Raw genomic sequence first — 57,671 nt, forward strand, 5'->3', positions numbered from 1 at the left:
AGGGGGTCGTCCCCGTGCCTGCTCCGGAACCCCGCGGGAAGGACACCTCGACCCGGCGGTTCTTCTTGCGGCCCTCCTCGGAGCCGTTGTCCGCGATCGGGTAGTCCTCGCTGTAGCCGCGTACGGCGTAGGTGACCTCCGGGCCCAAGTAGCTCGCCAGTTTGTCGTGCACCGCCTCCGCGCGGTCGCGCGACAGCTTCTTGCCGTGGCTGTACGAGCCGAGGTCGTCCGTGAAGCCGAACACCCGGACGGTGGTTGCCTTTTGGGCCTTCGCCTCCTCGGCGATCGCCTTGATGCGCGCGTTCGCCTCCGGGTTCAGCTTGGGGCTGTCCTTGGGGAACAGCACCTCCGCCTGGAGGGCGAATTTGACGTCGGTGTTGGTGTCCTCGCGGCGTTCCTCGCCGCCGAGGTCTTCGACGACGGACTTGATGTCCAGGACCTTCGCCGGGGCCAGGGTCGCTCCGTCGGCCAGCTTCAGACCGGGGCTGTTGGAGTCGACTTCCTGGGGTGGGGTGGAGGTTGTGCTGTCCGGGGGTGCGCTGGGGTCGTCGTCGTCCGCGTGGGCGGCGGTGCCGGTGAGGAGGATGAAGGCTGTGAGGGTGGCCGTTGCTGTGGCCAGGGTGCGTGATCGTGGGTGGGCCATGGGTCGTCACTCACCCTCGGAGAGTTCTATTGAAGCGGGGGGCATGGTCGGCACCTGGAACTCCACCTTGGTGGTACCTTCCGGCGGGGCCGGGAATTGGGCGTACCAATCGACGGACTGGCTCTGGTTGATCCCGCCCTCGAACTTCGTGCACAGGCACCGCCCTGAGGTGTCCCTCAGCACGAGGTACTTCTTCTTCCCCTGCGCGTCGACGACGCTGGCTCCTGCCAAGGAACCGCCGTTCTTCTTCAGCTCGTTCTCATCACTGCGCCACTCGCTGCCGACCCAGATGCCAGACGTACCGTTCGTCACCCTTCCGTTGATGGTGAGGAAGCCGCCTTCGTCACGGGACGCCGAAGTGACAGTGAGCGTTATGCCATTGCTCTTCACCTCGGCCAAGGCGGCATCAGCAGCCGGAGCCTGTGATTCCCCCTTGTCGTCACCGCCCTTGTCCTCCTTGGTAGATGAGGTCGGGGACGATTCCTTGTCGGACTTGTCGTCGTCTCCACCACCGCCGCAGCCTGCGACCGTGAGGACCAGCCCAGTCGTGATCGCCACAGCGGTCATTGCCCTGCGAGTCATCGTGGTACGCCGGATGTTCATCGCTACGGCTTCCTTCTTTCGTCGATCGCTTGTCAGTCGGCCAAGTGCACAGAGAAGAGAACGGATGCGTCCGGGAGATCATCCAAGTCGAAGTCATCCGGATCGATCTCGAATGAGTCGCCACCGTCACAGTCGAATTCCACAGCCTTCTCGGGGTCGGCCGACGGAGCAAGATCGCAGCGCGGCTTGATGATTGCGGTGGCCTCGGCCTTGGCGTGCTGGGTCTCCGTGCCTGGAATGATCGAGTCACCGACGGTGTAGTTGGTCTCGATCTCCACCCAGAACCCCGGATAGCCGTTCACTTCATCCGGTCCGAAGCCGATGACCTTCGAGTCGTTGTCGGCAGCCAGCGCATCCGCCGCGCCTTGAGCGCCATCACCAGTGAACTTGTCGCCGTCGAGCCAGTCGAGCCACTCGTCTCCTTCGCCGATGGACTCCCCCAGCCCCTCGACGAGTTCCTCCCTCGCGTCCTGCGCTGCCGCCAGAGCCGCCGCATCAGCGGCTGATTGCGCGCCATTGCGTGCGGATGCGGCCTGGGCAAACGCAAAGAACGCGAACGCAACAAAGAGCAGAATCCCCGTCATCCAGATGTAGATGGGGAGAGTCTGCCCTCGGTCACTTCGCCAACGGCTGGGTGTCAGGTGCCGATTACGTCGTTGACCGCATTGCCGATCGCCTGCGAGATCTTGCCGTCCAGCCCCAGTTGATCGATCAACGTATAGATCCCGGCGATCAAAATCATCAACCCCGCATACTCCACAAACCCAGCCCCCGCATCCCGCTCCCTCCCCCGAACCCGGGAAGTCACGGTCACGGTCCAGTCGACCCAGACTCTGAGTACGCGATCCTTCAGCACGACGGCCCCTTCTCTCCCACCCGATACACGCACCGCTGGCGCAACCAATTCCGACGCCGCTCTCGTCATAGGCAACGTACGCGAGATCATGTGACCCAACAGCCACTCTCCGCAACCAATGCCGTTTCAGCCGCGCAAGTTGGCGGGTTCCCTTCCCCGGTGGCGAGGTCATCACGCGCCCCGGAGGGATACGGCGGAGATCCGCGACCGGTCAGTCGGCGGGGCGATATGGTTCACGACTTCCCCTCCCGTGCGCCTTGTGAACTCGCTGTTTGCAAAGGGTTGTTGGAGAGAGTGGGGTCGAAGGGGCGCTTCTTCGAAGCCACTGCACCCCTCCCCCCATCCGACAGACTGTCCCACATCTCGTTGCAGCCGCGAAGAGGTTTCGCCCAGTGGCTTGATAGTTGCGCCCGCCGGCAGGCACCTCGCACCGCTCACAGCAATCCCTCACTTTCCCAGGATCGAGCCGAAGTCCGAACCCGAGCCGAGGAACATTCCCGCCGCGATGAGGATCATCGTCGCCGGGAGCATGAAGACGAGGGTCACCATCGTTGCCTTGGGGATCGTCTTCGCCGCCCTGCGGCGGGAGTTCTGGGCGTCGGTACGGCGCATGTCCGTTGCCAGTTGGATCAGTGTGTCCGCGATGGGGGAGCCCAGCTCCTCGCCCTGCTGGAGCGCCGAGACGAATTGTGAGACCTGTTCCGATGCGTTGCGTCGGCGCAGCTCGTCGAAGGCCTGGCGGCGGCTGACTCCCATGTCCATCTGGCGGAGCGTGATGCGGAGTTCGTCCGCCCACGGGCCCTCGTACTTCTCCGCCACACGGTCCAGCGCCTGGCGGAAGCCCAGGCCCGCCGAGACCACCACCGCCAGGACGTCCAGGAAGTCCGGCAACGTGCGGTCGATCACCTCGCGGCGTTCGCGGATCGCCTGCCAGATCAATGCGTCCGCCGCCCCGATCCCGAAGGCGAAGGTCAAGACGCCGAACAGCGACGAGCCGTTCGAGAAGAAGACCAAGCCCATCACCAGGCCGAAGATGCCGTACACCGCACGTCGCGCCGCATAGCGGTCGATCGTCAGGCCGCCCGGGTTTCCCGCCATGTCGATCTTGCGGCGCTTGGCGTCCACCCGCTTCGGGCCCATCAGGCGCAGGACCAGCGGCGCGAAGCGGATGCCCAGGCGGTCCACCGCCGAGCCCGCCGCCGATACGCGGGTGGCGCCGACCTCCAGGGCGATCGCCAGGTCCGAGGGGAGTTTCATCTCCGCGCGGTACATGCGGATGCCCTGGCAGATGCCCGCCACCGCCAGGCCCATCACCGCCGCCATCGCCAGACCGAAGACACCAGAAGTCAACGTAACCCTCCCCCTACACTTCGATCTTGCCCAGGCGGCGGATCACGAAGAAGCCCACCGCGTACAGGCCCAGCGCGATCAGGATCAGCATCTGGCCCACCGGGGAGCCCGTCACTCGCTCCAGGGCGCCCTCGTTCGACGAGTTGATCAGGAGCAGGGAGCCCACGCCCAGGAGCGGGACCGTGAACGCCGTCGCGTTGACCTCCGAGAGCATCGTGCGGACCTCGCGTCTCGTCTCCTTCCTGTCCTCCAGGGTTTGCGTGAGGTTGCGGAGGGAGTTCACGACCGAGCCGCCCGCCTTGTTGGACAGGACCAACGTCGTTACGAGCACTATCAGTTCGCGGGACGGGAGGCGTTCCGCCAGTTCGCCCAGGGTGTCGTCGATCGAGCGGCCCAGCGTCAGCTGGTCCGCCACCATGGAGAGTTCTTCGCCCGCCGGCGCTTCCAGTTCTTCCGCCGCCATCGCCAAAGACGTACGCAGTGCCAGACCCGCCGCCGTTGCGTTGGCCAGGATGCGGGCCACGTCAGGGAGTTGGTTGATGAACGCCTCTATGCGCTTCTGGCGTTGCCAGTTCAGGAAGACGACCGCGCTCCAGACCGCCACCACTCCCGCGATCGGGCCGAAGAACGGGGCCAGTGACGCCGCCGCTATCAGCCACAGCGCGGCGACGACTGCGACTACGTAGACGAAGAACTCGCCTGCCGTGAGGTCGAGTCCCGTTGCCGAGAGGCGCAGGTGGATGGTGCGGCCCAGGCGCGTGCGGCGCAGGCGGCGGTCCACCGCCGAGAAGCGGCGGCCGCGGCCCGTTGGACCGCCGTCGCCCTCGCCGGGGCCGATCGACAGGCGGTCCACCAGTGCCCGGCGCTGGGCGCGGCCCGTCGCGTACGCGTGGACGCCCGCGACCGCGAGCGTGCCGGTCAGGATGGTGGCGCCGAGGGCCAGCAGGGCGGCTTTGTTCTCCATCAGGCCGTGGCCTCTCGCCCAGGGAGCTGGCCGGGGGGCGCCTGCTCGTGCGCTCGCGCACTCGCCCTCGTACTCATCCGATCGCCTCTCTTGTGTTCAGTACGTCGATGGCCTGCGCGACCCCGAAGCCCTGCGGGACCGGCTCCCCCGCCAGATACAGCCGGTCGGCGACCGGGCGGGGCAGCGGCAGGTGCTCGAAGTAGCCGTGGACCCGGCGGTCCGCGGCGGACGCCTGGCGGGGGACGAAGCGGGTGACCGGGGCGATGCGGAACTGTTCGCGGCCGTGCGAGACGAGGAGGACGATCTCGGCGATCTTGCGGGAGCCGTCCGCGTGCCGGGCGAGCTGGACGACCACGTCCACCGCCGAGTTGATCTGGTCCTTCAGCGCCTCGAAGGGGATCTGGACCTCGGACATGGAGCCGAGCGTCTGGAGGCGCATGAGGGCGTCCTCCGCCGTGTTCGCGTGGACCGTCGCCAGTGAGCCGTCGTGGCCCGTCGACATCGCCTGGAGCATGTCGAGCGTCTCGCCGCCTCGCACCTCGCCGACGATGATGCGGTCGGGGCGCATGCGGAGGCTGTTGCGGACCAGGTCGCGGATGGTGATCTGGCCCTTGCCCTCGACGTTCGGGGGGCGGGATTCGAGGCGGATCACGTGGTCCTGCTGGAGTTGCAGTTCCGCCGAGTCCTCGATGGTGATGATGCGTTCGTGGGCCGGGAGGAGGCCGGAGAGGGCGTTGAGGAGGGTCGTTTTCCCCGAGCCTGTGCCGCCGCTCACGATGATGTTGAAGCGGGCGCGTACGAAGGCGGAGAGCAGGAGCAGCATGTGCTCGTCCAGCGAGCCCAGGTCGATGAGCTCGTGCAGGGTGTACGCGCGGGGGAAGCGGCGGATGGTGAGGGTCGCGCCGGTCAGGGCGAGGGGCGGGATGATCACGTTCACTCGCTCGCCCGTGGGCAGGCGGGCGTCGACCATCGGGTTCGACTCGTCCACGCGGCGGTTGACCGTGGAGACGATGCGTTCGATGGTCTGCATGAGTTGGTCGTTCGAGGCGAATCGGAGGGGGAGTTGTTCGACGCGTCCTGCTCGTTCTACGAAGATCGAGTCCGGGCCGTTGACCATGATCTCTGTGATCGAGGCGTCCGCGAGGAGTGGTTCCAGTACGCCGAGGCCCAGCGCCTCGTCGACCACGCGGCGGATCAGCTGGGCGCGCTCGGAGGTCGACTGGACCGGGCCCTCGCGGCTGATGATGTGGCCCAGTACGCGTTCCAGGCGGACGCGGCGGTCCGCGGCCGTGAGGGACGACATCTCGGCGAGGTCGATCTCTTCGAGGAGCTTGGAGCGGTAGACGGCCACGAGGCTGTCGTCGCGGGTGGGTCCTGCGTCGGTCTTCGGGGTCGCCACGCGGTCGCGGAGGCTCATGGTGTTTGCTCAGCTCCCGTCTGCTGCGTCGTCGTTGGGCATGGTGGCTTCCTTTGTCACGCTCCAGTTCGAGTCCACGAAGGGCAGGAGCGTGGGGACTTGGACGGTGACGGTGGCCGTGGTCGTGTCCGCGCCGCCGCCGATGGCGACGGTGGCGTCGAGGCTGCCGTCCATCGCGGCCTGGCCCGCGGCTTCCCCTCCCTCGCCCTGGGAGGCGACGCGGGCCGCCGCGCGAGCTCCTGAGCCTGCCTGGTTGGCGGCGTAGCCGACCAGGCCGAGTTGGATGGCAGCGAGGCCGATGAGGAGGAGGATGGGGAGGAATCCGGCGAACTCGAGCATGGATACGCCGCGGTCGTCGAAGCGGCTTCTCCTTCCCCGATCCCGCCCCTTCCCGAAACCCTTCCGGCTTCGCCGGCCGCGAGGTGGCCGTAGATCACCGGCTTCGCCGAGTTCGTCCTCAAACGCCGGACGGGCTGAAAGGTCTGCGGCGAGGCTGGAAGACCTACCGATGGGGTGGGTGGGCAGCTGCAGGGCAATCGGGTGGGCGGGCGGGAAAGATCCGCCGCGCAGCGGCGGGCTTGAGTTCATTGCTCATCCCCCTCCTTCGCCGCCCCCGCCTCCCCATTGACCTCCCAGCCCGTGTCCATTCCCGGGAAGAACAGGGGGACCTTCGCGTCGACGTGGGCCTTCCAGACCGTGCCCTCGTCCGTGCAGGACACCGCCGCGCCCTGCCACGCCTCGGGGAGGTGCTCGCGGGCCGCGGCCGTGCATGCCGCCTCGGCGCCCTCGCCCGCTGCGTACGCGGCCGTCGCGGCGCGGGCCGCCTCGTCGGCGGCGTTGCCCGCGAGGGAGAACGTGTAGCCGTACAGGGCGCACTGCCAGAGGATGGCCATGACGGCCAGGATCAGGGGGAACATGCCGGCGAATTCGAGGGTCACAGCGCCCCGGTCGCCGCCCCTTTTCCGCAGGGCCAGCGCGCCGCGTTTCCCGGCGCCCGCCGCCGACTCCACGTCGACCAGGCCCAGTTCGCCCGCCAGGGCCCAGAGGGACTGCTTGACGGTGGACTTGCTGTCCAGGTCCTGCATGCGGCCCGCGTCCACCGCGCCCTGCAGTTCCTTGAACGCCGCGGGGACGGTGGTGCGGGCGACGCGTGTGCCGGTCACCCGCTCGACCAGGGACGGCTGGATCTCCGTGCCCTTGCCGTGACGGTTGACGACGGTGAGCGTCTCCTCGGCCTTGCGGATCTGGAGACGGTCCCACAGGCGGACCATGCGCTTGGCGGCGCGGACCGCGACGACGTCGGGGGTCACCAAGAGGAGGGCCTGGTCGGCCAGTTCGATGGCTGCCGCCGTCGCCGAGGTGACGTACGTGCCGCAGTCGACCAGGACGACGTCGTAGCGGGTGCGGAGGGCGGCGATCGTCTGGCGGGCGACCCGGTCGGTGATCTCCTCGCCGCGTTCGCCGTCGGCGGGGGCCAGGAGGAGGCCGATGCCGGTCTCGTGGGTGTAGACGGCGTCCTGGAGGACGCGGGGGTTGATGTCGGTGATCGCCGCGAGGTCGGCGATGGAGCGGCGGAACTGTACGTCCAGGTAGGAGGCGACGTCGCCGGACTGGAGGTCCAGGTCGAGGAGGGCGACGGTGCGGCCGGATGCCCTTGCGGCGAGGGCGAGTTGGACGGTGGCGAGAGTAGTGCCGACGCCGCCCTTCGCGCCGCTGACGGCGACGACCTGTCCGCCGCCGGGGGTCTCCCCCGGTCCCCCGGTGTAGAGCTCCATGCCGGTGCTGCCGAGGTGGCGGCGCATGCCGGCCGACCAGGCGGCCGCGGCGTGCACGCGTTCGGCCAGGGCGTCGTACGCGAGGGGGAAGCCGACAATGCCCCGGGCGCCGGAGTCCATGGCGGCGGTGAGGAGGCCGGGGCTGGTGTCGGCGGTGATGAGGACGACACCGACCGCCGGGAAGCGGAGCACCAGGTCCCGGATGAGGTCGAGGGCGGGGACGGGGCCGATGCGCTCGTGGATGAGGACGACCTCGGGGAGCTCGTCGAGCGACTCCGCGGCGAGGCGGGCGAGGTGGTCGAGCAGGGCGGTGGAATCGGCTACGGGGAGGGCGGGTTCGGCGTCCGGGAGCTGCCCGATGAGGGTGCTGAGGGCTCGGGCGGCGTCGATGTCGCCCACCGCGGGGAGAATTCTGGTCGTCACGGGCGTTCGCCTCCCGGCAGGGGAGTGGGGGCGCCTGCGGCGAGGGCGGGGGCGGATTCGTTCTCGAGCGGCAGCAGTCGCTGACGAACAGGCCTTTCCCACCCACCCGCCCGATTGCCCCGCAGCCCGCCCTGAACGAACAAGCGCTTCCCACCCACCCACCCGACTATCCCTGACTGCCGGGTAACCGGGTGGGCAGGCGGGAGAGATCCGGCGCGGAGCGGCGGGACAGGCAGCCGCCGGGGAAACGGGTGGGCGGGTGGGAGACATCCGCCGCGGAGCGGCGGTTCTGGCGACGTGGACCTCATCCGCGGGGCCTCCTACTTGTCCTCGTCGAGGGTGTACGTCCGGTCACCCCGCGGGATCGCCGCGTCGCCGCCCTGACCCACCAGGGCGAGCCGGACGTGCGTGGCGAACGACTCCGCGTACGCAACGCGCTGCGCGTCCGCCGTGTCCAGGGCGAACGTGATCGGCACCGCCTCCGTCTCCGTGCGGCGGCTGCTGCGGTCGTCGTCCCGGTCCGGGTCAAGTGCGGTCAGCTTGCCCACGTCGATGACCTTCGCCGACTCGACGATGACCTTCGACTGGTCCTTGGCGGTGTCGGTCTCGCCCTTGAAGGTGGCGTAGATGTTGACCGTCGAACCCGGAGTGATCTTGCCGGCGACGCCCGTCGCCGAGTCGATCAGGATGGCGATCTCCTGCTGGCCGGGGGAGAGTTCGGGCCGCTTGACGATCATGTCCGACTGGAGGAGCGAGCCCTTGCGCAGTTCCGTCACCGCGATCTTGCCGCGGATCTGGCGGAGGTCGGTGACCGCATTGTCGGACAGCCACCGCTCCGGCATCTCGACCTTCTCGAACTGGTCGGCGCTCAGTTCCTTGTAGGGGGCGATGTCCCCCTTGAGCTTGTACGCCGGGACCTCAGGGCCCACCTTCGAGTTCACGTCACGGATCACCGAGAGGACGCCCGCGAACGCGCCGAACGCGGCCAGGACCGAGAGGACCAGCAGGATGACGCCGCGGCGCTGGCGTGAGTTCATGGACCGGTCTACCTCGATCGGGTGCGGATGGCTACGGACAGTGAGCGGTGTGGAGCGCGGTCGTTCGGTGGCGTACGTGAGAGGGAGCGCACCCTAGGTCGCGCCCCTCGGGAGTGCGCGTACGGCGGGTGACGGCGATGAGCGTTCGGGGGGCGGCGGCAGCGGTGCGGCGCAGAAACCGCAGCGGTCGCCGATGAGTTCGAGGCCGCACCAGTGGCAGTCGTCCCGGCGGACGGACGTGACCAGTTGGTAGAGCACGGAGATGTCGGGGATGGCCGCCGCGAACTCGACGAGCTTGGGCGTCGCCCACCAGCGTGCGGACTCCGCGGGCAGCCGGGCCTCGGTGACGCCCTGGGTGCGCCAGGCCGGCGCGAGGGTTCCGGTGACCCAGTCGGGGGCCAGTTGGCCGGTGGCGTACAGCATCTTCGTACCGAATCCGGGGCCGGAGAGGCTCGCTTCGGCGGTGAGTTTCACCAGCTCGGGGCGCGGGGTCGCGAGGACGGCGAACTGGGCGCCGGGGACCCAGGACTTGGCGTGGGACTGGAGCGTGACGGGGACGCGGTCCAGCTTGGCGACGGAGCCGAGCAGCGCGCCCGCGTAGATGTAGTGGGCGAGCAGGCGGGCCGCGGAGGCGAGGACGCCGGGGCTGAAGTCGCAGATGGAGAGCTGGCGCAGCTGGAGCGCCAGGACGGCCATGCCCAGGGGCGGTAGGTCGGGGCGGAGGATGGCGATGCGGTCGCTCTCCAGTACGGAGCGGATCGCGTGCAGCCGGTGCACCACGGCGGGCGGTGCGGAGGCGGGACAGAGGACGATCACATAGCCGTGGTGCTCGATCAGCGTGTGCATCTCGGTGAGCGACTGGTCCAGGGAGTACGTCCGTGGTGACTGGACGGCGCTCTGCAGGACGGCCGCCGACGGGGTGTGCCGGTCGGGCGACGGCAACACCAGGTCGGGGCCGGTGACGGCTATGGCGGTCGGCATGCCTACACCCCCCGGTCTGCGCCCACTTCGTACCGTTCTCTGTGCACTTCCGGGCACTTCGTGCCGGTGTCCATGCACTTCCGCCTCAGCACCATATCCAGGTCAGGGCCGCCTCAACACCCAACTTCGCACTGTTCACAGAGAGGTTGGCCGGTCTCGCGGGGTCGCGGTGGCGCCAGAGGTCTTGACAACCCGATTGGTCTGGACCAGCTTGTACGACCAAGCGAGCGCTCCGAACCCCCCAGCTTCCCCCCACGCACCACTCACGCACCCCCCAACTCCCCCCACCGGAGGCAGAAGTGGACCACGCACGCGGCAGGACACGCAGGAAGGCAGGTACCGTCATCGGATTGGCAACGGCCCTGGCCCTCGCGCTCACCGGCCTGCTGACCGGCGGCGCCGACGACGCCGACGCCGGCACCCGCGCGGTACCGAAGCACGCGGTGACCGGTTACTGGCAGAACTTCAACAACGGCGCCACGGTCCAGAAGCTGAGCGACGTACCGGACGACTACGACATCATCGCGGTCTCCTTCGCCGACGCGACCGGCACACCCGGCGAGATCACCTTCAACCTCGACTCGGCCGGGCTCGGCGGCTACACCGTCGAGCAGTTCAAGGCGGACATCAAGGCCAAGCAGGCGGCTGGGAAGTCCGTGATCATCTCGGTCGGCGGCGAGAAGGGCGCGGTGTCCGTCAACGACGGCGCGTCCGCGACCGCCTTCGCGGAATCGACGTACAAGCTGATGCAGGAGTACGGCTTCGACGGCGTCGACATCGACCTGGAGAACGGGCTCAACTCGACGTACATGACGCAGGCCCTCAAGTCGCTTGCGGGCAAGGCGGGTTCGGGTCTTGTCCTGACGATGGCGCCGCAGACGATCGACATGCAGTCGACGTCCAACGAGTACTTCAAGACGGCGCTCGCCGTGAAGGACATCCTCACGGTCGTCAACATGCAGTACTACAACAGCGGTTCGATGCTGGGCTGCGACGGCAAGGTCTACAGCCAGGGCTCGGTGGACTTCCTCACCGCGCTCGCCTGCATCCAGCTGGAGGGCGGCCTCGCGCCGTCACAGGTCGGCATAGGCGTCCCCGCCTCGTCGAAGGCGGCGGGCAGCGGCTATGTCGCGCCGTCGGTGGTGAACCAGGCCCTGGACTGCCTGGCGAAGGGCACCAGCTGCGGCTCCTTCAAGCCGTCCAAGACGTATCCGGACATCCGGGGCGCGATGACCTGGTCCACGAACTGGGACGCGGCCGACGGCGGCGCCTGGTCGAAGGCGGTCGGACCGCACGTCCACGGGCTGCCGTAGCCCGCACGAACACCACTGAGACCCGCAGCGCCGCCGCTCCCCCGGCGGCGCTGTTTCGCTCGCGCTGTTCGGGGGCAAAGGATCTCTCCCGCCCACCCACCCGATTACCCCTAGAAAAAACTTCCCCAGTCCTGGTCCGTGATCTGCTTGATGCACAGGACCAGGAAGAGCAGGCCCGCGATCGCCAGCATGCCGTTGCTGAGCCAGCCGTTGCGCCATTCCCTGGGCGTGCGCGAGGAGTTGAGCAGCCAGACCAGGGTGAGCGCGAGGAACGGCATGAAGGCCGCGCCCAGGACGCCGTAGATGATGATGAGGCGGAACGGCTGGCCCTGGAAGAGCAGGATCATCGGCGGGAAGGTCAGCCACAGCAGGTACGCGCGGAACGGCACCGACTTCTCGCGGGCCCCGGATGCCACCTCCTGCCCGGTCAGCGCCTTGTCGTCGGCGCCGGCCCGCTGCTTGCGGTAGCGCTCGACGAAGTCGGCGAACATCAGGCTCACGCCGTGCCACACGCCGATCAGCGAGGTGAAGGACGTGGCGAAGAAGCCGATCAGGAAGAGCTTGGCGGTGGCGGACCCGTACTCCTTCTCCAGGATGTCGGAGAGCTGGACCAGGCCCTGGTCCCCGCCGGCGATCGCGATGTTCGCGGAGTGCAGGATCTCGGCGCCGACGAAGAGCATGGCGACGACGAAGATGCCGGTGGTGATGTACGCGACGCGGTTGTCGAGCCGCATCACCTTCATCCAGCCGGAGTCGGTCCAGCCCTTGGCGTTGACCCAATAGCCGTACGCGGCAAGGGTGATGGTGCCGCCGACGCCGCCGATCAGGCCGAGCGTGTTGAGGACCGAGTCCTTCTCGTCGGGAAGGACGGGCAGCAGTCCCGCGAAGGCATCGCCCAGGTGCGGGGTGACGCGGATGGCGAGATAGACGGTGACGAGGAACATCACGCCGACGAGGACCGTCATGACCTTCTCGAAGACGGCGTACTTGTTGAACCAGACGAAGACCAGGCCGACGAGGCCGGTCAGGATCGCCCACCACTTGAGGTCCATGACGTCGGGGAACAGCGCCTGGAGCGGCAGTCCGGACGACGACATGGCGGCCGCCCCGTAGACGTACCCCCAGATCACGACGTAGACGACGAAGAACCACGTCGTCCAGCGGCCGAGGCTGGCCCAGCCGTCGAAGAGGGTGCGGCCGGTGGAGAGGTGCCAGCGTCCTGCGGCCTCGGCGAGCGAGATCTTCACGACGCAGCCGATGACGGCGGCCCACAGCAGGGTGTAGCCGAAGTTGCTGCCCGCGATGAGGGTCGCGACGAGGTCACCCGCGCCGACGCCTGTCGCGGCGACGACGATGCCGGGTCCGATGTACTTCCAACTGGACTTGCGGGGCTGGTTGGTTGCTACGCCACCTGTGGTATCCGCCATGAGATCAAGTTCGCGTAAAGACGCCTGGTGCACAAGGGGTCGGAGGGATTGGCCGGGGACTGCATTGACCGGAACATGCCACTGCTTCACCATGGGGCCGCACCTCGCACCTCGCACCGTCGCAGTGAACCACCCCCCACCTCTCAGGAGACTTCATGCGACTTCGCATACGCAGGCACCTACGCGGAAGAAGGTCAGCCGCCCTGGCGGCCGTCCTCGCCCTGGCCGTGGCGGCACCCCTGACCGCCAACGCCGCACCGGCCGATCCGGCCCCCCGGCGGACGGCGGCGGCCGAGGACGAGCAGAAGACCGAGCAGTACGAGATCAGCACGCACTCGACGCCCGCCACGCGCACCAAGATTGCCCGAACGGGCGTCAGCATCGACGACTTCGACAGCCATGTCGTGACGGTGTCCGCCACCGCCGCGCAGGTGCGTGAACTGCGCGCGCAGGGCTATGAGTTGAAGGAGCTCGCCGCGCCCCCGAAGCGTACGAACGGCAAGGAGGCCAAGCCGAAGGACTTCCCGCCGGCCGACTCCAAGTACCACAACTACGCCGAGATGAACGCGGAGATCGACCAGCGCGTCGCCGCCCACCCGGACATCATGACCAAGAAGGTCATCGGCAAGTCCCACGAGGGCCGCGACATCATCGCGGTCAAGATCAGTGACAACGCCGCCACGGACGAGTCCGAGCCCGAGGTCCTCTTCACCCACCACCAGCACGCGCGCGAGCACCTCACGGTGGAGATGGCGCTGTATCTGGTGCGCGAACTCGGCGACGACTACGGCACGGACGCGCGGATCAAGAAGATGGTCGACGACCGCGAGATCTGGATCGTCCCCGACGTGAACCCGGACGGCGGCGAGTACGACATCGCGTCCGGCTCCTACCGCAGCTGGCGCAAGAACCGGCAGCCCAACTCCGGTTCGTCGAACGTCGGCACCGACCTGAACCGCAACTGGGACTACAAGTGGGGCTGCTGCGGCGGCTCTTCGGGCTCGACGGGCTCGGAGACCTACCGCGGCAAGGCCGGCGAGTCCGCCCCCGAGGTGAAGGTCCTCGCCGACTTCGTACGCGGCCGGATCGTCGGCGGCAAGCAGCAGATCACCGCGGCGATCGACTTCCACACGTACAGCGAACTCGTCCTGTGGCCCTACGGCTACACCTACGACGACACCGCGGAGGGCCTCACCCAGGACGACCGCGACGCGCACGCGGCAGTCGGCGAGAAGATGGCCGCGAGCAACGGCTACACGCCCGAGCAGTCCAGTGATCTCTACATCACGGACGGCACCATCGACGACTGGCTCTGGGGCGACCAGAAGATCTTCTCGTACACCTTCGAGATGTACCCGTCGTCGTCCGGCGGCGGTGGCTTCTACCCGCCCGACGAGGTGATCGACCGGGAGACGGACCGCAACCGGGACGCGGTGCTGCAGCTCCTGGAGAACGCGGACTGCATGTACCGGTCGATCGGCAAGGAGCAGGAGTACTGCGCGAGTTGAGCGAGACGGGGGGCGGGGGTCAACTCCCCCCCGCCCCTCTCCTTGCATGCTTGGCCTCAGTCGTCCATGAACACGATCCGGCGGGCCGGCTTCGCGCCGCCCTGGGCCGCGCCGACCGTCGTCCGGCCCGCCGGGACGGCGCGCTCCCGGCCCCAGGCCCTGATCTCCTCGATCTGCTCCGGGTTGACCCTGCTCATCGGCACCGTGTTGGCGAAGGTGTCCAGGAGCAGCGAGGGCTTGAGGTTGGCCGCGCCCCCGCTCAGCAGCGCTTCCGCGCCGACGTCGTGCAGGGCGGACTCCAGGTCGGAGCCGGCGAAACCCTCGGAGAGGTCGACGAGACGGTCCACCTGCTGCGGCTCCGGGTCGGACTTCAGATAGCGCCGGTGGTAGAGCGTGATGATCTCCTTGCGCTCCTCCGCGTCGGGCAGGTCCACGAAGAACAGCTCGTCGAAACGGCCCTTGCGCAGGAGTTCGGGCGGCAGGCTGCGGACGTCGTTGGCGGTGGCGACGACGAAGGCACGCGACTGGGACTCCTGGAGCCAGAAGAGGAACTGGCCGATGATCCGCTGCGGCACGCCCGTGCCGTCGTCACGGCCCGCGAGGCCCTTCTCGATCTCGTCGATCCACAGGATGCAGGGCGCGACCCGGTCGGCCATCGCGAGGGCCTCACGGAAGCGACCCTCGGACTCGCCCAGGTACTTGCCGTGGATGCTGCCCATGTCCAGGCGGTAGAGCGGCAGCTTCCACTCGTGGGCGATGGCCTTGGCCGACAGTGACTTGCCGCAGCCGGGCACGCCGACCAGGAGCACTCCGCGCGGCGGCCGCAGTTCGGTGCCGCGCAGGTCGGCATGCATCAGCTCGTGCTTGCGGCGCAGCCATTCGCGCAGGCTGCTCAGGCCGCCTATGGAGTAGTCGCTCTCCCGCAGCGCCACCCGCTCGAGGCCGGTGAGGTCGCTGAAGATGCGGTCCTTGGCCTGGGCGAGCCCGAGGACGTCCTCCTCCTTGATGGAGCCCTTGGCCGCGATGGTCGCCATCAGGTTGACGCACTCGGCCTCGGTGACGCCGCGCAGGAACTCCGCGGCCCTGCGCGCGTCCTCCTCGCCCCACTCGATGGGGATGTGCCCGTGGTGGTCGCCGAGGAAGCCGCTGAGGATGCCGTACATCTCGTCGGCGTCCGGCAGGTCGAGCTGGAGGCTCATGCCGAGCCGCTGCAGACCGCTCCAGATGGGGGTGTCCGTGATGAGGATGATGCTGCCCATGTTGCTGTCGGCGAGCCGGGCCAGCTCGGCCACGTGCCGGGTGACCGGTGTGTCCGCCTCGAGGCCGTCGGGGTCGACGAGGATCACCGTGGCGTTGGCCCTGCTGGTGAACTGGGCGGCCGCGAAGTCCATGGCGCCGGTGAGCGAACGGTCGTCCTGCACCGAGACGTTGGTCCGCAGATCACGCAGCCCGGTGGCCCTGGTGTAGATCCAGAACGGCATGCTGCTGCGGCGCGGCTGGGTGGCCGCCTCGCGCAGCAGCCGCAGGGCGCGCTGCTGCTCGATGGTGCGCATGCCGATCACCGGCACACGGGCGGAGATGTAGCTGTCGAGGTGGTGCAGGCTCTCGGCGTAGTTCGACATGCGGACCTTTGGTTTGCGGTGGTGGGGGTGTGGCGACGGCTGGGCGGGACGACCCGTCGGTCAGTCCGTGATGACGCGGCGGCGAGACGGCGCCGTGGGGTCGTGCGACCACGGGTCGGGATCGTTCCTCGCCTCGTGCGCGGCTCTGGCGGCGGCGTCCCGTTTGCCCCGCTTCTTGGTTTCCGGGGGCTGTGCCGTGACCTCCGTCAGCGCGTTCTCCCGCAGCGTGCGGCGGCGCCGCTCGACCTGGCGGGGGTCCCATCCGGCCCGCGCCTTCTCCTCGAGGCCCTGCTCCAACTGGGCCTGGAGCTGGGCGATCTGCTCGTCGACGACCCCGCCGAGCCGGTCGCGCACACCGGCGGGCAGACCCTGGTGGCGCGCCATGGCGCGGATCGCCCGGAGCCCGGTCCTGGACTGGGTCAGCTCGCGGCCCGCCGAGAACTCGTCCTGAGCCGCGTTGAGTGCCGCCACCAAGCGGTCGGACCAGGCCTGCAGCCGGGTGCCGAGCGCATCGCCGAGATGGGTGGTGAGCCTGACCCAGGTCTCCGCCGCGAACTGCTCGTCGCTCAGCGTCGGAAGCGCCTGCGGGTGCAGGTGCTCCTCCTCGGCCGTCCAGCGGCGCAGGAAGTCCACCCAGGCGTGATAGTCGCCGCCGTCGCCCCAGTAGGAGTCGGGCTCGGGATTGGCGGGGGCCGCCGCGGGCCGCTTCCTGCCGAGAAGACCGGTGAACCGCCCGCCGCGGCTTTCCCCGGACCTCATGAGAGGCTGCCGGGCCGCCGCACCACGGTCTCGCCGGGCGGCAGCGGCTCCCAGTCGGGCAGCCCCTCGACGACCCGGCGCAGCCTCGTCGTGACCCGCTCGCCGCTCGGGCGGTGGCTCGCGGCCCACGGGGAATCGCCGCCGGTCCGGTTCGACGGCGCGCCCCAGCCGCCTCCCGCGCCCTCCGAGGGCGGCGGGTTCCGGGGCGGGGGCGGGGCTGCGGACAGATCCTGGCTGCTCATGAGGCGGCCTCCTCCTTGGCTACGGTGCGGCCCTCGAAGGGCGAGCCGCCGCCCCGGACAGCGGTCTCCAGGGACTTGATCAGTTCGCGGCAGCGCGCCTCCACCGCGTCCTCGTCACGGAACTTCGTCTGCCAGTCGGTGAGTTCGGCCGAGGCCGCGCGCAGCTGCCGCAGCGAGTCCTGCTTGGCGCGCTGGAGCAAAGCGCGGGCCGCTTCCTGGTTGCGTGCGGCGGCCCGCGCGCGGTTGTGGATCACCAGGCCCCAGATCCCGCCGGTGACCAGGGCGGCGATCAGCGCGAAGCCCATGTGGATGGAGCCGACGAGCACCAGGATGCCGAGCAGTACGAGGACGAGCGGCGCGACCTTCCGCACCGTCGGGTACGCGAGTGAGGCGACGAAGGGCTCGATGTGCTGGTCCCAGTGGCTCCCGAGAGACCCTTCGAGCTCGCCGAGCGGCCGGCTGAGCGAGCCGGTCCACACCGGCAGTTGCATCACACCGCCGGCCACCTTCTGCGCGACCTGGAAGCGGGCCTGCACGTCCTGCGGCACCGCCGCCCGGTAGTCGCGGGTGAACCCGGCATGCCCCTGCAGGAACCATTCGTGGCAGGCGGCCACGGCGAGGCGCTGGGTGGCGGGCGAGGTGCCGATGGCCGGCGGGTTGAGCGCCGCGGTGGTCTGCACCGTCAGATAGTCGAGCGTCTCGTCGTACGAGGCGGAGTCCGCGTCGGCCGCCTTGCGGGCGGCGGCGACGTCACCCGCGTGGTCGATGACGGCGTGGTTGAAGGCGAGTTCGCGGCGCAGCGGCAGCTCTTCGTTGTCGTACTCGGAGACGAGCCGGTCGAGGATGTCGTCCACGGCGTCCTCAAGGCGCGCCGACGGCTCGAACTCCCGGTCCATGATGGCCCGGTACTTGACGAGCAGCGGCTGGTGCGCGCGGGCCGCGCCGAGCACCCCGTCCAGCTCCTGCCACTGCGGGGAGACCGCGGCGAGCTGCGGGAACTCCTTCGCGGCTGTGGGTCCGCGCAGCGAGTCGACCTCGTCGTACCAGCGCTTGATCTGCTTCTGCTGGGCGTCGGTGTTGTCCATCAGCTGCTCGCGCCAGCTCGTCAGGCCGTCGTTCAGGAGCTCGCGTCCCGCGAGGCCGAAGGCGCCCTGCGCGATGGACTCCAGGATGACGGCGAACTCGCGGCCCAGGGCGTTCGGGTCCTGCGCGAGGAGGTAGTGGCGCAGCCAGCGCACCGAACTGTCCTTGCGGCCCTGGCGGCGCAGGACGAGGGCGAAGAACAGCGAGGTGCGGTCCGGGGAGCGGCGGAACGCCTCCTCCACCGCGCGCTCGCACAGTGTGCGGTCGTCCGCGGACCAGGAGGCGAGGGCCACGAGCGCGGGGGCGAGCCAGTAGCGGGGCGTCTGGATCATCAGCTGGTCGCCGACCATGCGGACGTTGTCCTCGGACACGATCCCGAGGTCGAAGGCCTGGAGCATGCCGACGGCGGTGCGCCGCACGGTCTTGTGGTGGCCAAACTCGTGGTCCACCTGGTCCTGGACGACACCGACGCGGGTCTCCGCGCGCTGCACATTGGCGATGAGCATCGTCGTCTGGGCGAACTGCTGGAACTCGTCGCGCAGTTCCTGGAGTTCGGAGCGGGTCGTCTGCTGGTTGGCGTCGACGGCCGAGACCTGGCCCGACACGGAGCGCACCTGCTCACTGAGGCCGTTCACGAGGTTGGCGACCTGCTGCACCTGCCGGTGCAGCGCCCAGTCCACATCGGGCATGCGTATCTCCGATCGAGCGTGAGGCGGGGGAAGTTGGGGGCGAGCGGGGAGGGGACGTGTCGCGGGGAACAGGAGGGGGGCTCTCAGAGGAGTACGTCTCCACCGCGTACGGCGGTTCCGTCGTCGAGGACGGGGACCAGCAGTCCGTCGGAGTACACCTCGACGTACGCGTAGCCACCGGTGCGCACCATCGTCCGGGCCCCCGCGAACGGCGCGGGCACCTTGTCCGAGGGGGCGAAGTGCTCGACGATCACGGCGAAGAGGCTGAGCTGGTGGTCGACGTAGGGCGGGCCGAGGAAGCAGCGCGCGAAGAAGCCGAGCGGCACCGTGCCGTGCGCGTTCGTGTACTCCTCGCTGATCCAGTCCGACAGCTCCTGTACGGCCTTGTCGTCGAGATGCGCGTCGAGCCGGGCCACGGCGTCACGCAGCTCCCGCGAGCGCGGCGCCCAGCCCTGGCGGGTGCGGGGTCCCGCGGCGGCGGCACGCCGGGGAGCGGCCCCCGCGGTCAGGCGCCGGACCGGCCCCTGCGGCGATTGGGCGGCGCCTGCCGCGCCCTGCGGGCCGGGCTGCACGACGCGCCGAGGCCGCTCGAAGTGACCCATGTGTCCCCCGACGGTGAAAGGCAGCCATGACGGGCATGGCTGCTGCTTGTCTGCCTCAACTGATGTGTCATCAATACTGGTACGTGGCTGGTCACTTGGCACGCGATTCGCCCAACCCGACCTGACTGGGGCCGGAAGACGCCCCGTTCCCGCCCAGTTCATCCCCGTCAACCTCGCCCCGCCCCTGACAGACTCTCCGCCATGGGCCAGATCTACGCGCTTCTCGTGGGCATCGACGCATATCCCGCACAGACCGCCACACAGCTCACCGGCTGCGTCAACGACATCGACGCGGTCCACGAGCTGCTCACTTCGCGCGCCGGCGGCAGGGCCGAGGTCCGCGTCGTGCCCGACGCGGCGGCGACCCGCGCGGCGGTCGAGGACGGGATCCGGGAGTTCCTCGGCGCTGCGGGCCCCGGCGACACGGCCCTGTTCTGGTTCTCCGGTCACGGCACGCAGTCGCGGGCGGCGGGCGCCGATCTGCTCATCGAGGCGACGGGCCGCAACCAGGCCCTCGTCTGCGTGGACGGCCCGCTGCCGGACAAGACCCTGGGCGCCCTGCTCGACGCGGTGGCGGCGCGGGGCGCACACACCGCGGCGGTCCTGGACTGCTGCTACTCCGGGGGCGCGACACGGGACTCGGATCTGACCGCCCGGTACGCGCCGCCGGGCGCGGGGTGGGACTTCACGGGGGCGCGGGACGCGGTGGCCCCCGCCGGGCCCGCCCGGCATGTGCTTCTCGCCGCCAGCAGGCTCAACCAGCTGTCGTACGAAGGGGACTTCGGGGGCCGCAGGCACGGGGCCTTCACCCACGCGCTGCTCGGCGTCGTACGGGAGGCGGGCCCGGACGCGACCTACCGCGAGCTGCTCGCCACGGCCGACGCCCGGCTGCAGCGCTCCGGGGGCGGGCAGCAGCCGGTCCTGTACCCGGCGGAGCCCGGCGGCGTGGCGGACCTGCCGTTCCTGGGTGGGGCGGTGTCGCGCACGCCGAGCCCGTATCTGCTGCGGTGCGGCGCGGACGGCTGGGAGGTGGACTGCGGGAGCGGGCACGGGCTGCGGGACGGGGCGGGAGCTTCGGGGACGGAGTTCACGGTTCTTCCGGAGGCTCTGGCGGAGGGGGGTGCCGGTTCCGCCGTACGAGCGCGGGCCGTGCACAGCCATCGCACGCTGGTCGACCCGGTGGACTGGGTGCCGTCCGCCGCGCGGGCGTACCCGGTGACGCTTTCCGCCCTCGCGCTGCCACCGGCGACGGTGGCGGTGTCGGGGCCCGAAGACCCTGCGGGAGCACGGGAGTTGGATGACCTGCTCGCCTCCGCCTCGCCGCTGCTCCGGGTGGTCGGCACACCGCGCGAGGCGGGGGATCTGCATTTCCGGGTCGAGGTCCGTGGGGCGGCGGCGCATGTCCTGCGGCGCGACGGATCGCCGTTCGTCGCGCCGCTGCCGCTGGCGGACCCTGCGCGCATCGCGGACTGCCTCGTCCATCTGACCCGCTGGCACCAGCTCCGTGACCTCACGTCGCGGCCCTCTCCCCTGGACGGCCTCGTGCGGGTGTCGATCAGGCCGTGGGACACGCGGGACGACGCCGGCACGGAGCTGCTCCCGGACGGCAGCGGGGAGATCGTCTGCCCCTATACGCCGGGGCCCGGCGGCCCCGAGCGCCCCTGGGTCTCCATACGGCTGCACAACCGCTCTCCCGACCGGCCGCTGTGGTGCGCCCTGCTCGACCTGACCGACAGCTACGGGAGCGGGGCGGGGCTCTACCCGGGGCACTTCATCGCCCCGGGCCACACGGGGTACGCCCTCGACGACCAGCCGGTGCAGCTTTCGCTGCCGGCGGGGCGGGCGGTCGCGGACGGGGCCTACGTGCAGGACTGGCTGAAGCTGGTGGTGGCGGAGGGGGAGCTGAATACGGTGCCGTTCCATCTGCCCGCGTGGCGCGCGGACGGTGCGGCTGCCCGTCTGGACGTGGTGGCCGTGGGGGACGGTGTGCTGCGGTTCGATCCGGCCGCCGGGGCCGGGAGCCGAGACTTGGGGCGGGTCGATGGGGCGGGGGTGGGGCTTTGGGCGACGCGGACGGTTCCGTTGCGGACGGTGGTGCGTGAGTTCTCCTGAGAGGCGGCTCGGCAGCGCCCCGAAGGGGCGCGGGGCTGTGACATGTGCGGCTCCGCCGCGTGGGCGCGACCAGCCACAACGGACCCGCGGACGAATACCGCACTTCCCGCGGAGCACTACTCACTGCCCCAGATGCGTGAACCCCGCCCACCCGCTCAAGTCATCGGGATCCAGCGCCGCCGCCCGCGCCCGCAGCAACGGAGGCAATTCCGGGGGGAATTCACGCTCCGGGTCCAGGATCCACAGCTGGGCCCGGCGCAACGCCTTGGCCGGCGGCTCCCCCTGCGCACGCAGAAAGTGGTGCGTCAGGAACATCAGAACCGACGTCGCGTCATCCGGCACCGGCCACAGCGAACCGATCACCGACCTCGCCCCCGCCACCAGGAACGCCGTGGACAGCGTGTACGCCTCGTTGTGACCGCGCCCCGAGACATGGCTGCGGCAGGCCGCCAGCAGGACAAGGCCGAGCCGCCCGCGGCCGCCGCCGCTCAGCGCCTCCGTCAGCTCCTCCGCCGCCAACTCGCCGCCGTGCAGGGAGAGATAGGCGGTTCCGCGCTCGTTCCGCGCCACCGCCGCGTGACAGGCCAGGTGCAGCACGGCGCCGCTGTCGTCGCCGCCCGAGCGCAGCCAGGTCAGCACCTCGTGCGGGGTGCCGGCGCCGTCGGCCCTGCCACTGCCCCGGGTGCCGAGGAACTGCCCTTCCGGGTAGAAGGCCCGCTGTACGGCGTCCGCCTCCTCGCCCGCGTACCGCAGGTCCCCGGTGGGGTTCCCCACCACCAGCGCCTGTCCGGTGTGCGTGACCGCGGTCCGCGCCGCCACGTCGCAGAGCAGCCGGGCGGACGCCGCGTACGAGATCTCCGCGTCCTGCAGCGCGTATCTGCGGCCCCCGCCGTCCCGCTGGTCCCACGCGGCGTGCCAGGGCACGAGCCCCAGCGCGCCCATCGGGACGAGCACGAGACGCGGCACGCGGCCTGACGGCAGGGCGAACGCGTCGAACAGCGGCCGCATCGCCGCGTACCAGGCCCAGCCGCACAGCCGGTCGAGCCGGTCGCGCAGGGCCGGCTGCCCGGGAGCTTGGTACCCCTCCACCGGGCCCATGTCCCGTGCCCCGCCGCTCGCGGGCGCGTACGTCCTGAGCGGCGCGGCGTCCTCCCGCAGCTGCGGCAGCGGCACAGAGTGGGCGTCACCGCCGTTGGTGACGACGACGGCCGCGCCGCCTCCGTCGTCCGACGCGGGCACCAGGTAGACCAGCGCGTCCTTGCCCAGGGTGCGCAGCGCGGTGGCGATCTCGGCGGGCGTCGGCGGATCGAGCAGCCGGTCCTGCGGGGTGCCTTCGCCCGGCGGCGCCTCCTCGCCGGTGAGGGCGGCGAGGACGCGGCGGCGGAGGGCGCTGGGGATCAGCGGCGGGGCCTGGGCAGTGGCGAGGGGGCCCGCTTCCGGCGTGGCGGAGGTGCCGCCCGCCTCGTGCCACCGCGCCGCCAGATCCTCCCGGCCCACCGCGACGAGGCGGTCGGGCACGGTGCTCGACGTGGTGGCGGCGTGCAGCACCAGGCCGCGGCAGGCGTCGAGCGCCCGCACCGCGTCTTCGGGTACGTCGTCGCGCAGGCACCACCCGGCGACTTCGAGCGCCGCGCCCGTGGCCTGGGCGGCGGCCTGCGTGGCGTGGTCGGTGCCGGACTGCAGCAGCGCCGCCCAGGCGTGGCCGCGCAGGGCGTCGAGTCCGATGCGGCGGGCGTTCGCGCGGTCGTCGTGGCGCAGTGCGGCGCGGTTGCGGTAGGCGCGCGCGAGGCCGAGTCCGGTGGACGCGTAAAGGCGGTGCTCGGGTCCTGCCGCCGCCTCGAAGGCGGACTCCAGGAGCGTGATGCCCTGGGCGAGATGGCGGTCGCGCTCGCGCGGGTCGCGCTGGACCCCGGCGAGCGCGCAGTGGCCCCCGCCGAGGACGTTGGCGTACCGCAGCCTGCTGTCGCTCCCCTCGTCGACCATGTCGTGGGCTTCCTGGATCAGCTCCATCGCGTCCATGAGGGCGATGGGGTCGCGGGCGCGCATCGCGCGGGTGAAGCGGGACGTGCCGTTGTCCCCGAGTACCCATGCCCGGTGGTCGCGCGGCAGCCGGACCGCCATCCTGCGCAGTGCGGCCACAGTGGGCCGCTCCGGCGGCGGTGGCGCGGCAGGCGCGCCGATCCGCCTGGCCAGGTCGTCGCGCATCATCAGGTCGATCTCGACGAGCGTCCACAGTTCGGCGCGGGAGGGATCCTCGGGGTCGAGTGCCGCGTGTGTCTCACGGACGTGGGCGATGTGCCGGTCAGCGGTGGCGAGGTCGCCGCTCCGGAGGGCGGCCCCGGCGTCGAAGGACGCCTGCTGGGCGTCCATGAGACGGCGCACGTGGGGGGTGAGCGTGGGGCTGCCCCGCAGCTTCTGCCAGGCGTCGCGGGCCAGGTCGGTGTCGTCGGCGCCACCGCCGAACTGGCCCCGCTGGACGGTGGCCATCATCGCGGCGAAGTCGGCGCCGTGCCCGGCGGTGCCGCCGGTCAGCGCGTCCGCGGCGCGGGCCTGGGCGAAGTGGTCGAGCACCGTGTCCATGTCGCTGCCCGCGCCGGCCATCTCGTCCGCGAGGCGGCTTGTGCCCGCCGCCATGTGCGCGAGGTGCTGCCACCGCGGGTCGTCCTTGCCGTGCTGGAGCACGTCCTCGATGAGCGCGTCCTTCTGCCCGGTGCTGACGTGTTCGCCGTGCGGGTCGAGGAACCGCAGATGGGTGAGGAGCCCGGCGGCGACGCCCGCGCGTTCCGCTCCCGGTTCCATCGTGCTCCACTGCGCGTACACGGTGTCGAATCCGGCCGCGAGGCGATCGGTCCCGAAGCCGCTGTAGAAGCCGGGGTGGTCGTCGTCGGTGCCGCTGAAGTCCACGAAGGCGCGGCCCTCGCCCAGGTCGTCCATCACCGCGTGGTAGGCGTCGACGACGTCGTCGCCCGAGCCGTCGGGGCCGGACCCGCCGGGCTGCTCGCCGCGCACGAACCGGACCCAGCCCCTGAGGATCAGCGCCATCTTGTGGAGCTCCGGCTCCAATTGAGGGTCGGCGAGGGCGAGTTCGACAGCCTCGGCCGCGTCGGCGACCCGGCCCGGACCGGGGTCCTCCTGATGGCGGGCGTACTGGAACACGCCGAGCAGCAGCGCCGTCCCCGCCACCCTGCCGTCCCGCTCGGCCTGCCACGCGGTGACCGCGCGCCGCAGCAGGTCGATGCCCCGGTCGCGGCCCGCGCTGTCGCCGCGCGCGCTCGCCCGTTCGTAGAGCAGCCGCCCGAAGCCGTCGAGGAACTGCGGCAGCAGCCCTTCGGTCACTCCGGGTTCGGCGAGCAGGGAGGTCAGCTTCACCTCGGCCGCCGCCCCGTGCGCCTGGTCCTTCCAGGTCGACCAGATGAGTACGCGGATGAAGACGGCGCGCACTTCGGCGTCCACATGCCACGGCGGCCGCTGCCCGGTGCGGCGCAGGGCGTCGCGCTGCGCCGTGCCGAACGCCTCCCTCGCCTCCTCCAGTTCGTCCCGGTCGCCGGCCACCCTGCCGTGGGAGAGGAGCGCGACCGCCATGCTGTGCCGGACGAACGGCAGGTTGGTGGTGGGCAGTTGCGCTTCGAGCACCGCCCGGTAGTGTCCGGCGGCCACCGCCGCGTCCTCGGCGTCGCCGCGCAGCAGGCAGCGCTCGAAGTACAGGTAGCCGAGCGACTCCCGCAGGTCCACCGCCGCCTCGCAGCCCTCCTCGAGGACCCCGTCGGTGTCCTCGATCCGGCGCACCGCCTCGTCCAGGAGCGTGCCGCGTTCCTCGCGGGTCACGTTCGCGGCGTAGCGCATGTACCGCGCCCCGGAGCAGAGGGCCAGCAGATGACACCCCAGGGCGCGGACGTCGTCGTACGCCGCTTCGTCGGCGGGCAGCGATGCGGTGCCCGCGAGCAGCAACTCCCAGGAATCGTCGATCAGTTGGTCGGCGGGTTCGAGGTCGTACTGGAAGAGCCGGACATGCGCGTACACGATCCGCCAGGCGTGCCAGTCGTCGTCCATGCCCGGGGCCGCGAAGGCCAAGCCGAAGGCCTCCGCGGCCAGGTCCAGGTCCTCCGTTCCGGAGGCACCGTCGGACAGCACGTGGATGCGGTAGCTCAGTTCACCCGCGTACGCGCACAGTCCGGGCGCGTCGGGGTCGTCGGACGCCAGCCCCCCGAGATGGTCGAGGAGCTCGGTGCGCTCTGCATCGAGCTGCGCCAGGGTGTTCTCTTCGGGCACGGGGAACCTCACGTATCGAGCGGGCTCAGGGCGCGAGTCGCGCATGGTACGGCTGCAGAACGGAGTTGAGCCACTGCTCGCCCTCCGCCGTGCCGAAGTCCACGCCGCCCTCGTCGACCGGCTCGGCAACTCCCCGCGGGCACCGGTCCCCGAACAGCAGCACCGTCCGGTCACCCGGCTCCCGCTTCGACGACCAGACGAAACCCTGCGCCCACGGGTCGGTGTGCCGGCGGATCCAGTGTGCCCAGTCGCGCGTGTACGCGTAGTCGACCGCCTCGGTCTGCACGAGCCAGCTGTCCTGGTGGACGGCGGCCAGGTCCTGCGCGGTCATCAGCGACACCACGGTCAGCTCGGTGGTGAGCCGGAGTGTCGACAGGCGCCGCCCCTCGACGCCCACGCGCGGCAGCAGCCGGGGCCCGCCGGACGGGTCGAAGGGCAGGGAGCGCAGCAGGGTCTCGCAGACCGCGGCGGCCGGGCTGAGGCCCGCATAGAGGTAGCCGTAGGGGTCGCAGGCCGTGCCGTCGAAGCGGCCGCCGCCGTAGAGGCAATGCGCGGGGTGCGGATTGAAGGCGGCGGCCTCCCGGTGGGACTTGTGCACGCGGTGCAGGACCGTGCCCCGTTCGAGGGTGACCTTGGCGGGGGCGCCGTTCATGGCTTCCGGCGGACGGTAGTTGGGCACGGTCACTCACCCTCCATCAAGAACCGTGCCGTGTCCGCGAGTTGGCGGTCACGGCCGGAGCCCAGGAGCAGTGCGGGCGGCGTGCCGAGCCAGGCGTTGGCGGAGAGCCACCAGTCGGCGGCACCCCACGGGTCACGGTCGGCGGCGAGCAGCGTGTTCACTTCGAGGACGACGAGCCAGGGCATGGCGTCCTCGGAGAACTGGAAGCTTGGCAGGCGCGGCAGGCCGCCGGCGCCCGGAAGTCGGATCAGCTCGGGGGCGAACGGGTTGCCGCCGTGCCGAAGGACCGTGTCGGCGTCCAACGCCGGTGCGGCGAGCAGCCGTTCACGGACCGGGCCGAGCACGGGGCCGACCATGCGGTGGCCGTCGATCAGGAGCACGGCGAGATCCTCGACGCGGAACCCCTGGTAGCTGAGGTCCTCACCGGTCACCCCTTCGGGCCCGGCGTCCAGGGCGAGCCGTGCCTCTCCCCCGGTGCCGAACTCCTCCGGCAGCCGCTCCCGCAGCAGCGCCGCCGCCCGGTCGGCGGCGTCCCGCCGGGCGTCCTGGTCCGCGCCCCGGCCGCGTACGACGTCGAGGTACGCGGCGAGCCGATCGCGCAGCGGCTGGTCGAGCCGGTCGGCGATGCGGTCCCAGAGCGCGGCGGCGGCCGCGAGCACGGCGTACGGATTCACGGGTTCCCCCTGTCGTCATGGACACCCGGCCCGGCGGGCACGGCATACCCGGCGAGCAGCCGCTCGATGAGGTCGGCGCGCGCATGGCGGCGTACGACGAAGTGAACGTCCCACTCGGCGCCGCGGGCGAGCTCCGCCTCCACGGCCGCCCACAGCGCGCCGAAGCTCTCCAGCGGCGGGAGGCCGCCGCGGCCCGCGCCGAGCAGCGGCAGGCAGATGGAGGTGAGCGGCGGGTCGCTCGCGCGGGACTCCTCGGCGAGCAGCGCGAAGGCGCGGGCCACGCCGCGGGTCACATCGGCGGGCTGTACGTCGTAGTCATTGGTCTCGGGCCGGGGCACGGCCACCGCCGCGTGGTAGATCCGCCGGACGCCCTGACCTGCGAGGGCTCCGGACGAGGTGGCGACGACGGTGCCCGGAAGGGCCGCCCGGCCCGGTGCTCCGTGCCGGGCGGCCCAACCCCGTAACTCATCGTGGACATGGTCCTCGACGAGTCCCCCCGCCGGGTCCTTGAGGGCGCCGGCCCGCCGCAGCGTCGCCGAGACCGACGACTTGTAGGCGGCGGGCAGCGCGAAATACGTGTTGGACGGCGAAACGACGACGTCGACGTCCCGCAGCAGGTCCACGGAGTGGACGTGCACGGTGACGGTGACGGTGCGGCCGTGCAGCGCGAGCCGCAGCTCGCGGTGGGCCGCGGGCAGCCGGGAAGGTTCGCCGGTGGCGGTGTCCTCGCGCACCCGGCCCGCGATGCCGACGAGCTGCTCGGCTATCTGCCCGAGCACCATCAACTCATGGTGTTTGCGGAAGCGTTCGACGCTGACCCCGTACACCTGGGCGGCTCGCCTGCGGCGGTCGGCGGCCGGCCAGTCGCGGGTCCCCTGGGCGAGTCCGAGGCTGTACTCGGCGGCGGTCTGGAGGCTGCCGCCGCCGATGCCCGCGACGGCGGTCCGTAGCAGCCTCTCGACGCCGCCGGCGGACAACTCACCATTGGCCGCGGGCAGTTGCCCGGCGATCCGGATCAGTTCCGGCGTATCCGTCTCGCGCAGTCTGACGACGCCCGCCCGCCGCACCTTCCTCACCTCCTCCAGTACCAATCCGTGATCGGGCATGTGAGGAGGGGGTGACATGGCGGCAAGGATCGCACCGGCGTCACACCCGTCACAAGCCCGTTCGGTTCTCCCCTCGCCTTCCATTGCACAGCGGCCGCCGGTCGGACTTCGGGCACGCGCGGGGCGGAATCCGGTCGCGGAGGGGCGCTCTTCGCGGTGGGGCGCTCTTCGGAGGCTTCAGGTGCGGCGTTCAGGAGCCGTCAGGGGCTGAGGTCCAGGACACGGACCGGCCGTCCCTCCCACTGCCGGGGGACGGTGGTGGCGACGGTCGCACCGGCAGGCCGGTCAAGGGCGGGCTGGGCGGCATGCTCCGTGTGAGCGTCGGCCCAGGTCTGCTGCTCCGCCATGGCCAACGCGGCAGGCAGATCCAGGTCCAGGACCGTGATGCCGGGCAGTGCGGCCAGGTGCTCTGCGGCCCCTGGACGAGCGCGGTCCGCCTCGATCAGCGCGCAGGTGGGGGCGTACAGGAACCAGCCTGCCTCTGCGTGCGCGCGGTGGATGAGCCGGGACGCTAGTGCGTTGCCACGGCCTGCCGCGGCCATGGCGGACTTGTCCAGGACAATGTGCGTCTCGCTCACCGGCCGGTCACCTGTGCCAAGCGGCGGTCCAGTTCGGCATCGAGATCCCGCTGTTCCTCGGCGCTCGGCGCGTAACCGTTCCACTCCCGCAGCGCGATGCGGGCCTGCTCGGCCCGAGCGGCGCGTTCCTCGGGAGTCAGGAGAGTCTCCGCGAGACGCGCCAGGTAGGCCCGCAGGGACAGCCCTTCGCCGGTCGCTATGGCGGCCAGCCGGTCCTTGGCTTCTTCAGGAATGCGGATGTTGGCATCGGTCATGGTGCGCTCCCTTCCACGTCCCACAATACGGGTACGTACCCGTACCCACAACGTGTCGCAGGGGCGCCCGAGCCCGGCCGCCGGCCGTCAGGCCGCGTGACACCGAAGGCGCCCAGGACTGTTGCGGCCCGGGGCGCCCCCGACGGCGTACGCGCGAGGCGTACACGAGAGACGCGAGCTACACGAACAGACTCACCACTGCCGCCACCGCGAACCCGGCCAGGGACAGGACCGACTCCAGGACCGTCCACGTCTTCAGCGTGTCCCGCTCGCTGATGCCGAAGTACTTCGCCACCATCCAGAAGCCGCCGTCGTTCACGTGCGAGGCGAAGATCGAGCCCGCCGAGATCGCCATGATGACCAGGGCGACGAAGGCCTGGGAGTGGTCGCCCTCGGCGAGGAGGGGGGCCACGATGCCCGCCGTCGTGACGATCGCGACCGTCGCCGAGCCCTGGGCGACGCGCAGGACCAGGGAGAGCAGGTAGGCGAGGACGATGATCGGCAGGCCGACGTCCTGGAAGGTGTCCGAGAGGGCCGCGGCCACGCCGCTCGCCTTGAGGACCGCGCCGAAGATGCCGCCCGCGCCGACCACCAGGAGGATGTTGCCGACCGGCTTGAGCGATGAAGTCGACACCGTCTCAAGGGACTTGCGGGACCAGCCTCGGCGGATGCCCAGCAGGTAGTACGCCATCAGGAGCGCGATCGTCAGGGCGACGAAGGGGCTGCCGAAGAACTCAATGACGCTGCGGAACGTCGAGGGGGCGAAGGCGATCGACGAGAAGGTCGCGAGGAGGATCAGGAGCAGCGGCGTACCGATGATCGCGAAGACCGTGGCAAGGGGTACCGGCTTCTCGCGGGGCTCCACGCCGGCCGCGCGCTGCTCGGCGACGACCGCGGCCTTCGCCTCGTCCGCGGCCTCGACCATGTCCTGCGGGACGGGCACGAAGATGCGCTTGCCGACCCAGGCGGAGAAGACCCAGGCGGCGAGGACGGCCGGGATGCCGCAGACGATGCCCATCAGGATGACCCAGCCGAGGTCCACGTGGAGAAGACCGGCTGCCGCCACCGGGCCCGGGTGCGGGGGCAGGAAGGCGTGGGTCATCGACAGACCCGCGAGGAGGGGGAGGCAGTAGAGCAGGATCGACTTGCCGCTGCGCTTGGCCGCCGCGTAGACGATGGGGGCCAGGACGAAGATGCCCACGTCGAAGAAGACCGGGACGCCGAAGATCAGGCCCGTCAGGCCCATGGCGAGGGGCGCGCGCTTCTCGCCGAACATGCCGAGCAGCCGCGAGGCCAACACCTCGGCGCCGCCCGACACTTCGAGGATCGCGCCGAGCATCGTGCCGAGGCCGATGATGATCGCCACATGGCCGAGGATGCCGCCCATGCCCGACTCGATGACCGAGACGGCGTCGGACTTCTGGACGGTGCCGAAGAGTTCGGTGACGGAGAGGCCGGCCGAGAGGCCGACGGCTATGGAGACCGCGAGCAGCGCCACGAAGGGCTGCAGCCTGACCTTGATGATCAGGAAGAGGAGAAGGACGATGCCGAGCGCGGCGACCGTGAGCAGGCCTGCCGTGCCGTCGATCAGGGTGAGGATGCCGCCGGTGTGAGGTGGCACCTCGGGGGCGGGGGCGGCCGCGAGCGCGGTGGAGGGGGACGGGGACATCGTTGACCTCGTAAGTGCATGGGATGGGGGTCTGGGGGCCGCCCCCAGAAAACACAGTCGGGGCAGGGGGGATCGCGGCACGGCGCCCGTGGACGTGTCGGGCGCCGCGCCGTGATGACGAACGGCTTACGGGTGGGGGGTTGGTGACGTGGCGTCAGCTGAGGACGGCGAGCGCGTCGATCTCGATGAGCAGGCCCGCCGGGAGGCCGACGTAGACCGTCGTACGGGCGGAGGCGGGGGCCTTGAGGCCCTGCTCCTCGAAGTAGGAGTTGTAGATCTCGTTCATCTCGGCGAAGTGGTCCACGTCCGTGAGGTAGACGCGCATCATCATCACGTCGTCCCAGGTCGCCCCGCCCTCTTCGAGGATGGCCTTGACGTTGGCGAACGTCTGGAGGGTCTGCTCGCGCAGGGTCGGGCCCGCGGGGGTGGGGGCCTTGCCCTCCTCGGCGGGGAGGAAGCCGACCTGCCCTGCGACCTGAAGGATGTTGCCCTTCTTCACGCCGTGGGAGAACTTCGCGGGCGGAGTGGTGTGGGTGGCCGGGGTGAGGGCTGTCTTCACGGTGTTCTCGGTCATGGAGGGATCAGGCTTCCTTGAGGGGTGACTTTCCGGAGTACTCCCGGCTGATGGCGTCTGCCGTACGGCGCACCAGCGGGAGGAGGGAGAGGAGTTCCTCGGCCGTGACGACCACGTTCGGCGCGGAGACCGACATGGCGGCGACGACCCGGCCGTCCGCACCGCGGATGGGGGCCCCGATGCAGTTGATGGACTCCTCGTGGCCACCGAGGTCGGTGGCCCAGCCCTGTTCGCGTACGGCGCTGAGCTCCTTGAGGAACGCGGCGGCGTTGGGTGTCGAACGGGACGTGTACGTGGGGTAGTCGAGCTTCTCCGCGATGGCGCGGCGCTCGGCTTCGGGGAAGTCGGCGATCAGGAGCTTGGCCACGGCGGCGACGGTGATGGCCACCGGCTTTCCGATGCGCGAGTACATCCGCACCGGGTAGCGGCTCTCGACCTTGTCGATGTAGAGGACTTCCTGCTCCTCGTAGACCGCGAGATGGACCGTGTGGCCGCACTTCTCGTTGAGCGCGAGGAGGTGGGGGTGGGCGATCTCGCGTACGTCGAGGTTCTCGACGGCCTCCTGGGCGAGCGCGAAGAGGCGGGCGCCCAGGCGGTAGCGCTGGTCGGACTGGCGGTAGACCAGGCCGTGCTCGTGGAGCGTGCGCAGCAGCCGCAGCGCGGTGGACTTGTGCACGTCGAGGCGTTCGGCGACCTGACCGAGGTCGGCGGGTCCTTCGGCGAGCAGCGGCAGGATGGACAGGGCGCGGTCGACGGTCTGGCTCATGACGTAAGTACCTCCTGCGCGGCCTCGTCGTCGGCTGCCGTCCAGCCGGGGCCGAGGTGCAGTCTCCCCCAGGCGGTGGCGTCGAGGGCGGCGAGCCGGTCGGCGTGGTCACGGGACGGTGGTGCGGCGAGGTCGCCGGGGACGGTGAGGGCGGCGGCGGCCATGAGGTGGCCGTGGCGCAGCCGCTGCCCGATGGGGAGCTTGCGGAGTGTGGCGGAGAGGAACCCGGCGGCGAAGGCGTCCCCGGCCCCGACGGCAGCGACGACGTCGACGCGCGGCGCCGGCTCCTCGTACCGGGTGCCGTTGCCGCCGAACGCGACGGCGCCGTCGGCTCCCCGCTTGACGACGAGGAGCTGCGGCTCGGGCAGGGCGGCGCGGATCGCGTCGGGGCCGCCGGTGATGCCCCAGGCGTCGGCGGCCTCGTCCTCGCCGACGAAGACGAGGTCGGCCGCGCGCGCGAGGTCGAGCAGGACGCGGGGGTCCGCGCCCTGGCCGCCGGCCCACAGGCCCGGCCGGTAGTTGACGTCGAAGGAGACGCCGTCCGCCCCTGTCTCGACATCCGTGAGCGCGCGCAGCAGGTCCAGGCAGTCCACGGAGAGCGCGGCGGTGATGCCGGACAGGTGCAGGAGGTACCCGGAGCGCAGTGCGGCCTGGTCCGTGTTGGCCGTGGACATCGCGGAGGCTGCGGATCCGGCGCGGTAGTAGAGGACCTCGTGGGCGTCGGCCTCACGGTCGTCGGCAGTGCGGAAGTAGATGCCGGTGGGGCGGTGCGGGTCGCGCCCGACGGCGGACGTGTCGACACCGTAACGGGCGATCGCCTCGACGAGATGGTCGCCGAAGCCGTCGGCGCCGACCCGGCTGACCCAGCGGGTGCGGTGGCCCGCGGCCGCGAGCGCGCAGACGACGTTGGACTCGGCGCCGCCGATTCCGCGATCGAAGGAGGGGACGTCGGCGAGGCGGCCGGCGCGGGTGGGCAGGAAGGTGACCATGGACTCGCCGAGCGCCACCACATCGACGGCACCGGTGCCGTCCGCGTAGCCCAGTTCTCCCTGTGCGGTCACTTTCGTCCCAACCCCTTGCTGCTCCTGATCGGCTTTCCGGATCCGTTGACCCGGCGTTGGCTCGGATGTTAGACAGCAGTAAGCGACATACGCAATGACCGTTGCATACCATGCAACACACCTTTTCGAGGAGGCGCACATGGCCGCCGACAACGCCGACAGCACCGTCGAAGGGCCCGCCCGACTGGCCGCGGAGCTGGACCGGCTCGCCCAGGAGCGTGTCGACCACCGCTTCAAGGCGCTGCCGCCGGACGCGGACGGCCTGACGGTCGGCGAGCTCGCGGCCCAGCGCCGCAACCTCTTCACGGGCGGCTTCACCACGCCCGTCCTCGCGCTCTCCGCCGAGCGCCTCGAGCACAACCTCGCGCTGATGGAGACGTACTCGCAGCGGCACGGCCTCGCCTTCGCCCCGCACGGCAAGACGTCCATGGCGCCGCAGCTCTTCGCCCGGCAGCTGGAGCGCGGCGCGTGGGGCATCACGCTCGCCGTCCCGCACCAGGTGCGGGTCGCGCGCGCCTTCGGCATCGACCGGATCTTCCTCGCCAATGAACTGGTGGACGCGGCGGCACTGCGCTGGCTCGCGGCGGAACTGGACGCCGACCCCTCCTTCCGCTTCATCTGTTACGTCGATTCCGTCCCCGGCGTGGCCCTGATGGACGCCGCGCTGCGCGAGGCCGGGGCGACGCGTCCGGTCGACGTCGTGGTGGAGCTCGCCGCGGGCGACGGCGCGCGGACCGGTGTGCGGACCGAGGCCGAGTGCTTCGACATCGCCAACGCCGTCGCGAGCGCGGACACGCTGCGGCTCGTGGGTGTCGCCGGGTACGAGGGCGAGGTTCCGGACGCGACGCCGGAGCGCGTGCACGCGTGGCTGCGCCGGCTCACGTCCCTCGCGGTCGAGCTCGACAAGGCGAACCGGTTCGCGGATCTCGACGAGGTCGTCGTCAGCGCGGGCGGCAGTGCGTGGTTCGACGCGGTGGCGGACGTGTTCGCCGAGATCCCCGAACTGTCGGTACCGGTGTTGAAGCTGCTCCGCTCGGGTGCGTACGTCTCGCACGACGACGGTCACTACCGCCACCTGACGCCGTTCAACCGCGTCCCGCAGGAGGGTGCGCTCGAGCCCGCCTTCCGGCTGTGGGCGCAGGTGGTCTCCCGGCCCACGCCGGAGCAGGCGTTCGCCAACGCGGGCAAGCGGGACGCGGCGTACGACCTGGACCTGCCCGAGGCGCAGGTCGTCCGCCGGGGCGGCGGGGAACGCCCCGCGACCGGGGTGACGATCACTGGCCTCTCCGATCAGCACGCGTGGATCCGGACGACTCCGGAGGGGGAGCTCTCGGTGGGTGACTGGATCGGCATGGGTCTGTCGCACCCGTGCACTTCGTTCGACAAGTGGCAGCTGATTCCTCTGGTCGAGGCGGACGGAACGGTCACGGACTACATCCGCACGTACTTCTGACCGCCGGTCCGGGGGCTGACCTCTGGTCCGGGGGCTGACCTCTGGTCGGGTGGCTGACCTCTGGTCCGGGGGGGGGGCTGACCTCCGGTCCGGGGGCTGACCTCCGGTCGAGGGGGGTGACCTCCGGTCCGGGGGCTGACCTCCGGTCGAGGGGGGTGACCTCCGGTCGGGTGGCTGACCTCCGGTCGGGGGTAGCTGACCTCCGGTCGGTTCTTCGGGCTCCGGCCGGTTCCTGCCTGAACCGCCGCTCCGCGGCGGATGTCTCCCACCCACCCACCCGATCACCCTGCAGTCCCCATCTCCCCGCAGGTTCTCCCACCCACCCGCCCGATTACCCGCAGGGTCATGGGCGGGTGGGTGGGGGAACCCCGCGCCGGAGGCGCGGGCACCACGGCCAAGGCGACGCCACGACAGCGAAGACCACGGCACCACGGCCAAAGCCACGGCACGACAGCCAAGGCCACGGCGCGACGGCGAAAGCCGCGGCACGACGGCGGAGGCGGCGGCTCGACGGCGAAAGCCGCAGCACGACAGCGAAGACCACGGCACCACGGCGAAAGCCACGGCACGACAGCCAAGGCCACGGCTCGACGGCGAAAGCCGCAGCACGACAGCGAAGACCACGGCACCACGGCGAAAGCCACGGCACGACAGCCAAGGCCGCGGCTCGACGCCGAAAGCCGCGGCACGATGGCGGAGGAGGAGGCCGCGGCGGCGCGGCGGCAGGGAGTCGCCGACGTTGCGCAACCCCCACAAGGGCCACCCGCACCCGCGGAACGACCCGCACGGGTGGTGCGGGTGGGAGACACAACCCGGCCGGAGGCCGGGTGCACCACACACAACCCGCGCCCACGCGAAGAGAGAGGCACCCCCATGGACCTGGTGATCCGAGACGCCCGCGTCATCGACGGCACCGGAGGTGCCTCCTACCGCGCCGACGTCGGCGTACACGAAGGCAGGATCACCACGATCCACCGGGAGGGGGAAACCGGCCCCCGCCCCGCCGGGGGCCACACCATCGACGCCCAAGGCCTAGCGCTAGCGCCCGGCTTCGTCGACATGCACGCCCACAGCGACCTCGCCCTCCTCCGCGACCCCGAGCACACCGCGAAGGCCGCCCAGGGCGTCACCCTGGAAGTCATCGGCCAGGACGGGCTGAGCTACGCCCCGGTCGACGACCGCACCCTCGCCCAGGTCCGCCAGGCCATCACCGGATGGAACGGCGACGGCAGCGACATCGACTTCGACTGGCGCACGGTCGGCGAGTACCTGGACCGCCTGGACAGGCAGGGCATCGCGGTGAACGCCGCGTACCTCATCCCGCAGGGCACCGTCCGCATGTACGCCCTCGGCTGGGACGACCGCCCCGCCACCCCCGCCGAGCTCGACCGCATGAGGCAGCTCGTGGCGGAAGGGATGCGGGAAGGGGCCGTCGGCATGTCGTCGGGCCTGACCTACACCCCCGGCATGTACGCGGACGACTCCGAGCTCACCGAACTCTGCAAGGTGGTGGCCCAGTTCAACGGCTACTACTGCCCGCACCACCGCAGCTACGGCGCCGGCGCCCTCCAGGCGTACGAGGAGATGGTGAACCTCACGCGCACCGCGCACTGCCCCCTCCACCTGGCCCACGCCACCATGAACTTCGGCGTGAACAAGGGCAAGGCACCCGATCTGCTCGCGCTGCTCGACGACGCACTCGCCGCCGGCGCGGACATCACCCTCGACACCTATCCCTACACCCCCGGCTGCACAACTCTTGTGGCCATGCTGCCCAGTTGGGCCGGCGAGGGCGGGCCGGACTCCATCCTCGCCCGCCTCCAGGACGACGAGACCGCCGAGAAGATCCGCCACCACATGGAGGTCATCGGCGCCGACGGCTGTCACGGCGTACCCATCGAGTGGGACACCATCGAGATCTCGGGCGTGAGCGACCCCGGGCTCGCCTCCTGCGTGGGCAGGACCATCGCCCAGTCCGCCGCCCGGCGCGGCGAGGAGCCCTGGGTCACCGCCCGCCGTCTGCTCATCGACGACAAGCTGGGCTCGACGATCCTCCAGCACGTCGGCCACGAGGAGAACGTCCAGGCGATCATGCGCCACCGCGTGCACACCGGCGGCAGCGACGGCATCCTGCAGGGCTTCAAGCCGCACCCGCGCGCGTACGGCACCTTCCCGCAGTATCTCGGGCGCTACGCACGGGAGTTGGGCGTGATGTCCCTGGAGGAGACGGTCGCCCACCTCACCTCGCGCCCGGCCGCACGCCTCCGCCTCCCCGACCGCGGCGTCGTCCGCGAGGGCTACCGCGCCGACCTGGTCCTCTTCGACCCGGAGACGGTCGCGGCGGGCTCGACGTTCGAGGCGCCTCGCACACTCCCGACCGGCATTCCGCACGTACTGATCGACGGAAAGTTCGTGATGCGGGACGGGCGGCGCACGGACGTCCTCGCGGGACGGTCCGTACGCCGCACGCCCTGACCTGCGTCAGCGACCGGCGGCCGGCCGCGGCAGCTTGCAGCCCGGCCGGTTCAGGTCGATCTTGCTGTCGTGGGTCACGCACGGCACGATGCCGTACGTCTGCTGGGCGTAGTTGATGCCCTCGCGGACCGTGACGTTGCCGTTGCGGTCGACCTCACAGGGGTTGTCGAGGGTGCAGCGTTCGCCGTTCTCGTTGCCCGTGTTGTTGACCGCCGTGACCTTGCCGGTCTTGTGGTCGATCACGGGTGAGCCCGAAGTGCCGCCGATGGTCTGGCACTCGGGGGTGTAGCGGACCGAGTCCTTCCAGGTCCACTCGCCTTCCTTGAGGCGGTAGACGAAGCCGTCGATCTTGCAGGTGTACGTCTGCTTCCAGTAGCCGGAGACGACGGTGATCGCCCGGCCCTTGACCGGGTGGTCGTCCTCGATCTCCAGTGCCTTGATGCCGTACTTCTTCGTGATCTCGCCGTAGGTGGTGGTGAGTTGGTACAGCGAGATGTCGGTGTCCGTCATCGTCGCGTACGAGATCTTGCTCGCCTTGAGCGTCGCCTTCTCGGCGCCCTTCGCGTCGAGGAGCTTGAAGGTGCGGGTGGACGGCTGGTCGACGATCACCTCGCCGGCCGCCGGGAAGCCGGTCTCCAGACAGTGGCCGTTGGACAGGACGAGCGCCGGGTCGTCCGCCTTGGACTGCGGCATACGGACCACCGATCCTGAGCAGTTGCTCAGTGCCACCGTCCCGGCGAAGTCGACGCCCTTCGCGGCGGGTTGACCGGCCGACGACGCCCCCTCCGCGGATGCCCCGTCCGGGGCCGCGATCGCCGGTGCGGTACCGAATCCCACGAGGGTGAGGGCGAGCAGTCCGCCCGCGAGAGCCTTCTTCATCTGTGGAGCCCCCCTGTACGTAGACGTGAACGCAGACGTGAACGTGACGTACACCCATGCCGTGCTCTGTTGTCATGGGCAGCGTCATTCTTCGGGGGGCCGCGCGCACGGACAAGAGGTGCGAGCCCTTGCGTTACGCCCGCGGGGCGGTACGGATCACCCGCTCATCCGTACCGCCCCGCGGCCTGGCTCAACTCACGTCATCACTTGGGCAGTTCGCAGCCCTCGCGGCTCAGGTCGATCTTGTTGCCGGGGGCCACGCACGGCACGATGGTGTAGGTCTGCTGGGCGTAGTTGATGCCCTTGCGGACCGTGACCTTGCCGTTCTCGTCGACCTCGCACGGGTTGTTGTCCGTGCACTCCTGGCCGTCCTCGTTGCCGGTGTTGTTGACGGCGACGACCTTGCCGGTCTCGTCGTCGATCACCGGCGAGCCCGAGGTCCCGCCGATCGTCTGGCACTCGGGGGTGTAGCGGACCGAGTCCTTCCAGGTCCAGTTCCCCTCCTTCAGACGGTAGGCGAAGCCGTCGATGCTGCACTTGTACAGCTTCTTCCAGTAGCCGGACGCGACGGTGATCTTCCGCCCCTGCTCCGGACGCGCCGCGTTCAGCTCGAGCGCCTTGATGCCGTACTTGCTCTCGATGTCGCTGTAGGTGCTGGTCAGTTCGTACAGCGAGACGTCCGTGTCGGTCATCGTCCCGTACGCGACCTTGCTCGCCTTGACGGTCCCGGCGTCGCTGCCGTCCGCCTTCAGGAGGGTGAAGCTGCGCGACGACGGCTGGTCGACGACGACCTCACCGGGCGCCGGGAAGCCGCTCTCCAGGCAGTGGCCGTTGGACAGGACGAGCGCGGGGTCTTCCGGCTTCGAGTCGGGTACGCGCACGACGGAGCCGGAACAGTTGCTCAGCGCCACCGTCCCCGCGAAGTCGACCGCCTTGGGCTTGGCGGGGCGTTCGCTGCTGACAGCCGCCGCGGGCGCCGCCGTTGCTCCGAGGAAGAGCACGGCGAAGCACGCACCGACGAGAGGCTTGTTCATGTGGGGGGGTCCCCTCTGATGACTGATGACCATGTGACCGAAGTTGCTTCTGACCATGTGACCGAAGTTGCTTCGGCTTTGTCATGCGCATTGTTGGGGTCCCCGGCCGTGAGGACAAGACCACAAACGGACACAACTCACCGCTGACAGAACACTTTTCAGCAGCGGGTCGAAGGGCCCACCTGGCCGGTGAAGTTGTCGTTCGACATCCAGCCCGATGTGCTCGTGCCCGCCACCTGGACGTAAGTCCAGTTGTGGCCATGGGCGTTGACGACCGAGCAGTGGAAGTTGAGCCTCGTGCCGCTCTCGATCGGGGTGACGGAGGAGCAGGTCTGATAGGGGCCGGTCACGAGGTGGTATCTGCCCGCCAAGTACGCGTACGTTCCCGGCTTCGGGTTCCGGTGGCTCCAGCCGCTGCAACTCTTCGACACCGAGCTGGGCTTGGCGGTGGGAGACTCGGGCGGCTGCGGCTCCGTGCCGCCGCCACCGCCGCCGTCGGCATCGCCGGTGGGTCCCGCCGACGAGCCCGCCTCGCCGCCACCCTTGCCGTCCTCGCCGTCCTTCCCGGTCTCGCTCGGCCGCTGCGACGGCGTGCGGGACGGCTTGCCCTGCGGGTCCGCCGACGACGAAGGGCTCGGCTTCCGCTTTCCGCCGCCCATGCTGCCGCGGCTCGGCGCGTCACTGCCCTCGGTCGCACCGGGACGGCTCGGCGCCGACTGCGCCTCGTCCGTCTTCCCGCCCTCGTCCTTGCCGACCAGGACGTACGTGATGCCGCCTCCGGCGAGTACGACGGCGGCCGCCACCGCCGCGATGACCGCCCTGCTCCGGTTCCGGCGCTGCGCCCGGCCCGCGGCGCGCCCACCGGGCTGCGGAAGGGTGCTCGCCAGGCCGCCGGGGGCCGGATGCCCGGCCTGCAGACCGCCGGGTGCCGGATGGCCGGCCTGGGGCTGCTGCGGGAACGGTGCGGCGGGCGCGCCGAAACCGGCTCCCGGGGGCGGCGGCTGCACCGCGCCGGGCGCGCCGCCGGCAGCGGACGCCGGCGGCCCGAAGCTCACCGTGCTCCCCGCCGCCACCCGCTCCAGCATCTCCCGCGCCTGAGCCGCGGCGGGCCTGCTCTCCGGGTCCTTCGCCATCAGCGCCCGCAGCACCGGCGTCAGCGCCCCCGCCCGCTGCGGCTCCGGCAGCGGCTCGGTCACGATCGCGGCGAGCGTGGACCACACCGACGTACGCCGGAAGGGTGATGTCCCCTCGACCGCCGCGTACAGCGTCATGCCGAGCGACCAGATGTCCGACGCGGGGCCAGGCTCCCTGCCCTGCGCGCGCTCCGGCGGCAGGAAGTCCAGCGAGCCGACGAGCTGGCCGCTGCGGGTCAGCTTGTCCATGGCGCCGCTGTCGAAGTCGCCGGCCTCCATGCTGGCTATGCCGAAGTCGGTGAGGACGACGCGGCCGCCCCGTTCGAGCAGGACGTTGCCGGGCTTGACGTCCCGGTGCAGTACGCCTGCCTGGTGCGCGGCGTCGAGCGCGTCCATCAGCTTGGCGCCGATCGCGGCGGCCTCGTGCGGCTCAAGGGCGCCGCGCTCGGTGAGCACGTCGTCGAGGGAGGGCCCGTCGACCAGCTCCATGACGATCACCGGCAGGCCGTCCTGCTCGGTCACGTCGTGCACCGTGACCACCCCGCTGTGCCGGATCCGGGCGGCGGCCTGCGCCTCCCGCTGCATCCGGACCCGCAGATCGGCCAGATCGCCCGCGGACGCGTCGGTGAAGGCCCGCAGGATCTTGACCGCGACCTCCCGGTTGAGCAGCTGGTCCACCGCTCGGGCGACCACGCCCATGCCGCCGCGTCCGATCGTGGAGGTGACCCGGTACCGCCCTCCGAGCACCTTCCCGACCAGCTCTCCGCCGTTCGATTCCCCCGCCGTCACCGCTCGCCCCGTTCCGTAACCGGTCGTCAACTCCCTTGTCGGGAAGGGAGTCTGAAGGGACAAGAGTAGAGGTATGAGCACACCGCGTGAGCCGCACACCAAAGGTTCGGCCATGACCCGTCCCGTCCGCCCCGCCGGAGGTCCCGGGCCCCGGCGGCGGCCCCCGACACCCGACGTGTCCTAAAACACGGAGCGGGTCCCGTCACGCGGCCGTAAGCTCGCGGACATGCAGGTCATCCAGTCGACGAAGCTCGCCAACGTCTGTTACGAGATCCGGGGCCCGGTACTCGAGGAGGCGATGCGGCTGGAGGCGGCAGGCCACCGCATCCTCAAGCTCAACACGGGCAACCCCGCCGCCTTCGGTTTCGAGTGCCCGCCCGAGATCCTGGAGGACGTCCTCCGCAATGTGGGCTCGGCGCACGGCTACGGCGACGCGAAGGGGCTCCTGGCCGCCCGCCGCGCGGTCGTCATGCACAACCAGACCCTGGGCATCGAGACCGACGTCGAGCACGTCTTCATCGGCAACGGCGTCTCCGAGCTGATCGTCATGGCCATGCAGGGCCTGCTCGACGACGGGGACGAGGTCCTCGTACCGGCGCCGGACTATCCGCTGTGGACGGCGGCGGTCTCCCTGTCCGGCGGCACGGCCGTGCACTACCGCTGCGACGAGCAGTCGGACTGGATGCCGGACCTCGCCGACATCGAGCGCAAGGTGACCGACCGCACCAAGGCGATCGTGATCATCAACCCGAACAATCCGACGGGCGCCGTATACAGCGAGGACATGCTGCGCGGCCTGACCGACATCGCGCGCCGCCACAACCTCCTGATCTGCTCGGACGAGATCTACGACAAGATCCTCTACGACGGCGCGACGCACACCCCGACCGCCGCCGTCGCCCCCGACCTGCTCACGCTCACCTTCAACGGCATGTCGAAGGCGTACCGCGTGGCCGGCTACCGCGTGGGCTGGATGGCGATCTCGGGCCCGAAGGCGCACGCCTCCTCGTACATCGAGGGTCTGACGATCCTCGCCAATATGCGCCTGTGCGCGAACATGCCGGGCCAGCACGGCGTGGTCGCGGCGCTGAGCGGGCGGCAGACGATCGACGACCTCGTCCTGCCTGGCGGCCGGCTCCTGGAGCAGCGCGACGCCGCGTACGACCTGCTGACACAGATCCCGGGCGTGAGCTGTGTGAAGCCGAAGGGGTCGCTCTACCTCTTCCCGCGGCTCGACCCGAAGGTCTTCAAGATCAAGGACGACCGCCAGATGGTCCTCGACCTGCTCCGGGAGGAGAAGATCATGGTCGTTCACGGCACCGGCTTCAATTGGCCGGAGCCTGATCATTTCCGCATCGTCACGCTGCCGACGGCGACGGACCTGACCGAGGCGATGAACCGGATCGGTAACTTCCTCGACGGCTACAGCCAGCCGTAGCCAGCAGAGGACGACCGGACTCAACTTTAGACAGAATCTAAGCTAGGATGGGCTTCAAGCTACCCGCCTGGAGGCCATCCCATGTACGAGCCGATCCGCACCAAGTCGGTCCACGCCATGGCCGACCCCGGCGATTTCCCGCACCGCTCCCGCGAGGAGGAGCTGGACATCCAGCTCGCCGGGCATCTGGCGGCGCTCCTCGCCGTCACGGACGAGCTGCGCGGGGTCGCGCCCTCGGCCGAACTGGACGCCGCTGCCGATGAGTTGACCCGTGAGGTCACCCGGCTTCGGGGCCTTGCGCCCGTTCGCTCCGCTGTGGTGAGCGCGATCCATGAGCCGCACCTTGGTGCGCTGCATCAGCGGGCCCATGCGCTCGCGGGGCGTGCGCTTGTCGTGGCCGCGTCTCGTGCCGACACCGCCGCGGCGATTCTTGCGGCCCACCGTATGGATGCTCATGAGGGTGCTGCACGGCTTGTTGGCGCCCACTGAGCAGCCGCTGATGTGCTTGCGCGACTGCAGGTGCGTTGTGGCTGGTCGCGCAGTTCCCCGCGCCCCTGTGGGGCGCCCCGCAGGGGCGCGGGGCCATAAACGGCCCCGGTCCGAAGGCCCCGAGGCCTTCGGACCGGGTGCCATCTAAGCGGCTAGCTGATCACTCGGACCGTGGCCTCGGCCGATGATCCGCTGTGCAGGGCGTCGCCCTCGTAGCTCACCGCGTACACCGTCCTGCCGCGCTTGCTCGGCAGGTCCTTGATGCGGAACGTGCCGTCCGCGGCGACCGACGCCGACGTCAGCTCGCCCGTCGTGCCGAAGCGGTCCGTGCGGGTCACCTTCAGGCTGATCCCGGACGGCAGCGCGCGCCCCTGCCCGGTCAGCCTGCCGGTGATCTCGACGCCGCCCGCGCGGGTCGCCTCGGCGGGCGCCGTCAGCGCGATCGACGTCGGGGCCTTGGCCACGTCCACCGTGAGCGTGACGTCCTCGGCCGGGCGGTGCGTGACGTCGCCGAGGAACCGCAGCGTGTACGTCGACTCACCCACCCGGTCCGGCACGTCCAGGACGGTGAAGCTGCCGTCGGCCGCGACCTTGGCGGCCGCCACTTCCTGCGTTCCGTCGGCGTCCTTGCGGACCGCGGTGACCTTCACGGGCTCCGCGGGCGCGGGCCCGTCAAGCTCCAACTTGCCCCGGATACCGAGTGGTTCGCCCACGACGGCCTGTGCGGGCGTGGTGGTGAGCGCGCCCGTGAAGCGTGAGTCGTACTGCGCCGCGGGCGGCTGGATGACGTGCAGCCAGTGGTTGCCGCCGCCGTCCGATGCCACCGCGAAGAGCCGCGAGCCGTCCCTGGACCAGCCAAGGCCCTGCGGCACGATCCGCGAGCCGTCGAGCGCCCCCTCGAAGGCGAACTCGAGCGGCGCGGTGCCGTCCGCCGGGTCGGCGGGCTGAATCAGGAGATCGGCCGTGCTGCCCGCGGCGACCGCGCCCCGCGCCACGTACTTCCCGTCGCCGCTGAACGCCACCGCCGAAGCCTTCGCGCCGTCCGGCAGCGGCTGGTAGCCGGCCGGGGCGTCCGTCAGGTCGCCGGCGTCGAGCAGCCGGGTGCCGTACGCGGCGTCGGCGACGGCGATCCGCTTGCCGTCGGCGCTCTGCGCGATGTCCTTCAGGTCAAGGGCGCCCTTGCCGTCGGCGTCGGCGAAGCGCCGCGACGGGCCCCGCACCAGGGTGTCGCCGCTCGCGTCGAACGTGGTGAGGAACGGATTGGCTCCCTCCTCCGCACCCGCCTGCCCCATCACGAGCCGGTCCGGAGCCTCGGGCCCCGCCTCAAGGCGCAGCCGCCCGGCGGCGCTCCAGCCGGTGTTGACCGCGGAGGGGTTGCTCACGTTGCCGACCCCGTACAGCGACGTGGTGTTGCCGGACTGGTCGCAGTAGGAGTCGGTGTACGGCGTCTCCGTGAACCACGCCTTTCCGCCCGCCACGGCCATCTCCCGGCCGCAGGCGACGTCGTACGGCGCGTAGGTGGCGCCGCTCCTGGTCTGCGTCGCGGTGTCGAACGTCAGCATGCGGTTGGTCGTCGACACGTGCAGCGTCGCGCTGTCCGCACTGAGCGCCATGCCGGACGCGGGCTGGTCGGTGGCGAGCGAACCCACCTTCTGGCCCTGGAAGTTGTAGACATGGACCTGGCTCGCACCGCTGCCCTTGCGGCCGTCGGTGACGTACACGCGCTCGTGCGCGGAGTCGACCACCATCGCCCCGAACGACGTGATGGGCAGCTTCGCCGCCTCGTCCGACGGAGTGACGGCGTACGCGGCGGGCGTCCCGACGGCGACCAGGCCCGCCGAGCCGAGCGCCACCGCGAGGGCGATGCCGGTCATCCGTCTCAGCCGCTGAGATTTCTTCAACTTGGCCCCCCACAGGCTCTTTTGACGGCCCGTATCGATCGACGGGCCGCCTTGTGGGGACATTGAAACATGTGGGGCCTATGTGAAGGTGACGTACATGAAATGTGTTCGCGTACGAACGCGGAAGGGCCCCGCACGCCGTTGTGCGGGGCCCTTCCGGACATGGGGCGGGTATCAGCCGAGGCGGCGCACCAGCTCGCGGTACTCGTCCCACAGCTCCTTGGGCGTGTGGTCGCCGAAGGTGTTGAGGTGCTCGGGGACCAGGGCGGCCTCCTCGCGCCAGACCTCCTTGTCGACCGTGAGCAGGAACTCCAGGTCGGATGCGGCCAGTTCGAGGCCCTCGGTGTCCAGCGAGTCGACCGTCGGCAGGATGCCGATGGGGGTCTCGACGCCCTCGGCCCTGCCGTCGAGGCGGTCCACGATCCACTTCAGGACGCGGGAGTTCTCACCGAAGCCGGGCCACACGAACTTGCCGTCGGCGTTCTTCCGGAACCAGTTCACGTAGTAGATCTTGGGCAGCTTCGACTGGTCCTTGTCGGCGCCGACCTTGACCCAGTGGTTCATGTAGTCGCCCATGTTGTAGCCGCAGAACGGCAGCATGGCGAACGGGTCGCGGCGCAGCTCGCCGACCTTGCCCTCGGCGGCGGCGGTCTTCTCGGACGCCACGTTCGCGCCGAGGAAGACACCGTGCTGCCAGTTGAAGGACTCGGTCACCAGCGGCACGGCGCTCGCGCGGCGGCCGCCGAAGAGGATCGCCGAGATCGGCACGCCCTTGGGGTCCTCCCACTCGGGCGCGATGATCGGGCACTGCGAGGCGGGGGTGGTGAAGCGCGCGTTCGGGTGCGCGGCCGGGACGCCGGACTCGGGGGTCCAGTCGTTGCCCTTCCAGTCGGTGAGGTGGGCGGGAGTCTCCTCCGTCATGCCCTCCCACCAGACGTCGCCGTCGTCGGTCAGCGCGACGTTCGTGAAGACCGAGTTGCCCCACAGGGTCTTCATGGCGTTGGCGTTGGTGTGCTCGCCGGTGCCGGGCGCGACGCCGAAGAAGCCGGCCTCGGGGTTGATCGCGTACAGGCGGCCGTCCTCGCCGAAGCGCATCCAGGCGATGTCGTCACCGATGGTCTCCACCGTCCAGCCGGAGATCGTGGGCTCCAGCATGGCGAGGTTCGTCTTGCCGCAGGCGGAGGGGAAGGCGGCCGCGACGTACTTGCTCTCGCCCTGCGGGGGCGTGAGCTTCAGGATCAGCATGTGCTCGGCCAGCCAGCCCTCGTCGCGCGCCATGACGGAGGCGATGCGCAGCGCGTAGCACTTCTTGCCGAGCAGGGCGTTGCCGCCGTAGCCCGAGCCGTACGACCAGATCTCGCGGTCCTCGGGGAAGTGCGAGATGTACTTGGTGGAGTTGCAGGGCCACGGCACGTCGGCCTCGCCGTCGGCCAGCGGGGCGCCGAGCGTGTGGACGGCCTTCACGAAGAAGCCGTCGGAGCCGAGCTCGTCCAGGACCGGCTGGCCCATGCGGGTCATGGTGCGCATGGAGACGGCGACGTACGCGGAGTCGGTGATCTCGACGCCGATCGCGGACAGCGGCGAGCCGACCGGGCCCATGCAGAAGGGCACGACGTACATGGTGCGGCCGCGCATGGAGCCGCGGAAGACGCCCTTCTCACCCGCGAAACTGTTTCCTTCTCCGGTAAAGATGGCCCGCATCTCGGCGGGGGCCTTCCAGTGGTTGGTCGGGCCCGCGTCCTCTTCCTTCTCGGAGCAGATGAAGGTGCGGTCCTCGACGCGCGCGACGTCGGTCGGGTCGGAGGCCGCGTAGTACGAGTTCGGGCGCTTGATCGGGTCGAGCTTCTTGAACGTGCCCTTGGCGACGAGCTCCTCGCACAGGCGCTCGTACTCGGCCTCGGAGCCGTCGCACCAGACCACACGGTCCGGCTGCGTCAGCTCGGCGATCTCGTTCACCCAGGAGACGAGCTCCTGGTGGTTGGTGGGAACGGTGTCCACGGAAAGGGGAGCCGCGATGTCGCGCGCCACGATTGCTCCTATATGAGGGGTTTTAGGTTTGTTGCCCCGTGGGGGCTGCGACCCGGACGCTTCACGTGTTGATCCCTCTGGCGCTCATCCGGTGCCGACCGCACTCATTTGATCATCCGACGCTTCTGCGCATATGTCCAGAGCGCCTCACACCTGAGCGGCGTGAGCATCGCCACTCACAGGACAGGGCTTCCGTGCGCGGATCCGTCACTTGTACGCTCGGGTATCGCCGTGACCATCGCCACTTGTGGACATCCGGCCTGCCCCGATTGATGTGTAACTTACGGTTGCGTAGGTACGATGCCCGTCATGACCGCTCCCGTCCCCGACGCGATCACGAACTCCCCGGCCACAAGCCCCGATTCGTCCGCGCTCGCCGCCCCGCCGCTCCCGGTGAAGCCGATGATGCGCGGCTGGCTGCACGCCGGCATGTTCCCCGCAGTGGTCGTCTCCGGCCTGGTGCTCACCGCCCTCGCGGACTCCACCCGCGGCCGGATCGCCTGCGGCATCTTCGCCCTGACCGCCTGCCTGCTCTTTGGAGTGAGCGCGCTCTACCACCGGGGCAACTGGGGCCCGCGTGCGGACGGCATCCTGCGCAGGCTCGACCACTCCAACATCTTCCTGATCATCGCGGGCACGTACACACCGCTGACGATGCTGCTGCTCCCCGAGGCGAAGGGGCAGTGGCTGCTCTGGGGCATCTGGGGCGCGGCCGTCGCGGGCATCGCCTTCCGGGTGTTCTGGGTCGGTGCCCCGCGCTGGCTCTACACGCCGTGCTACATCGCGATGGGCTGGGCCGCGGTCTTCTTCCTGCCGGACTTCATGCGCACGGGCGGCATCGCCGTGCTCGTCCTGGTGATCGTCGGCGGACTGCTCTACAGCGCGGGCGGCGTCATCTACGGCATCAAGCGCCCCAACCCCTCGCCCCGCTTCTTCGGCTTCCACGAGGTCTTCCACTCCCTGACCCTCGCGGCCTTCGCCGTGCACTACGTCGGCATCTCGCTGGTGGCGTACCAGCACGGGTAGCCCTCACTCCCTCCTCCTTCATGGCCGCGGCTTTCGAGCCGCGGCCATTCGCATGTCTTGACGGCGGCCACCTTTTGACAGTTACTCTCACTTCATGGTCACTGTCACTATCAAATCTGCCGCGAACTGGCAGGACCCCCGACGCTGGTGGGCGCTAGCCGCCCTGGTCGCGAGCATGCTGGTGCTCGGCTTCGACATGACGATCCTCAATGTCGCGCTGCCGACGATGGCCGGTCAGCTCGACGCGAGCACCGGTGAGCAGCAGTGGATGGCGGATGCGTACGTCGTCGTCTTCGCGGCCCTGATGCTTCCGGCCGGGCTGCTCGGCGACCGCTTCGGGCGCCGCCGGATGCTGATCACCGGGCTCGGAATCTTCCTGGTGGGCTCGCTCATCGGCACCCTCGCCGACGACGTCTCGCTCGTCGTCGTGGCCCGCGCGGTCATGGGTGTGGGCGGCGCGCTCGTCATGCCGCTCGCCCTGGCCGTGCTGCCCGCGCTCTTCGCGCCCGGCGAGCGCACCAAGGCCGTCGGCATCGTCTCCGCCGCCTCCGCGCTCGGCGCCCCGCTCGGGCCGATCGTCGGCGGCTGGCTGCTCGACCACTTCTGGTGGGGCTCGATCTTCCTGATCAACATCCCGATGGTGGCCATCGGGATCACCGCCTGCGCCTTCCTGCTCCCCGAGACCACCGACCCGGCCTCCCCCAAGGTGGACGTCGTGTCGACCGCGCTCACCGCGGCCGGTCTCGGCGCGCTGATCTACGGGATCATCGAGGCGCCGGTACGCGGCTGGGGCGACCCGCTGGTGCTCGGGATGCTGGGCGGCGCGGCGCTGCTGCTCGCCGCACTGGTCCTGCGGGAGCGGCGCGTGAGCCGGCCGATGCTGGACATGTCCCTGCTCGGCAACCGCGGCTTCCTCCTCAACACCGTCGCGGCGACGCTCGTCATGTTCGTCCTGTCCGGCCTGATGTTCGTGCTCCCGCCGTATCTGCAGGCGGTGCTCGGCCACGACGCGTTCGGCACCGGGCTTCGGATGCTGCCGCTGATGGGCGGCCTGCTGGTCGCCGCGCGGGGCGCCGAGCCCGTCGTACGCCGCTTCGGGGCGCGGGCGGTGATCAGCGGCGGGCTCGTCGTCCTCGCGTTCGCCGCGATGCTCGGCAGCCGTACGACGGTCGACTCCGGCTACGGCTTCACCGCGCTGTGGCTGTCCATCGCCGGGGCCGGTTTCGGCTTCGCCGTCGTACCGGCCATGGACTCGGCGCTCGGTGCGCTGCCGGTCGAGCGCGCGGGCTCGGGCACCGGGCTCCTGATGACCGTGCGGCAGGTCGGGGGCGCGATCGGCATCGCGCTGCTCGGTTCGCTGCTGTCCGGTGTGTACGTCGACAGGCTCGACACCGGGTCGCTGCCGGCGGGGGCGGCGGACACCGCGGGCGATTCGGTGGTGGCCGCCCACACGATCGCCGGCCGTCTCGGGCTGCCGGGGCTCGCCGAATCCGCCGACTCCGCATACGTGACCGGAATGGGGGTCGTCCTGTGGGTCAGCGGCGTGGCCGCCCTGGTGACGGCGCTCCTGGTGGCCGCGCTGCTGCGGACCCCGGGGCCCGCAGCGGCCGCCGACATGGCCCCGCGGCCTGCGGATGCCCGACAATGAACGTCATGACGGCCGTACGCACCACCGCCTCCCGACACGCCGCCCAGCCGGGGCTCCGGGAGCGGAAGAAGCTCAAGACCCGCATCGCGATCCGTGAGGCGACGTACGGGCTGATCCGCGAGCAGGGGTACGAGGCGACGACGGTCGAGCAGATCGCGGACGCGGCGGAGGTCTCCCCCTCCACGGTCTTCCGCTACTTCCCCACCAAGGAGGACATCGTCCTCACCGACGAGTACGACCCGCTCCTGGAGGACGAACTGCGGGCCCGCCCCGCCGACGAGCCGATCGCGGAGTCGCTGCGGCATGTGCTGCGCAAGGCGGTGGGTCTCGGCTTCACGGAGGAGCCGGAGGTGTCGCGGCTTCGTACCCGCCTGATGATCGAAGTCCCCGCGGTACGTTCCCGGATGCTGGAGAGCATGTCGGTCACCGGCCGCATGCTGTGCCGGGTGATCGCGGAGCGGACCGGGCGCGACGCGGGCGATCTTGAGGTGCGGGTCTTCTCCATGGGCCTGATCGGGGCGCTGACGGAGGCGACGGCGTACTGGGCGGAGCACGACCACCGCGACGACCTGGGTCAACTGGTGGACCGCACGCTGGACATGCTGTCGTACGGCTTCACCGCGTCGGGCGGCGCGTCTGGCGCCGCGGCGGGCGGCGGAAAATCCCCCGAGGCGGACTGACCCGCCGTGCCATCCTGACCCCATGAACGGTCCGGAGATCCTTATCGACTTCGCCCCTGAACTGGGGATGTTCGTCCCGCACGAGCGAAGGAACGGCCCCAGCAAGGCCGTTACCGACGGCGCGTCCACGCTCGGGCACGTCGTCGAATCGCTCGGCGTCCCGCTGACGGAGGTGGGCGCGCTGGTGGTGGACGGTGCGGAGGTACCCGCCTCGCACATCCCCGCGGCGGGCGAGACGGTCTCGGTCCGCGCCGTCCCGCGCCCGCAGCCCGTCCCCGGGGCCCCGCTGCGTTTCCTCCTCGACGTCCATCTCGGCACGCTGGCGCGGCGGTTGCGGCTGCTCGGCGTCGACGCGGCGTACGAGAGCACGGACATCGGCGATCCGGCGCTTGCGGCGCGGTCCGCCGCCGAGCGCCGGGTCCTGCTGAGCCGTGACCGGGGCCTGCTGCGCCGCCGTGAGCTGTGGGCAGGGGCGTACGTCTACAGCGACGGCCCGGACGAACAACTCCGGGACGTCCTGGGCCGGTTCGCCCCCGCGCTGCGCCCGTGGACGCGATGCACGGCCTGCAATGGCTCGCTGCGGGCGGCGTCGAAGGAGGAGGTGGCGGATCTTCTGGAGGGTGGTACGCGGGGGACGTACGACGTCTTCGCCCAGTGCGTGGAGTGCGACCGGGTGTACTGGCGGGGCGCGCACCATGATCGCCTGGAGCGGATTGTGGCGGGGGCGCTTGCGGAGTTCGCCCCCGGCGGGCAGGCGGACGCGAACTAGACCGCCGCTTCGCGGCGAATCTTTCCCGCCCACCCACCCGATTGCCCCGCAGTTGCCCACCCACCCTTTCAGCCCGTCCGGCGTTTGAGGACGAACTCGCCGAAGGCGGTGATCTGCGGTCACCTCGCGGCCGGCGCAGCCGGAAGGGCCTCAGCCCGACAGCTTCGCCGCCAGTTCCTCCACGTCAGTGGTCGGCGCGTCGCAGACGAAGTGGCGGCAGACGTACGCCGCCGGAACGCCCCCGACCAGGCCGCGCCCCGCCAGCAGCGGCAGTTCCGCGTCCTCCGCGGAGCCCGCCGCGACCACGGCGCCCGGCGCGGCCCCCAGCAGCGCCGTCCGGTGCAGCTCCCCGCCCACCGGGCCGATCACCGCCACCTCTCGGGGGCCGTCGAGCACCGCCTCGGCCACGGCGAGGCCGTGTCCGATGAACCGCGGGGCCCGCGGCCCGAGCCCCTTCACGACCCCCAGCGCCCGCTCCGCCGCCGCCCGATGCGGCTCCGCCCCGGTCTGCGCCGCGTACGAGAGCAGCGCACCGGCCGCCGCCGTCCACCCGGACGGCACCGCGTTGTCCGTGGGGTCCTGCGGCCGCCGGATCAGCCGCTCCGCGTCCACCGCCGTGTCGTACAGCGTCCCCGAATCCGCGTCGAAGAACTGGCCGAGCACGTGGTCGAGCAGGAAGCCCGCGAACTCCAGCCACACCCCCTCCCCCGTCACCGAGGCCAGCACGAGGAATCCCTCGGCGACGTCCGCGTAGTCCTCCAGGACCCCCGCGTTTGCGCCCACGCGCCCGTCCTTGGACGTACGGGAAAGCCGCGCGCGGTCGTCCATGTGCACCCGCACCAGCAGATCCCCGGCCGCCACCGCCGCCGCCACCAGGTCCGGCCGCTCGAAGTACGCCCCCACCTCGGCGAGCGCGGCGATCGCGAGCCCGTTCCAGGCGGCGACCACCTTGTCGTCACGGCCCGGCGCGAGCCGCTCGCCGCGCGCCGCGAGCAGCCGCTCCCGGATCGACGCGAGGCGGGATGAGTCCGCCAACACCCCGTCGTCCTGCGGGAGTTGGAGGACGGACGCCCCCTCCTCGAAGGTCCCTTCCTCCGTCACCCCGAAGTGCACCGCGGCAAGCTCCGCGTCCGCATCGCCGAGCACCTCGCGCAGCTGCTCCGGCGTCCATACGTAGTACGCGCCCTCGACATGCTTCCCCGTCGCCGGGTCCTCGCTGTCCGCATCGAGGGCCGACGCGAACCCGCCCTCGTTCGTGCGCAGTTCGCGCACCATGAAGTCCGCCGTCTCCAGCGCCACCCGCCGGGCGAGACCGGACCCCGTGGTCCGCCACAGGTGGGCGTACACACGGCACAGGAGGGCGTTGTCGTACAGCATCTTCTCGAAGTGGGGCACCACCCAGTCGCGGTCCACGGAGTAGCGGGCGAAACCGCCGCCCAGCTGGTCGTAGATGCCGCCGCGCGCCATCCGCTCGCAGGTGTCGGCGGCCATCTGCAGCGCGCCCTCCGCTCCCGTACGGGCGTAGTGCCGCAGCAGGAACTCGACGACCATGGACGGCGGGAACTTCGGCGCGCCGCCGAAGCCGCCCCGCGTCGCGTCGTAGTCCCGCGTCAGACCGAGCAGCGCCTGCGCGAGATCGTCCTCACCGGGCAGCTCGTCGGCGCCGAAGGCCAGTTGACGCTCCGACAGGTCCCGCACGATCTTCCCCGCGACCTCGGCGACCTCGCCGCGCCGGTCCGTCCACGCCCGCCGGACCCCGTCGGCGACCTGGAGGAAGGACGGCATGCCGTGCCGGGGCTCGGGCGGGAAGTACGTACCGAAATAGAAGGGTTCGGCGTCCGGGGTCAGGAAGACCGTCATGGGCCAGCCGCCCTGGCCCGTCGCGGCCTGCACCGCCTCCATGTAGACGGCGTCGACGTCGGGCCGCTCCTCGCGGTCGACCTTGACGCTCACGAAGTGCTCGTTCAGGAACGCGGCCGTGTCGTCGTCCTCGAAGGACTCGTGCGCCATGACATGACACCAGTGGCAGGCCGAGTAGCCGACCGACAGCAGAATGGGGACATCGCGGCGACGCGCTTCCTCGAAAGCCTCCGGTCCCCAGGGCCACCAGTCGACCGGATTGTCAGCGTGCTGGAGCAGATAAGGCGAGGTCACGCCACCCAACCGGTTCATGCGAACCAGCCTCTCACACCACCGGGTCAGATCCGTCAGATCCAGTGGCGGCGGGCCGCCTCCACTCCCGCCTGGAAGCGGCTGCGGGCGCCGAGTCGGTCCATGAGGTGGGCGATGGTGCGGCGGCTCGTGCGCACGGACAGGCCGGTGCGGCGGGAGATGCCGTCGTCGGTGAGGCCTTCGGCCAGGAGCACCAGCGTCTCGCGTTCGCGCTCGTTCAAGTCGCCGGACTCCGCGGGCTCCACGGGCTCCACGCGCTCCGCAGACCCGGTGGACCGTGCGGGCCCGGCGGGATCCGTGGGCGTGGGTTCGTAGCGGTCGGGGCGGGTCGTGCGGGCCGTACCGCGGGCCCAGATCTGCTCGAAGAGCGCGTGGTACGAGGCGACAAGGCCCGCGCCGCGCAGCAGGACACTGGCGGCCTCCGGCGCGGGACCGCCGTTGGCGGAGACTATGGCGAGCTCGCGGTCGATGAGCACCATCCCGGTGGGGAGGTGCGGGACGGCGCGGAGCTGCACGCCGGAGGCGGCGAGGCGCAACGTGTCGGCCGTGTAGGCGGGTTCGGGGCGGGCTTCGGTGAGGTGGAGGGCGCGCACGCGGACTCCTCGCCGTACGAGCTGCGCGCTGAGGGCGACCGCGCGGTCGCGGACCCTGCGGTCGTAGGGGCGCCTCGGCAGGACGAGGCGGAGTTCGCGCGCCGTGCGGGGTCCCAGTTCGCCGAGGTGCTCGACCAGGTCGACCGAGCTCTTCAGCGGACGTACGCCCACATCTGGAATTGCATATTCCGGTATTCCCGCTATCGCAATCTCTACAGGCGCAACCGTGTCGATCACTTGACCCCCGTCAAGAAAAAGCAAAGATTAAATTTGGGCGAAGAAGTTATTGCATGTGCTCGCCCACCGGCTCCGGGAGGAGGGCACCGTCGGCCTCATCTCCCTTTCGGAGGACTAAGACTGTAGATGCCGGATCAGGGCTGTCAAGCGGCACAATTTTGCCGGTACGGGACCCCATCCCCTTGTGTAGAGTGGATTGCGCAAACAGCACCTAAGAAGGCAGCAATGTGACGAAGCGCACTCGGGAACAGTAGGCGGGCAGGAGGACCTGAGAGGTGACTATCAACTCGCTCGCGGATATGGCAGGCAGGGAGAGGCGGAATTCACCGCCCTGTCGGAAGGCTATGATGCGGGGTCCGCTGTCCCAGAGGTCACGGCATTCAGGGCTCCGAAGCGCGCTCGTCAGTAAATCATTAAGAATTGGGTCGTCCGGGTATCCCACGAGCGCGAACCTCAGCTGCGCGAGATAGAGCGTGGCATGCGCCGGCCAGTCCACGATCTGCTCACGGGATTCCGGTGACTCAAGCACCCACCGCATCAGGTTCGCGCCCTTCGTCCGCACCCAGGGGAACCACTCCGCCATCTTGTCGTTGTAGCCGATGACATTCCATGAGTGATCGATGAGATAGGCCGGGAATCGTGACTGGGCCGACACGAACTCCTTGAGCCGGTCCATTTTTATCTCGGCGTGCTCCTGGCCGCCCTTGTCGACGATTTCACTCAGCGCGTTCCAGAACAGCGCGGCACGTTCGTGCGGCCCCAGTTCCAGCGCATCGGCCAGGCTCGTCAACGTCTCGTGCGAGAGGGACATCTGGGTCCCGGTTTCCAGGGAGCGGTACCAGCGCTCGCTCACTCCCATACGAGCGGCCACTTCCTTCTGCGGCAGTGGCTTGCGGCGCCCGTTCTTCATTCCCGCCTCGGCCCGCCAGGCACGCAGCAGGGACGACAGGCTGGCAAATCCCGATCGAAGGTCGGCTATGGCAGGCCTCTCTGAATTATCCATGCTTTTCTTCATTCCCTTTTCGTCCCGGGCGGCGTCAAAGGGACGACGGTAGCACTTGCTGTGTACATGAAAGGGGTGAGCCCGATGGGGCACCTCACGGACATAAGCCGGAACACCGGGCGGCGCGTCGTGGTCACCGGCCTGGGGGCCATCACACCGCTGGGGGCGGGTGTCGACGCGCTCTGGCAAGGGCTTCTGGAGGGCCGTTGCGGCGTCCGCCCCCTCGACGACCCCGCCTTCGCCGACCATCCGGTGCGCATCGCGGGGACCGTGCCCGTCGACCCCGCCTCGCTGCTGCCGAGACAGCGGGCGCGACGGATGAACCGTGCCGCCCAGTTCGCGCTCCTGGCCGCCCGGGAGGCCTGGCAGGACGCCGGGCTCGCGCCGGGCGGCACCGTGGAGAGCGGTCTCGCCCCGGAGCGGGTCGGGGTGTCGGTGGGCAGCATCATCGGCGGTGCCCCCGTACTCGTGGAGGGGGACCGGCGCCTGCGCGAGCGGGGGCTGCGCGGCGTCTCGCCGCTCACCGCCCCGATGACCGTGCCCTCGCAGGCCGCGTCGCAGATCTCGCTCGACCTGCGGATCACGGGTGAGGCGCGCACCGTCGTCAGCGCGTGCGCCTCGGGCACCGAGGCCATCGGCGAGGCCGTCGACCGTATCCGGTACGGGCGCGTGGACGTCGCGCTCGCCGGCGGTGCCGAGGCCCCCGTCATCCCCGCGGTGATGGCGTCCTTCGCCGCCATGCGCGCGCTTTCGACCCGCAACGACGAGCCGCTCGCGGCCTCCCGCCCCTTCGCCAAGGACCGCGACGGCTTCGTGAACGGCGAGGGCGCGGCCGTGCTCCTGCTCGAGGCGGAGGAGCACGCTCGCGCGCGGGGCGCCCGTATCTACTGCGAAGCCGCGGGCTGGGGCCTGTCGGCGGACGCGTACCACCTGGCCGCGCCCGATCCGACGGGCAGCGGCATCGCCCTCGCCGTCCGGCGTGCCGTGGAGAACGCCGGGGCCCGCCTCGGCGACGTGGTCCATGTGAACGCGCACGCCACCGCCACCGTGGAGGGCGATCTCGCGGAGGCGGCCGGGCTGCGCGAGGTCTTCGCCGCCGTGGCGGGCGGGGACGGGGCGCCGCCCGTGCCGGTGACCGCGCCCAAGGGGAACCTGGGTCATCTGCAGGGCGCGGCCGGCGGTGTCGAGGCGGTCGCGACGGCTCTCACGCTCCACCACGGAATCATTCCGCCGACCGTCGGCTGCGACGATCTCGACGACGCCATCGGGCTCGACGTGGTCCGCGGCCACTCCGTCGAGCTGCCCGGCTCCGGTGATGTGGCCCTGAGCAACTCCTTTGGTTTCGGCGGGCACAACGCGGTTCTCGCGCTGCGCCGGCACTGAGACCGGGCCGAGGGCGCGCAGCTACCCAGGCTTTCCCCTTTTTTTTACCCGTCCTTCCTTTCCCTTTGCCTATTCTTGAACGTTCTACTTGCCTTCGCGGACAGGCTTTCCCATGCCGTGGCAGCATCAGGCCAACCCGCTGATTTCATGCCGCCGTTGATGTTGACTTGAGTCGTGCTCGGATCCATTAGTTTCGACGGCGACTACGAGAATGAACAACTCACCCGGAGAATGGGCATAGAAATACTCACCTGTGAACCCGGTCTCGTTTCGGGCACCATGCCCGTGTCCGGGAATCGCCAGCCGGTGGGAATTCTGCACGGCGGCGCGAACGCGGTCTTCGCCGAAACTCTCGGCTCGGTGGCCGCATTCCTGTACGCGGGGCCCGGCGGGCACGCCGTGGGCGTCGACCTTTCCTGTACTCATCACCGGTGGGTCTCGTCAGGAACGGTCACCGGAATATGCGTACCCCTGAACGAGCGGCAGACGGTCGCCTCGTACGAGATCGCCATCTCCGACGAATCCGGAAACCGGACCTGCACGGCCCGGCTCACCTGTGCCATCCGGCGCGGCGGTGCCCGGAGGCGCACCAGCCTCCGCAAGGCGCCGGCCGTGCGGTTGCCGCAGGACCACTCACTACCGACGGAGCTCCGATGACAGCGAGTTCGGCGCAGACCGTACTGACTTCCGTGGACGACTATCTCGGCCCGGCCGACCGGCGCTTCTTCGGCCGGGGCTTTCGCCGGGTCCAATACGACATCGGCGATGCCCGCGTCGCGCGTACCGGCAATTCCGTCGAAGCGCTCGCCACGGTGGGCGTCGCCTATCCCGCCGACTGGTCGACGAAAGCCGCGGGCACCGATCTGCGCCCGCACTTCAGCACCATCGACGGCCTCGTGGTCGCCGCCCAGCTGGCCGAGGCGTGCCTCACAGGACCCGGCGCCGATCTGCGCGACGCCTGGCTGCGCAAGGTGCGCCTGACGGCGGGCAGCAGCCCGCAGGAGGACCTCGACCGGATCCCGGCGCGCGCGACGCTGCGCCGCACCGAGCCGGTCGTCGCCGACCCGGCGCGCGCGGTGTCGGTGGTCGACTGCGCCATCGGCACCATGCGGGTGCGGTGCGAGGTGGAGCACGCCCGGATCGGCAGCCCGGTACGGGAGCGGACGTACACCGGTCTCGACGCGCTGCTCGGCGCCCCGGCGGACCGCTACTTCGGTACGGGGTTCACCGCGCGCCGCCAGCTCATCCGCGACGTGAGCGTGGACCAGGAGCGGCTGCGCGCTTCGGCGGGGCTCACGGTCGCCGACGAGGACGCGACCCCCCTGCCCACGGCGGGACTTGAGGGCGCCTACCAGCCGTCGGTCTCCATGGTGGACGCCTTTGTGACGGCGCTTCAGCTCGCCCAGATCATGCTCTACGACCTGGACGGCATGCGCCGCCAGGACAGCGAGACCCTGTGGATGCGCCAGACCACCATCACCGCGTCCCGCCCCGACCGCCCCCGG

At 70.5% G+C, this 57,671-nt stretch carries 48 protein-coding genes and 1 pseudogene (2 of these 49 only partly in view); 14 read left to right on the forward strand and 35 right to left on the reverse strand.

The annotated features are described in order from the left end of the window. From AB0G47_RS31040 to AB0G47_RS31090, 11 genes are all read right to left on the reverse strand, one after another. On the reverse strand, positions 1-643 hold the 5' portion of the coding sequence (locus AB0G47_RS31040) for an OmpA family protein (RefSeq protein WP_360776802.1). 17 nt of this gene lie to the left of the window's left edge; only the first 643 of its 660 coding nucleotides appear in the window; it begins with the start codon at positions 641-643; the stop codon falls past the left edge of the window. 6 nt (positions 644-649) lie between these two features. Further along, positions 650-1,246, reverse strand: coding sequence for a hypothetical protein (locus tag AB0G47_RS31045; RefSeq protein ID WP_360776805.1), 597 nt, complete (start codon positions 1,244-1,246; stop codon positions 650-652). Between the two features lie 32 nt (positions 1,247-1,278). Next, on the reverse strand, positions 1,279-1,887 hold the full coding sequence (locus AB0G47_RS31050) for a pilus assembly protein TadG-related protein (protein ID WP_360777083.1): 609 nt from the start codon (positions 1,885-1,887) through the stop codon (positions 1,279-1,281). Next, the gene (locus AB0G47_RS31055; RefSeq protein ID WP_360777106.1) at positions 1,884-2,102 is read right to left on the reverse strand and encodes a hypothetical protein; all 219 of its coding nucleotides are present in this window, start codon (positions 2,100-2,102) and stop codon (positions 1,884-1,886) included. The genes AB0G47_RS31050 and AB0G47_RS31055 overlap by 4 nt, the downstream gene beginning before the upstream one ends. Positions 2,103-2,549: 447 nt before the next feature. Beyond that, the gene (locus AB0G47_RS31060; protein ID WP_360777085.1) at positions 2,550-3,425 is read right to left on the reverse strand and encodes a DUF5936 domain-containing protein; all 876 of its coding nucleotides are present in this window, start codon (positions 3,423-3,425) and stop codon (positions 2,550-2,552) included. A gap of 40 nt (positions 3,426-3,465) precedes the next feature. Further along, positions 3,466-4,416, reverse strand: coding sequence for a type II secretion system F family protein (locus tag AB0G47_RS31065; protein ID WP_360776807.1), 951 nt, complete (start codon positions 4,414-4,416; stop codon positions 3,466-3,468). 73 nt (positions 4,417-4,489) lie between these two features. Then, the gene (locus AB0G47_RS31070) at positions 4,490-5,833 is read right to left on the reverse strand and encodes a CpaF family protein (protein WP_360776809.1); all 1,344 of its coding nucleotides are present in this window, start codon (positions 5,831-5,833) and stop codon (positions 4,490-4,492) included. 9 nt (positions 5,834-5,842) lie between these two features. Next, entirely contained in the window at positions 5,843-6,172 is a 330-nt protein-coding gene (locus AB0G47_RS31075; protein ID WP_360776811.1) for a TadE/TadG family type IV pilus assembly protein, read from the reverse strand. Positions 6,173-6,417: 245 nt separating this feature from the next. Continuing rightward, entirely contained in the window at positions 6,418-8,031 is a 1,614-nt protein-coding gene (locus AB0G47_RS31080; protein ID WP_360776813.1) for an AAA family ATPase, read from the reverse strand. 320 nt (positions 8,032-8,351) lie between these two features. Further along, positions 8,352-9,068 carry a Flp pilus assembly protein CpaB gene (gene cpaB, locus AB0G47_RS31085; RefSeq protein ID WP_360776815.1) on the reverse strand — a complete coding sequence of 239 codons (717 nt, stop codon included), beginning with the start codon at positions 9,066-9,068 and terminating at the stop codon, positions 8,352-8,354. Positions 9,069-9,161: 93 nt separating this feature from the next. Next, the gene (locus AB0G47_RS31090) at positions 9,162-10,049 is read right to left on the reverse strand and encodes a hypothetical protein (protein ID WP_360776817.1); all 888 of its coding nucleotides are present in this window, start codon (positions 10,047-10,049) and stop codon (positions 9,162-9,164) included. 299 nt (positions 10,050-10,348) lie between these two features. Here AB0G47_RS31090 and AB0G47_RS31095 point away from each other — a divergent pair, with 299 nt between their 5' ends. Continuing rightward, complete coding sequence (locus AB0G47_RS31095; protein WP_360776819.1) at positions 10,349-11,362, forward strand: chitinase; 1,014 nt, start codon at positions 10,349-10,351, stop codon at positions 11,360-11,362. Positions 11,363-11,472: 110 nt separating this feature from the next. Here the strand turns inward: AB0G47_RS31095 and AB0G47_RS31100 are convergent, their stop codons facing one another. Next, positions 11,473-12,789 carry an Nramp family divalent metal transporter gene (locus AB0G47_RS31100; protein ID WP_360776821.1) on the reverse strand — a complete coding sequence of 439 codons (1,317 nt, stop codon included), beginning with the start codon at positions 12,787-12,789 and terminating at the stop codon, positions 11,473-11,475. Positions 12,790-12,944: 155 nt separating this feature from the next. Between AB0G47_RS31100 and AB0G47_RS31105 the strand changes: the two genes are divergently transcribed. Beyond that, positions 12,945-14,297 carry a M14 family metallopeptidase gene (locus AB0G47_RS31105; RefSeq protein WP_360776823.1) on the forward strand — a complete coding sequence of 451 codons (1,353 nt, stop codon included), beginning with the start codon at positions 12,945-12,947 and terminating at the stop codon, positions 14,295-14,297. 56 nt (positions 14,298-14,353) lie between these two features. Here AB0G47_RS31105 and AB0G47_RS31110 read toward each other — a convergent pair whose 3' ends face one another. From AB0G47_RS31110 to AB0G47_RS31130, 5 genes are all read right to left on the reverse strand, one after another. Then, positions 14,354-15,919, reverse strand: a complete 1,566-nt coding sequence (locus AB0G47_RS31110; protein ID WP_360776825.1) for an AAA family ATPase — start codon at positions 15,917-15,919, stop codon at positions 14,354-14,356. A 60-nt stretch (positions 15,920-15,979) separates the two neighbouring features. Further along, complete coding sequence (locus tag AB0G47_RS31115; protein WP_360776827.1) at positions 15,980-16,678, reverse strand: hypothetical protein; 699 nt, start codon at positions 16,676-16,678, stop codon at positions 15,980-15,982. After that, positions 16,675-16,920 (reverse strand): hypothetical protein, encoded by a 246-nt coding sequence (locus AB0G47_RS31120; RefSeq protein ID WP_360776829.1) that lies wholly within the window; start codon positions 16,918-16,920, stop codon positions 16,675-16,677. Before AB0G47_RS31120 ends, AB0G47_RS31115 begins: the two co-directional genes overlap by 4 nt. Beyond that, on the reverse strand, positions 16,917-18,692 hold the full coding sequence (locus tag AB0G47_RS31125; protein ID WP_360776831.1) for a hypothetical protein: 1,776 nt from the start codon (positions 18,690-18,692) through the stop codon (positions 16,917-16,919). Before AB0G47_RS31125 ends, AB0G47_RS31120 begins: the two co-directional genes overlap by 4 nt. Positions 18,693-18,775: 83 nt before the next feature. After that, positions 18,776-19,294 (reverse strand): hypothetical protein, encoded by a 519-nt coding sequence (locus tag AB0G47_RS31130; protein ID WP_360776833.1) that lies wholly within the window; start codon positions 19,292-19,294, stop codon positions 18,776-18,778. Between the two features lie 201 nt (positions 19,295-19,495). On the opposite strand from AB0G47_RS31130, the gene AB0G47_RS31135 reads away from it, so the two are divergent. Then, positions 19,496-21,406, forward strand: coding sequence for a caspase family protein (locus AB0G47_RS31135; protein ID WP_360776835.1), 1,911 nt, complete (start codon positions 19,496-19,498; stop codon positions 21,404-21,406). A 120-nt stretch (positions 21,407-21,526) separates the two neighbouring features. Here the strand turns inward: AB0G47_RS31135 and AB0G47_RS31140 are convergent, their stop codons facing one another. The 10 genes from AB0G47_RS31140 to AB0G47_RS31185 all read right to left on the reverse strand — a co-directional run bounded on the left by AB0G47_RS31140 (position 21,527) and on the right by AB0G47_RS31185 (position 33,036). Then, on the reverse strand, positions 21,527-25,675 hold the full coding sequence (locus tag AB0G47_RS31140) for a CHAT domain-containing protein (protein ID WP_360776837.1): 4,149 nt from the start codon (positions 25,673-25,675) through the stop codon (positions 21,527-21,529). A gap of 25 nt (positions 25,676-25,700) precedes the next feature. After that, positions 25,701-26,354 (reverse strand): RES family NAD+ phosphorylase, encoded by a 654-nt coding sequence (locus AB0G47_RS31145; RefSeq protein WP_360776839.1) that lies wholly within the window; start codon positions 26,352-26,354, stop codon positions 25,701-25,703. A gap of 2 nt (positions 26,355-26,356) precedes the next feature. Further along, positions 26,357-27,028, reverse strand: a complete 672-nt coding sequence (locus AB0G47_RS31150; RefSeq protein ID WP_360776841.1) for a hypothetical protein — start codon at positions 27,026-27,028, stop codon at positions 26,357-26,359. After that, a complete protein-coding gene (locus AB0G47_RS31155; RefSeq protein WP_360776843.1) occupies positions 27,025-28,134 on the reverse strand; it encodes a hypothetical protein in 1,110 nt (369 codons plus the stop codon). Before AB0G47_RS31155 ends, AB0G47_RS31150 begins: the two co-directional genes overlap by 4 nt. Positions 28,135-28,334: 200 nt before the next feature. Continuing rightward, positions 28,335-28,712, reverse strand: coding sequence for a hypothetical protein (locus AB0G47_RS31160; protein ID WP_360776845.1), 378 nt, complete (start codon positions 28,710-28,712; stop codon positions 28,335-28,337). Then, positions 28,709-28,966, reverse strand: a complete 258-nt coding sequence (locus AB0G47_RS31165; RefSeq protein ID WP_360776847.1) for a hypothetical protein — start codon at positions 28,964-28,966, stop codon at positions 28,709-28,711. Before AB0G47_RS31165 ends, AB0G47_RS31160 begins: the two co-directional genes overlap by 4 nt. 178 nt (positions 28,967-29,144) lie before the next feature. Then, positions 29,145-30,635, reverse strand: a complete 1,491-nt coding sequence (locus AB0G47_RS31170) for a gluconate:H+ symporter (RefSeq protein ID WP_360776849.1) — start codon at positions 30,633-30,635, stop codon at positions 29,145-29,147. Positions 30,636-30,789: 154 nt separating this feature from the next. Continuing rightward, a complete protein-coding gene (locus tag AB0G47_RS31175) occupies positions 30,790-31,209 on the reverse strand; it encodes a RidA family protein (protein ID WP_360776851.1) in 420 nt (139 codons plus the stop codon). 7 nt (positions 31,210-31,216) lie between these two features. Beyond that, positions 31,217-31,975: an IclR family transcriptional regulator gene (locus AB0G47_RS31180; RefSeq protein WP_360776853.1), complete on the reverse strand. Its 759-nt coding sequence runs from the start codon at positions 31,973-31,975 to the stop codon at positions 31,217-31,219. Next, the gene (locus AB0G47_RS31185) at positions 31,972-33,036 is read right to left on the reverse strand and encodes a sugar kinase (protein WP_360776855.1); all 1,065 of its coding nucleotides are present in this window, start codon (positions 33,034-33,036) and stop codon (positions 31,972-31,974) included. The genes AB0G47_RS31180 and AB0G47_RS31185 overlap by 4 nt, the downstream gene beginning before the upstream one ends. Positions 33,037-33,175: 139 nt before the next feature. Between AB0G47_RS31185 and AB0G47_RS31190 the strand changes: the two genes are divergently transcribed. Together AB0G47_RS31190 and AB0G47_RS31195 are read left to right on the forward strand one after the other, a co-directional pair. Beyond that, the gene (locus tag AB0G47_RS31190; protein WP_360776857.1) at positions 33,176-34,489 is read left to right on the forward strand and encodes an amino acid deaminase; all 1,314 of its coding nucleotides are present in this window, start codon (positions 33,176-33,178) and stop codon (positions 34,487-34,489) included. Positions 34,490-35,362: 873 nt separating this feature from the next. Beyond that, positions 35,363-36,964: a D-aminoacylase gene (locus tag AB0G47_RS31195; protein ID WP_360776859.1), complete on the forward strand. Its 1,602-nt coding sequence runs from the start codon at positions 35,363-35,365 to the stop codon at positions 36,962-36,964. Between the two features lie 6 nt (positions 36,965-36,970). Here the strand turns inward: AB0G47_RS31195 and AB0G47_RS31200 are convergent, their stop codons facing one another. The 3 genes from AB0G47_RS31200 to AB0G47_RS31210 form a co-directional block, all read right to left on the reverse strand. Further along, positions 36,971-37,843 carry a trypsin-like peptidase domain-containing protein gene (locus AB0G47_RS31200; RefSeq protein ID WP_360776861.1) on the reverse strand — a complete coding sequence of 291 codons (873 nt, stop codon included), beginning with the start codon at positions 37,841-37,843 and terminating at the stop codon, positions 36,971-36,973. A 203-nt stretch (positions 37,844-38,046) separates the two neighbouring features. After that, on the reverse strand, positions 38,047-38,877 hold the full coding sequence (locus AB0G47_RS31205; protein ID WP_360776863.1) for a serine protease: 831 nt from the start codon (positions 38,875-38,877) through the stop codon (positions 38,047-38,049). A 158-nt stretch (positions 38,878-39,035) separates the two neighbouring features. Next, positions 39,036-40,799, reverse strand: coding sequence for a protein kinase (locus tag AB0G47_RS31210; protein WP_360776865.1), 1,764 nt, complete (start codon positions 40,797-40,799; stop codon positions 39,036-39,038). A gap of 226 nt (positions 40,800-41,025) precedes the next feature. Here AB0G47_RS31210 and AB0G47_RS31215 point away from each other — a divergent pair, with 226 nt between their 5' ends. Together AB0G47_RS31215 and AB0G47_RS31220 are read left to right on the forward strand one after the other, a co-directional pair. Next, a complete protein-coding gene (locus AB0G47_RS31215) occupies positions 41,026-42,237 on the forward strand; it encodes a pyridoxal phosphate-dependent aminotransferase (RefSeq protein ID WP_360776867.1) in 1,212 nt (403 codons plus the stop codon). Between the two features lie 81 nt (positions 42,238-42,318). After that, on the forward strand, positions 42,319-42,726 hold the full coding sequence (locus tag AB0G47_RS31220; protein WP_360776869.1) for a hypothetical protein: 408 nt from the start codon (positions 42,319-42,321) through the stop codon (positions 42,724-42,726). A gap of 152 nt (positions 42,727-42,878) precedes the next feature. Here AB0G47_RS31220 and AB0G47_RS31225 read toward each other — a convergent pair whose 3' ends face one another. Then, entirely contained in the window at positions 42,879-44,600 is a 1,722-nt protein-coding gene (locus AB0G47_RS31225) for an Ig-like domain repeat protein (protein WP_360776871.1), read from the reverse strand. Positions 44,601-44,801: 201 nt separating this feature from the next. Next, positions 44,802-46,655: a phosphoenolpyruvate carboxykinase (GTP) gene (locus AB0G47_RS31230; RefSeq protein ID WP_360776873.1), complete on the reverse strand. Its 1,854-nt coding sequence runs from the start codon at positions 46,653-46,655 to the stop codon at positions 44,802-44,804. A gap of 309 nt (positions 46,656-46,964) precedes the next feature. Between AB0G47_RS31230 and AB0G47_RS31235 the strand changes: the two genes are divergently transcribed. From AB0G47_RS31235 to AB0G47_RS31250, 4 genes are all read left to right on the forward strand, one after another. Next, a complete protein-coding gene (locus tag AB0G47_RS31235; RefSeq protein WP_360776875.1) occupies positions 46,965-47,681 on the forward strand; it encodes a hemolysin III family protein in 717 nt (238 codons plus the stop codon). Between the two features lie 94 nt (positions 47,682-47,775). After that, positions 47,776-49,329 carry an MFS transporter gene (locus AB0G47_RS31240; protein WP_360776877.1) on the forward strand — a complete coding sequence of 518 codons (1,554 nt, stop codon included), beginning with the start codon at positions 47,776-47,778 and terminating at the stop codon, positions 49,327-49,329. Then, complete coding sequence (locus AB0G47_RS31245; RefSeq protein WP_360776879.1) at positions 49,326-50,009, forward strand: TetR family transcriptional regulator; 684 nt, start codon at positions 49,326-49,328, stop codon at positions 50,007-50,009. The genes AB0G47_RS31240 and AB0G47_RS31245 overlap by 4 nt, the downstream gene beginning before the upstream one ends. A 22-nt stretch (positions 50,010-50,031) precedes the next feature. Then, positions 50,032-50,778, forward strand: coding sequence for a Mut7-C RNAse domain-containing protein (locus AB0G47_RS31250; protein WP_360776881.1), 747 nt, complete (start codon positions 50,032-50,034; stop codon positions 50,776-50,778). 150 nt (positions 50,779-50,928) lie between these two features. Here the strand turns inward: AB0G47_RS31250 and AB0G47_RS31255 are convergent, their stop codons facing one another. From AB0G47_RS31255 to AB0G47_RS31265, 3 genes are all read right to left on the reverse strand, one after another. Continuing rightward, on the reverse strand, positions 50,929-52,950 hold the full coding sequence (locus AB0G47_RS31255) for a thioredoxin domain-containing protein (protein WP_360776883.1): 2,022 nt from the start codon (positions 52,948-52,950) through the stop codon (positions 50,929-50,931). 35 nt (positions 52,951-52,985) lie between these two features. Next, complete coding sequence (locus AB0G47_RS31260) at positions 52,986-53,714, reverse strand: LuxR C-terminal-related transcriptional regulator (protein WP_360776885.1); 729 nt, start codon at positions 53,712-53,714, stop codon at positions 52,986-52,988. Positions 53,715-53,991: 277 nt separating this feature from the next. Next, positions 53,992-54,783, reverse strand: a complete 792-nt coding sequence (locus tag AB0G47_RS31265; protein WP_360776887.1) for a helix-turn-helix transcriptional regulator — start codon at positions 54,781-54,783, stop codon at positions 53,992-53,994. A gap of 120 nt (positions 54,784-54,903) precedes the next feature. On the opposite strand from AB0G47_RS31265, the pseudogene AB0G47_RS31270 reads away from it, so the two are divergent. The 3 genes and pseudogenes from AB0G47_RS31270 to AB0G47_RS31280 form a co-directional block, all read left to right on the forward strand. Beyond that, a pseudogene (locus AB0G47_RS31270) lies at positions 54,904-56,166 on the forward strand (beta-ketoacyl-[acyl-carrier-protein] synthase family protein); the annotation flags it as partial. Positions 56,167-56,397: 231 nt separating this feature from the next. Beyond that, the gene (locus AB0G47_RS31275) at positions 56,398-56,823 is read left to right on the forward strand and encodes a hotdog fold thioesterase (RefSeq protein ID WP_360777087.1); all 426 of its coding nucleotides are present in this window, start codon (positions 56,398-56,400) and stop codon (positions 56,821-56,823) included. Further along, positions 56,820-57,671, forward strand: partial view of an AvrD family protein gene (locus AB0G47_RS31280; RefSeq protein WP_360776889.1) — the 5' portion only. The gene runs 156 nt beyond the window's last position; the window shows 852 of its 1,008 coding nt (coding positions 1-852); it begins with the start codon at positions 56,820-56,822; its stop codon lies beyond the right edge, outside the window. The genes AB0G47_RS31275 and AB0G47_RS31280 overlap by 4 nt, the downstream gene beginning before the upstream one ends.

This window comes from Streptomyces sp. NPDC021622 (genome assembly GCF_040640795.1).
Lineage (GTDB): Bacteria > Actinomycetota > Actinomycetes > Streptomycetales > Streptomycetaceae > Streptomyces.

Bases quoted from the DNA above. Each gene is read 5' to 3' on its own strand.
- AB0G47_RS31075 (WP_360776811.1), bottom strand. From the start codon at position 6,172: ATGCTCGAGTTCGCCGGATTCCTCCCCATCCTCCTCCTCATCGGCCTC.
- AB0G47_RS31045 (WP_360776805.1), bottom strand. From the start codon at position 1,246: ATGAACATCCGGCGTACCACGATGACTCGCAGGGCAATGACCGCTGTG.
- AB0G47_RS31235 (WP_360776875.1), top strand. From the start codon at position 46,965: ATGACCGCTCCCGTCCCCGACGCGATCACGAACTCCCCGGCCACAAGC.
- AB0G47_RS31165 (WP_360776847.1), bottom strand. From the start codon at position 28,966: ATGACCGATGCCAACATCCGCATTCCTGAAGAAGCCAAGGACCGGCTG.
- AB0G47_RS31190 (WP_360776857.1), top strand. From the start codon at position 33,176: ATGGCCGCCGACAACGCCGACAGCACCGTCGAAGGGCCCGCCCGACTG.
- AB0G47_RS31090 (WP_360776817.1), bottom strand. From the start codon at position 10,049: ATGCCGACCGCCATAGCCGTCACCGGCCCCGACCTGGTGTTGCCGTCG.
- AB0G47_RS31155 (WP_360776843.1), bottom strand. From the start codon at position 28,134: ATGCCCGATCACGGATTGGTACTGGAGGAGGTGAGGAAGGTGCGGCGG.
- AB0G47_RS31225 (WP_360776871.1), bottom strand. From the start codon at position 44,600: ATGACCGGCATCGCCCTCGCGGTGGCGCTCGGCTCGGCGGGCCTGGTC.
- AB0G47_RS31125 (WP_360776831.1), bottom strand. From the start codon at position 18,692: ATGCCCGATGTGGACTGGGCGCTGCACCGGCAGGTGCAGCAGGTCGCC.
- AB0G47_RS31200 (WP_360776861.1), bottom strand. From the start codon at position 37,843: ATGAAGAAGGCTCTCGCGGGCGGACTGCTCGCCCTCACCCTCGTGGGA.
- AB0G47_RS31170 (WP_360776849.1), bottom strand. From the start codon at position 30,635: ATGTCCCCGTCCCCCTCCACCGCGCTCGCGGCCGCCCCCGCCCCCGAG.
- AB0G47_RS31135 (WP_360776835.1), top strand. From the start codon at position 19,496: ATGGGCCAGATCTACGCGCTTCTCGTGGGCATCGACGCATATCCCGCA.
- AB0G47_RS31100 (WP_360776821.1), bottom strand. From the start codon at position 12,789: ATGGCGGATACCACAGGTGGCGTAGCAACCAACCAGCCCCGCAAGTCC.
- AB0G47_RS31110 (WP_360776825.1), bottom strand. From the start codon at position 15,919: ATGTCGAACTACGCCGAGAGCCTGCACCACCTCGACAGCTACATCTCC.
- AB0G47_RS31205 (WP_360776863.1), bottom strand. From the start codon at position 38,877: ATGAACAAGCCTCTCGTCGGTGCGTGCTTCGCCGTGCTCTTCCTCGGA.
- AB0G47_RS31215 (WP_360776867.1), top strand. From the start codon at position 41,026: ATGCAGGTCATCCAGTCGACGAAGCTCGCCAACGTCTGTTACGAGATC.
- AB0G47_RS31265 (WP_360776887.1), bottom strand. From the start codon at position 54,783: ATGGATAATTCAGAGAGGCCTGCCATAGCCGACCTTCGATCGGGATTT.
- AB0G47_RS31115 (WP_360776827.1), bottom strand. From the start codon at position 16,678: ATGAGGTCCGGGGAAAGCCGCGGCGGGCGGTTCACCGGTCTTCTCGGC.
- AB0G47_RS31065 (WP_360776807.1), bottom strand. From the start codon at position 4,416: ATGGAGAACAAAGCCGCCCTGCTGGCCCTCGGCGCCACCATCCTGACC.
- AB0G47_RS31120 (WP_360776829.1), bottom strand. From the start codon at position 16,920: ATGAGCAGCCAGGATCTGTCCGCAGCCCCGCCCCCGCCCCGGAACCCG.
- AB0G47_RS31250 (WP_360776881.1), top strand. From the start codon at position 50,032: ATGAACGGTCCGGAGATCCTTATCGACTTCGCCCCTGAACTGGGGATG.
- AB0G47_RS31255 (WP_360776883.1), bottom strand. From the start codon at position 52,950: ATGAACCGGTTGGGTGGCGTGACCTCGCCTTATCTGCTCCAGCACGCT.
- AB0G47_RS31275 (WP_360777087.1), top strand. From the start codon at position 56,398: ATGGGCATAGAAATACTCACCTGTGAACCCGGTCTCGTTTCGGGCACC.
- AB0G47_RS31105 (WP_360776823.1), top strand. From the start codon at position 12,945: ATGCGACTTCGCATACGCAGGCACCTACGCGGAAGAAGGTCAGCCGCC.
- AB0G47_RS31245 (WP_360776879.1), top strand. From the start codon at position 49,326: ATGAACGTCATGACGGCCGTACGCACCACCGCCTCCCGACACGCCGCC.
- AB0G47_RS31060 (WP_360777085.1), bottom strand. From the start codon at position 3,425: ATGGCGGCGGTGATGGGCCTGGCGGTGGCGGGCATCTGCCAGGGCATC.
- AB0G47_RS31175 (WP_360776851.1), bottom strand. From the start codon at position 31,209: ATGACCGAGAACACCGTGAAGACAGCCCTCACCCCGGCCACCCACACC.
- AB0G47_RS31180 (WP_360776853.1), bottom strand. From the start codon at position 31,975: ATGAGCCAGACCGTCGACCGCGCCCTGTCCATCCTGCCGCTGCTCGCC.
- AB0G47_RS31130 (WP_360776833.1), bottom strand. From the start codon at position 19,294: ATGGGTCACTTCGAGCGGCCTCGGCGCGTCGTGCAGCCCGGCCCGCAG.
- AB0G47_RS31240 (WP_360776877.1), top strand. From the start codon at position 47,776: ATGGTCACTGTCACTATCAAATCTGCCGCGAACTGGCAGGACCCCCGA.
- AB0G47_RS31070 (WP_360776809.1), bottom strand. From the start codon at position 5,833: ATGAGCCTCCGCGACCGCGTGGCGACCCCGAAGACCGACGCAGGACCC.
- AB0G47_RS31195 (WP_360776859.1), top strand. From the start codon at position 35,363: ATGGACCTGGTGATCCGAGACGCCCGCGTCATCGACGGCACCGGAGGT.
- cpaB (WP_360776815.1), bottom strand. From the start codon at position 9,068: ATGAACTCACGCCAGCGCCGCGGCGTCATCCTGCTGGTCCTCTCGGTC.
- AB0G47_RS31220 (WP_360776869.1), top strand. From the start codon at position 42,319: ATGTACGAGCCGATCCGCACCAAGTCGGTCCACGCCATGGCCGACCCC.